Source organism: Butyrivibrio proteoclasticus (genome assembly GCF_900115735.1).
GTDB classification, from domain to species: domain Bacteria; phylum Bacillota; class Clostridia; order Lachnospirales; family Lachnospiraceae; genus Butyrivibrio; species Butyrivibrio proteoclasticus_B.
Window position 1 is genome coordinate 57,672 of the sequence record NZ_FOXO01000015.1, and the last position, 49,518, is coordinate 107,189.

Genomic DNA, 49,518 nt, shown 5'->3' on the forward strand with positions numbered 1-49,518 from the left:
ATCCATTCTGTAATTTCTGTATGGAAGCAGGGGATAACGGCATGAATGAAGTGCTGGTATTCTCGCCACTTCTTGAGGAATTCATCAGAACCAAATATCCTTCATATAAGATTGATTCTACAACCTGTAAGGAAATAAAAGATTTAGACAGCCTGAATGAAGAGCTTAATAAAGACTATAAATATGTGGTTCTTGACTACAACATGAACAACAAGTGGGATCTGATAGAGCAGATTCACCACAAAGAGAAGCTTGAGGTGCTTGTAAATGCCCTTTGTGTTCCCGATTGCAAGAGAAGGGGTGATCACTACAAGAACATTGCACTTAATCAGGAGATAGTAAAAGAAAACAGGTTTCTTCCAAAGGACAAACAAAAGCCGCTTATTCCATGGAAATGCGAGTATGGTGACAAAAACTGCATCTATACCATTCAGGACTACTCAACATATGTTTCTCCCGAACTTATATGGGATAAATATGTACCAATGGGAATCAACAATTTTAAGATTGAGGGCAGAACCGCTAATCTCTTCTCGCTCATTGAGACTTACTGTCATTACATGATAAAGCCCGAGTATATCGGAGAGGCAAGACTACTTCTCATGAGAAATCTCGAAGCCTCCAAGATTATTCAGGTCAACAGACCAAGACCGTCTGCATTTAAATAAAAAAGAATCAATTCTTTACAGTTCTTTTCTACACTGTATATTAACGAGAGGATACTTGCCAACCAGATTGGTTGGACAAGTATCCTCTTTATTTGTATATACGTAAGTAATGGCTCCGTACGCCACCATTGACTGAACCTGAGGAAAACGCCTTTGTCTGCGAGCCGACGGTGAGAATGATGGGAACAGTAGCTTCATTCATGCACCGTCGGATTCAGCATTGTAGCGTTTTCCTCAGAACCCGTCAATGGCAAGCACCTTGCGGTGTGGCTGCATTAAAGTGCCTCAGGCTCCAAATCCAGGAACAGTAGGGGCGGCTACTTTAAGGTGCATCGGGCTCTGAATCCAGGAACATCAGAAGTGGCCACTTTCAAGAATGCGTAGTGCTATATGCTCGCGGCTCCCTATGTAATGAGAGCGAAAATGCTGTTTTGGGTATATAGCTTGATTTTGAGATTACAGCATCACTCACCAAGATTTCTGACTTGTGATTTTGGGTATATACGGACTTTTTGAAGTTCACACACCCTTTTATAGGTGGTTGATCGTCTCATATCACTCATTCAATGGATGTGTAGTTCTATTTTTTCTCGTATATACCCATTTTCCCTTCCCGAGAATTCTCCCGATGGATGTCGTAACTTAAAAAGTATAGCTATATACCCATTTCACTGTGACAATCCAGAGTTAGGAGAAGATTTTTGAGTGATGTATGAAAGATGTATGCGAGGATGTGGGATAAGTGCTTAAATATTGTTCATCTTATCCTATGGACTTAACAATCCGTATAGTGTGTGTTCTCATGAGTAGGATAAATGCTTGATTTTAGCGCTTTTTATCCCACTATTCTTATCATTTTTGTTAACAATTCTGTTGATTTGTGGGATAAATCTATGGTTTTATTGTTTTTTTATCCTACAAACCAGTAGAATCTTCACCCACAATGTTCAAAATTATAGGATAAAAGGAGCAAAAATCAACCTTTTATCCTACATGTGAGCAAATCCACTATCAGAATGCCACCACTACTGTTACTAGCACTACACATTCTTGAAAGTAGCCGTCCTTACTGTTCTCGGATTCAAAGCCTGAGGCACCTTAAACCAGACACACCGCAAGGTGCTTGCCATTGACGGGTTCTGAGGGAAACGCTACAATGCTGGATCCGACGGTGCATGAATCTGACTACTGTTCCCATCACCCTCACCGTCGGCTCGCAGACAAAGGCGTTTTCCTCAGGTTCAGTCAATGGTGGCGTACGAAGCCACCATCTATACTTCAAAACTGAAAGTATTATTCCCTGACGAGTGCTTTCATCTTTTCCACAATCTCCTCGGTATCTTCAAGGAGTTTTTGCCCGGCCTTGGTTGGATTGCCATCTTTCTGGTATTTGTAGACAAACACCGGAATACCTGCGCTATGGAAGGCCATGTTTCCTTTGTAGGAAGCTATGAAACCCGGTATCTTTCCGGCGTCAATCTTGGCGTTTGGATTTATCTTGAACTCTATGATTCCATTTCCGCCCTTGATCTCAGGAATGTAAAGCGAATGGGCTTTGGAGCGTAAAAGAGATATCCTAAGAAGGTTGTCTGCTGCCTGAGGCACTTCTCCAAATCTGTCTATGAGCTCATCTCTCATATCATCGCATTCCTGCTGATTCTCAAGCGTTGCTATTCGCTTGTATATCTCAAGCTTCTGCTCTTCATTCAAGATATATTCATTAGGAATGAAAGCATCCACATCAAGATCAATGCTGGTGTTGATTGCATTTAAAAGCTCATCATCTGTGCTGTCCCCCTTCTTGATCCTGACTGCCTCTCCAAGCATCTTGCAATACAAGTCATATCCTACTGCCTGCATGTGACCTGACTGCTTTCTTCCAAGAAGGCTTCCCGCTCCTCTGATCTCTAGGTCACGCATGGCAATCTTAAATCCGCTTCCTAAATCTGTGAACTCTCTAATAGCGGAAAGACGCTTTTCAGCAACTTCTTTTAGCATCTTATCTCTTTTATACATAAGGAACGCATAAGCTGTCCTGTTAGAGCGACCAACTCTTCCCCTCAGCTGATAGAGCTGCGAAAGTCCCATCTTATCAGAATCGTGGATTATCATGGTATTAACATTTGAAATATCAAGTCCTGTCTCAATGATGGTTGTTGATACAAGCACATCGATGGTTCCATCAATGAAGTCGTACATGATCCTTTCAAGTTCCGACTCTTTCATCTGTCCATGGGCAAAAGCAACATTGGCCTCCGGAACAAGCTTTTGTATCTGAGCCGCCATATCAGCAATGGTATTTACTCTGTTGTACACATAATAAACCTGTCCATTCCTTGAAAGCTCGCGTACAATGGCCTCTCTTACGAGCTCGTCATTGTACTCCATAACATAAGTCTGAATTGGCATTCTGTCATTTGGAGCCTCCTCAAGGACACTCATCTCCCTGATACCAACAAGTGACATATGAAGGGTACGCGGAATAGGCGTAGCTGACAAAGTAAGAACATCAATATTCTCTTTTAATGTCTTTAGCTTTTCTTTGTGAGTAACGCCAAAGCGCTGCTCTTCATCCACAATAAGCAGTCCTAAATCTTTGTACTTCACATCTTTTGACAAAAGTCTGTGGGTTCCAATGACAATATCCACAAGTCCTTTTTGCAGGTCCTGAACTGTTTTCTTTTGCTCTGCTGCGGTCCTGAATCTGGACATCAGGTCCACTCTTACAGGAAAATCACGCATTCTTTCAGAGAAAGTATTGTAATGCTGCTGTGCAAGGATAGTCGTAGGGACAAGGACTGCAACCTGTTTGCCATCCTGAACAGCCTTAAAGGCCGCTCTTATGGCAATCTCTGTCTTTCCAAAACCAACATCTCCGCAGATCAGTCTGTCCATAGTCTTGGTAGACTCCATATCCCTCTTTGTATCCTCTATAGCTGTGAGCTGATCGTCTGTCTCCTGATAGGGGAAAGCATCCTCAAACTCCTGCTGCCACACAGTATCTTTTCCAAACTGATATCCCACAGCCTGCTGACGTTTTGCATAGAGCTCAACAAGATCCTGTGCCACTTCCTCAACTGCTGCCTTGACCTTCGCCTTAGTGTGACTCCAGTCGCCGCTTCCAAGCTTATTGAGCTTAGGCTTGTGGGCATGCTCGCTGTCGTCGCCGCCGGAAGCATATTTCTGAATTACAGAAAGACCTGTCGCCAGAATATAGAGATTTCCTCCATCTCCATACTCAACTTTTATGTAATCCTTGACCACATGATCTGTCTCAATTTTCTCAATTCCCCTGTAGATACCAAGACCGTGATCTTCATGAACCACGTAATCACCTATCTTAAGATCTGCAAAGTCAGATATCTTCTCGCCCTTATAGGTGCTCTTTTTCTTTTTTCTCTTCTTGGTATGTTCAGTAAAAATGTCTGACTCAGCAATTACAGCAAACTTGATGTCCGGATATTCAAAGCCTTTCAATATTCTGCCGTAGTAAGTCATGATCTCGCCTGGCTTTAATACCCTCCCGGGATCTTCGCTATAGAATGCACTGACAAGATTATCCCTAAGGTCATCAACAATTCTTTTTGCTCTTGTTCTTGAACCTGATAGAATAAGCACTCTGTAGCCCTGCTTTACATATGCCTTCAAATCTTTTACCAGAGATTCAAAGCTGTTGTTATAGGGGGCTACACTCCTTGTCCTTATATCCCAGCTCTTTTCCGGCGAAAAGATATTCTGGCTTTTAGGAATCGGTAATGAGGAAATGATAACTCTTCTGCCGTTTGCCATTCTGCTGACGCAGTTATCAGTTCCATACAAAAGATCCATCTGCCCCGGAAGAACATATCCCTTTTCTGCTCTGTGGGTCATGCTCTCTCTGAATTCAGCCTCAACCGCCATGGCATGCTCTGCCACTCTTCCGGGCTCATCGATAAAGATACAGCTTTTACCCTTGGGGAACATCTCCTGAATAGTTACTGTATCTTCATAGAAATATCTGATATAGCTCTCAAGGTTAACTGATGTTTTCAGTTCAAAGAGCTGTTCTCTAAGTTCCTGAGTCTGAGTTTTTAACTGATGAGCCTCTTTTGTCTTAAACTCCGAACGAAGTACCTCGACACATCTGTCAGTTTCTTCCTGGATTCTGTCCATTCCTTCCCGGAGTTTATCCTCATCAAGAATAATCTCAGATGCAGGATAGATTTCAATTGATTCAAGCTTTTCAAGCGATCTCTGAGAAAGAATATCAAAGCTCCTGATAGACTGTATCTCGTCTCCCCACAACTCAATTCTGTAAGGGTTATCCTCAGTAAGGTCAAAGACATCTACAATATCACCACGAACAGAAAACTCACCTGGGCCCTCAACCTGATAGTTCCTTATATATCCCATTGCCACGAGTTTTCTGGTAATCTCTGTCTCATCAACAGGTTTATGTCTGTCGATTGAAAGGATATTTTCCTTTATAATCTCAGGCTTTATCTGAGGCGCCATAAGGGCAGAAAAAGTAGTGACCACTGTTACGGGTCTTCCCTCAATAAGCCTTCTCATGCACCTTATTCTCTGTCTTACAATCTCGTTGCTGTGAACATCAGCCTGGTAAAAGATAAGGTCTTTTGCCGGATACACAGTGACATTCTTGTCATAAAACTTATAGTCCTCATATATTTCTTTTGCCCGAAGGTCAGAGTAAGTCACAATTATCTTGTACTTAAAGTCAGCCCCAAGACTGTCGATGAAATGGAGCTTTTGTGAATCCACGCAGCCGGTAACTTCTGCACAGGCAAAAGGCTTCTCAAGATACTTATTAATTTCTTCAAATTCAATTAACTCATGTAAAGGAGTTGTAATCGCTCTCATTTATTTTTTACCGTTAAACTTGTTCATGGCGCTGTCGACGCCATTATCCATTATCTCAACAACTGCTCCTAATGCTAAATCTATTCCTTCTTTTATAGAAACCTGGTCTTCACCCTCAAAGTGGCCAAGTACCCAGTCAACCATATCGTATTCTTTAGGTTTTTTGCCAACTCCAACGCGGACGCGTTTAAATTCGCTATGTCCAAGCTGAGCTATTATGTTCTTAAGTCCGTTATGCCCGCCGGCGCTGCCCTTTGGCCTTACCCTTATGTTTCCTGCATCAAGCTCAACATCATCCGATATGACTATAAGTTCTTCTTTTGTATCCACTTTAAAATAATCACATATTGGTCTGATGGCTTCACCGCTAAGATTCATGTAGGTAAGAGGCTTCACAAGGATAACTCTCTCATTTCCAATTCTTCCTTTTCCAAATGCCGCCTTGAACTTAGTCTCAGTAAGCTCTATTCCGTATTTATCTGAAAGGGCATCTATTGTTGCAAAGCCCACGTTATGTCTTGTTCCAAAATATTTCTTTTCAGGGTTTCCAAGTCCCGCTATTACAAACATTCTTCCTGTTTCCTCTTCTTTTTTACCAAATAGTTTCCCCAAAATACCCAACACGCTTATTTTACCCTTTTATACACCGAAATAAATGGGGCTTAGTACAAAATGTACTTTAAGCCCCATTTAATTGTATTCACTATACCATTATTCTGTTAATTAAAGCAAGTAGATATGGATTATTCTGTAACTTCTCCATCTGCCGTTTCTTCTACTGCTGCTTTGTCGTAAGCATCAAGAATTGTATCCTGCAAAATCTTACGTGTGTCAGAATTGATTGGGTGAGCGATATCACGATACTCTCCGTCAGTTGACTTCTTGCTTGGCATCGCGATGAACAGTCCTCTCTCTCCTTCAATTACCTTTATGTCATGAACCACAAATTCATTGTCAAAAGTAACTGATACTACTGCACGCATTTTTCCCTGCTTTGTGACTTTTCTTACTCTTACGTCTGTTATTTTCATCATGTACCCCCTCTCGGTCATAACAGTTAATAATGTAAAAAATTACAATACATATCTTTCATTATTCTCAACTACAATCTTTATGCCGTTTTCTTCTTTGTAGTAAGAATTAGCCTGAATTGTTCCATGACTTTCAACGATACAGTTCTCTATGTGAGAATTGTCCCCGATATAAACGTCATTGAGGATGATTGAATTCTTGATGTAACAGTTGTTTCCGACAAATGCCCCCTTGAAAATAACGGAATCTTCTATTGCACCATTGATGATACATCCACTGGATATAAGGCTGTTTTTAACGTTAACTCCCACATTATATTTTGCAGGTGGAAGATCAACTACTTTTGTATAAATACCAGGATACTCACGGAAGAAGTATTGTCTTACTTCAGGTTTGAGGAAATCCATGTTTGTACGGTAGTAATCCTCAACAGAAGCTATGTTGTTCCAATACTCTTTTATCTTGTATCCATAGATTCGCTTCATATCCTTGTATCTTACAAGAATATCTCTAACGAAATCGTATCTCTCTTCCTCTTCAGCTCTTTCAATAAGTTCGATGAGCTGGCGTCTTCTTATTACATAGATACCACATGAAATAGTATTTGATCTTGATACTACTGGTTTTTCCTCAAATTCCTCGATTCGGCTCTCCTCATTCATTCTGATGGTTCCGAATCTCTCAGTATCAATGTCAGCCGGCATGTCCTTACATACTACTGTAATATCTGCCTGCTTCTGAATGTGGTATTCAAGAAGCTTTGCATAATCCATCTTATAAACGCAGTCACCGGAAGTGATGATAACGTATGGCTCGTGGCAGCCCCTTAAGAAGTCAAGGTTCTGCGCGATTGCATCAGCTGTTCCTCTGTACCAAAGATTTCCTGATGCCTTTACAGCAGGAGTAAATACATAGAGACCTCCCTGCTTACGTCCAAAATCCCACCACTTTGAAGAGCTTAAGTGTGAATTAAGACTTCCTGCGTTGTACTGTGTAAATACTGCAACTGTCTGAATATGAGAGTTTGTCATATTACTCAGTGCAAAGTCGATACTTCTATAAAAACCGGCTACAGGCATAGCACAGACTGCTCTTTTCTTGGAGAGCTCCTGCATTCTGCTGCTGCTGCCACCTGCTAAAATAATGCCAATCGCTCTCATGTCAATCACCTGCCTTATCTAATGTTCTGCCGCTATCAAGTATTCCACCAGGATAGTCTTCAGCGGTTGTAATTCCGGAAATCATAATATTCTTACCGATTGTTACATCGTTTGGAATAACAGATTTCTCGCCGACAGTGCAGAGACCTTCACAGTATATGCTTGGCTTTGTCTCGTTCTCTTTTTCCTCGAAGGCTCCAATTTTGACATTATTGCCAATCTTAACCTTCTCGGCAATGATACCTTTTTCAATAGTACAGCCTTCACCAATCTCTGTTTCATTCATAATGATAGAGTGGCTTACAACTGTATCTTTTCCGATCTTAACACCAGGTCCGATAACCGAATTATAGACCTTGCCATATATCTCACAACCCTCACCTACGATACTGCGCTCTATTGCGCTTTCTGAACCAAGGTACTGCGGTGGCTGAACGTCACTGGCTGTGTAAATCTTCCAATATTCTTCATACAGGTTAAACTCAGGAACTATATCGATAAGCTCCATATTAGCCTGCCAATAAGATGTAAGTGTTCCTACATCCTTCCAATAGCCATCGAACTCATAAGCATAAAGAGCCTGGCCCTTTTCCTTACAATAAGGAATAATGTGCTTACCAAAGTCAAGGCCTGCCTGATCCTTATTAGCAATAAGCGCCTCTTTTAAAGCTTTCCATGAAAAGATATAGATACCCATGGAAGCAAGATTGCTACGTGGATGCTCAGGTTTCTCCTCGAAATCTACAATCTTCTTATTTTCATCGGTTATCATAATACCGAATCTGCTGGCCTCTTCCATAGGAACAGGCATAACTGCGATTGTAGCATCCGCATGACTTGCTTTATGGAAATCAAGCATAGTTTCATAATCCATCTTATATATATGGTCACCCGAGAGGATCAATACATAATCCGGATTATAATTTTCCATATATTCAAGGTTTTGGTAAATAGCATTGGCTGTACCGGTATACCATTCACTGTTAGAACTCTTTTCGTACGGCGGAAGAACCGTTACTCCACCAAAATTACGGTCAAGGTCCCACGGGATACCTATACCAATGTGAGAATTAAGTCTTAGGGGACGATACTGTGTAAGAACTCCCACAGTGTCCACTCCAGAATTGATGCAGTTACTTAGTGGGAAATCGATGATTCTGTACTTTCCCCCAAATGAAACTGCAGGCTTTGCCATCTTGGCAGTTAACACTCCCAATCTGCTGCCCTGGCCCCCTGCCAGCAGCATGGCGATCATTTCTTTTTTTATCATGTTCCACCTCGTTGCATTTTGTAGTCACAAGAACGTGACTTTGATACACCAGGCATGCCGAATGACATGCCACAGAAAACCGCTTTTTTCTTATATAAAAGTATAACATAAATAAATATTAAAAACACTCTATTTAAGAACAAAGTATGCGAAAATTCTTTCACGCACTTTGCCAAATATTCGCTTTTTTATTTTCTGATCAATATGCAAGAAACAACTAATACATTTCTGCCTGAGCGAAATACAATTCTTTATAAATTCATAACATACCCTATAGAATGAAATACTTTTCTAAGTTGATGCTTTTTTGACTTTGATAAAATAAGTGTTAGAATATATTGCGTTATATAATACGAAAAAAAGAATCATGAATCGAGGATTTTATGTACAAAATTAATTTTGATAAACCTGCACATGTTTACTTCATGGGTATCGGTGGAATATCTATGAGTGGTCTTGCTTATATATTAATAGAAAGGGGCTTTAAGGTTTCGGGTTCAGACAACAAAAAATCTGAAATGACAGAAAAGCTCGCCAGCCAGGGCGCAAACATTGTGTATGGTCAGAAGGCTGAAAACATCGCAAACAGCTCACCTATCGATGTAGTCGTTTACACAGCTGCGGTTCATCCTGACAATCCTGAGTTTGTTGCGGCAAAAGAGGCTGGCATTCCAATGCTCACAAGAGCTGAGCTTTTAGGACAGATCATGACACATTATGAACTTCCTGTAGCAGTTGCTGGAACACACGGAAAGACAACAACAACTTCTATGCTTTCCAAAATTCTTTTGGAGGCAGATACTGATCCTACTCTTTCAATTGGTGGAGTATTCAAGGATATCGGTGGAAACATCCGTGTTGGTAAATCAGAATATTTTGTTACAGAAGCCTGCGAATATACAAACAGCTTTTTGAGCTTTTTCCCTAAAATCAGCATCATTACCAATATAGATGCAGATCATCTTGACTTCTTTAAGGACCTTGATGATATCAGACATTCTTTTAAAAAGTTCGCCGAGCTTTTACCTGAAGACGGAACTCTTGTTATCAACGGCGATATTGATAATGTTTCGTATATCACTGATGGTCTTAAGTGCTCAATTGTTACCTACGGCTCCACAGATGCTTTTGATTATTATCCTACTGATATTACTTATGATGATCACGGCAATGCTTCTTTTAAAGCACACTTAAAAGGAGGCTTAGTACTTGATATAAAGCTTGCTGTTCCCGGCGTTCACAATGTTTATAATGCCATTGCTGCTATAGCTGTTTCTTCTATATTAAATGTAGATTCAACTCACATTACTACAGCCCTTTCTCTCTTTGGTGGAACAAGCAGAAGATTCGAGTATAAAGGCGAAGTTCATGGTGTCACAATCATTGATGATTATGCTCATCACCCTACAGAAATAAAAGCAACGCTTACTGCCGCCCAGAACTATCCACATAAAAAGATATGGTGTGTATTCCAGCCACATACATATTCCAGAACAAAAGCTCTTTTAAACGAATTTGCCGATGCACTTTCTCTGGCAGATCACGTTGTTCTTGCTGATATTTACGCAGCAAGAGAGACTGATACCCTTGGTATAAGCTCACGAACACTGTGCGACAAGATAAAAGAACTTGGCCATGAATGTATGTATTTACCAACTTTTGAAAACTTTAGTGAGATTGAAAAGTTCCTTCTGCAAAATTGCACTAAAGGAGATTTGTTGATAACCATGGGTGCCGGTGATGTAGTAAAAATAGGCGATGAACTCCTAGGCAAGTGATACTTATCCACATATCCACTTTTTTTATTAAAATTCTATAAACAATTCTAAGTGGAAAACAGCCAATCCTTTATTTACTGATGGATTGGCTGTTTTATATTTTTTTTATAATTTAATCCACATTATCCACATTGTCCACACAATTGGACCAATTCGTCAAAAGCGCACCAATGCTGGATTTCTTCGTTACTTTTTCCCATATCATTTCAGAAAGGTGTGTGTTAAGATTTGAATTGTTCGAAAGAGAGCACCAAATAAATGAATGCATCTTTGAACTTCGTAACTAAACTTGAGGTGAAATATAACATGATGGGGCGAGTAACAATCAGTCATAATTTAGGGGAGGATTCCACGAATGTTTCCAATATATTTATTGACGAGTACATGCAAGACGCAAACGATGCGCAGATTAAGATCTACCTCTTTTTACTGCGTATGATGAGTGCCAACCTGCCCACCAGCGTTTCGGCACTTGCAGATAAATTTAATCATACTGAAAAAGACGTAATTCGAGCACTTAAATACTGGGAAAAGAAAGAACTTATCACACTTGAATATGATGGTTCAGGAAATCTTACCGGAATTCACATGGAGGATATTGTATCACCTGCCAATTCCGGAAGAAGAAAGACCGACACTGTTCTTAGACCAGTTCCTCCTATTCACGAAGTAGCTGCAGAGGATCATGTCATCAAGGAAGTCAAAAAAGCGCCAGCAAAGCCAAAATACTCTGCCGCTCAGCTACGTGCTTTCAAGGAAGAAGAAGGCGCCGGTATCGTATTCCTTGCTGAGCAGTATTTTGGAAGGCCTCTTACTTCTACAGAGGCGCTAACACTTTATTATATTCATGATGAGCTTAAGTTCTCTGATGATCTTTTGGACTATCTGATGCAATACTGCGTCGATAATCATAAAGCTGATTTCAGATACGTAGAAAAGGTGGCTATTAACTGGAATCAGGAAGGCATCAAAACGCCAAAGCAGGCTCACGCGGAAATTTACAAACATGACCCTAATATTTTAGGAATCATGAAGGCCCTTGGTATGGAAAACAGCCCTACTGAGAAGGAAGGAAACTTCATCAGTTCTTGGTTAGGGGAGTTGGGATTTTCGATGGATATTATTATGGAGGCCTGTGACCGCACTGTTATGGCTACACAGAAGAATCGCTTGAAGTATTGCGACAGCATTCTTCGCAGCTGGCATGAAAAGAAGGCTAGTTCAAGGGAGGACATTGCCAGACTGGATGCAGACTTTACCGCTGATCTTAAGAAAAAGAGATCAAAGGCTTCCGTATCATCCATCACAGATAAAATCCGCTCAGACGAATCATATATTCGCCCCAGCGGCAGTCAGAACCGTTTTAATCAGTTCCAGCAAAATACATACGATTTTGCCGAACTTGAGAAACAGCTTCTTGACAACTAAGGTTACAATTTAGCTTTAACTAGATTGTATCCCACATAGTTCTTACTTGATTGGGGAATCAAATAAGAACTGCAAATAATATCAGCCCTGTACTTTTGGTTCGGCGGCGGCCCCGGCCTTCCCTGAAACACGTACAGGGTTATATTGTGTAAAGGTTACTGTTCAGTTGCTGACTAGTAACACTGCAAAGCCTTATTGGAGGACAGACATGGCATTAACTAATGCTCAATATGATGAAATAATGCATGAATATGAGGAAAGGCGCGCTCTTCACCGACAGGAGCTTGAGGACAGACAGCGATATGTCTATGAAACTGTCGAAGGCTATAAAGAGCTTGAAGACGAAACAGCTTCTGCCAGCGTATCTTTCGGTAAAAGACTTCTTTCCGGAGAGCGGCTTGACCGCTCTGTTCTTAAGCGCGAGCTTGAAGAGCTTGCAAGGCAAAAGCTTATTCTTTTAACTGAAGCAGGTTTTTCTTCAGATTATCTTGATATGGGTTATACCTGCCAGGACTGTAAGGATACTGGTTACATTGGCAATGAAAAGTGCCACTGTTTCAAACAGAAAATAATCGAAACACTCTATGATAAATCCAATTTAAGAATGCTTACAAAAAGCGCTAATTTCAGGCTTTTAACAGATAAATACTACCATGGTGAAGACTTAAAAAGATTCCATGGCGCAGTTAAAGCAGCTGAAGAATTTATAAATAATTTTTGTTCTGACTACCAAAATTTATTTATTTATGGTACAGTTGGTACTGGCAAATCTTTCCTTTCGGTTTGTATTGCCAATGAACTTCTAAAAAAAGGCCATTCGGTGATATATTTCAGCTCGATGGGATTATTTGAACTACTGGCTGAGAATTCATTTGACTATAAGAATAAGGGGGAACTTAGGGGGATCTATGAGGATTTGTACAATTGTGAGTTACTGATCATCGATGATCTGGGCACTGAACGTACAAATAGTTTTGTGGCTTCCGAGCTTTTCTCCTGTCTCAACGAACGCGACAACAGAAAAAAAGCGACGATCATTACCACAAATCTTTCTCTTGAACAATTGCAAAAAACTTACTCTGATAGAATTTTTTCAAGGATAACAAGTAATTTCAGATTCCTGAAACTTTCGGGTCAGGATATTAGAAATATAAAGAAAATTGCAAGAAAAGAAAGCGAGGATTTTCAGTAATGCCAAAAAGAGAAGAGAAACGTAATCTGGAGACTATTCCTGTTGGATCTCTAGGGATTATTCCACTTAAGGGAGTTCAGTCCCTTGCAGAGAAAGTCGATTACTATCTCGTAAAATGGAGAGCAGAAAGGGAGAACGAACACAAGGGTAGCCTTGCATTCACAGGCTATGAGCGTCCTTCTTATATCTTAGAAGCCGAGGTACCAAGGTTTGGAACCGGTGAAGCAAAGGGTGTGATCAGAACTTCAGTTCGTGGAGATGATCTATATCTTCTTGTAGATGTATGTAATTATTCACAGACCTATTCTCTTTTCGGACAAGAAAATCATATGTCTCCTGATGATCACTATCAGGATTTAAAAAGAATCATTGCAGCCGTTGGAGGCAAGGCAAGACGAATCACTGTAATCATGCCATTCCTCTACGAATCACGTCAGCATAAGAGAAGCTCAAGAGAGTCTCTTGACTGCGCTATTGCTCTTCAGGAACTTGTAAACATGGGTGTTGATAATATCATTACCTTTGATGCTCATGATCCTAGAGTTCAGAATGCTATTCCACTTAATGGTTTTGAAACCGTTCGTACAACATATCAGTTTATTAAAGCACTCCTTCGCAACGTTTGGGATCTTAAGATTGATTCAGATCACATGATGGTCATAAGCCCTGATGAAGGCGGAATGGGAAGAGCTATTTATTTAGCCAGCGTGCTTGGTCTTGATGTAGGAATGTTCTACAAGAGACGTGACTACACTCAGGTAGTAAATGGTCGTAACCCTATCGTATCTCACGAGTTCCTTGGAACAAGCGTTGAGGGCAAGTCAGTTATCATCGTAGACGACATGATCTCATCCGGTGAAAGCATGCTTGATGTCGCAAGAGCTCTTAAAGAACGCAAAGCTGCAAGAATCTACGCATTCTCAACATTTGGTTTATTTACAAGTGGTTTGGAAATTTTCGACAAAGCTTATGAAGAAGGTATCATCGACAGAGTATTTACTACTAACCTTGTTTATCAGACACCTGAGCTTCTCTCTCGTGAATGGTACATCAGCTGCGATATGAGTAAGTACATTGCATACCTTATTGATACACTTAACCACGATGCATCAATCAGTGATCTTCTTAACCCTGTAGAGCGTATCAACAATATCATTGAGCGCTACAACAGCGGAGAGCTTCGTGCCTCCCTTGAGGCTGAAAAAAAAATCTAAGTTTTTTTGCAAATAAACTACTTTCTTGCGAGTGGCATAAAATCCAGAAGTGCCCATAACTTCGGATAGATCTCGGAGTATTCGCAAAGACACAGTAAATATAAAATAATGCGCCTTGTTTTCTTTCATGCTTATTCAAAACAGAAAACAAGGCTTTTATTTTATATAAACTGTCTCTATTACTCATACTAAATCGCTCTATCCGAAGTTATGGGCACTTGTGGATTTATGGTTTACTACACATATAACGACTATTATTTTTGCAAAAAACAGCAGACGAACTGAAAGTGTAGGCATAGTGATGTGAACGATTTATTTTGAAATGATGATAAATGGATATAAATAAACCCACAAAAGACTTGTGTTCTGAATAAGTATGAAACAAGTCTTTTGTGGGTGTTTTATGTCCAATTTATCACATTGAAAAATATTAGAGTGAACAGGGCTATACCTACACTTTCAGCTCATCTGCGTCTGTTTACAAGAAGTTATGCTTTAAGGAAAAGACTCTTAATATCCACGAGTTTGTCTAGTCTTGCGTATAGTTTTCCACGGAGTTCTTCGTCGGGTTCTGTGAGGTCGGGGATCATGATGACGTTGCAACCTGCGGAATATGCACTGTTTACGCCGTTTGGAGAGTCTTCTACTGCGAAGGTTTCCTTTGGGGATAATCCAAGCTGGTCACAGGCATAGGCGTAAATATCGGGAGCAGGTTTTCCAAGTTCAACCATGTTGGCGCAAATTATCTTGTCGAAGTAGTCAAATAAATCTATTTTCTTAAGATAACGCTCTGCTCTTGGATATTCATTAGCTGTGGCAAGGGCTGTAAAGATCCCATTATCACGAAGCCACAACAGGATTTCTTTGGCACCGGGTTTTAGCGGAATACCATGTTCTTTTATAAGTTCTTCAACAAGCCCTTTTCTATACTCCCTTACCTTTGCATAATCAAAATCTTCTCCAAACACTTCCTTAAATCTCTTTGGTGCAAAAGGACGTCCAAGAGACCTGAGTTCAAGCGCAAAATCCTTTGGGGCTTCATATCCAAAATGTGCAAAAGCTTTTGGCCATGCTATCTGATAATACTTCTCTGTATCAGTAAGCGTACCATCCAAATCAAATATCACAGCTTTAATATCTTTAACTTGCATATCCACATTTCCTTACTTTTTTATCTGGCTTTTCCACAATTTTGGATAATTTAGAAACCTAAATTGTCATTAACAAGAATCACATGGATACGATCCTTGTGCCTTGAAAATCTTGTTATCAAGAACTGGCAGCAAATTGTATCAGGAGATTTACAATTCATGCATGAACCTGTCTTGGCGCAAGGAGTAGAAAGCCCAAAACGCTGTGCGTTTATCGGTGCTGCAACGTTTCTTGCTCGCTTCATTGCACCATCAACATCATCACAAATCTTGTTCATTCCAACTATGAAAAGAACATGCTTAGGTCCCTGAGCTATCGCAGAAACTCGATTGGAATTACCATCGATATTTACTATAACGCCATCTTCTGTCATAGCGTTGGCGCTAACAAGGAAATAATCAGCATCATAAGCTGCAAGCATTGCCGCACGCTTATCTTCCATGGCATCTCTGTCGATGAAGTTGTAGTTGCCTTTTTTCACTGCTTCTACGAGACCTATCTCATGAGCGCTCATTGCTCCGCCCATAGATACGCTGCTGCCTTCAGGAATAAGCTCCAGTGCCTTCTTAAGCGCTTCCTCTTTGGTAGCTGCATAGTAGCCTGTCATGTTTCTTGACTCAAGCCCCTTGATAACTTTTTGTGCCAACAATTCGTTTCTCTTAACAATATTCTCGTTCATAGCCTTCTCTCCTACTTTTATTCATGCACGATTTATCAGTTGTTTCAACTGAATGTAACCTCAAGCCAGTATTTATTATCTGTAAATACTACACATCTCTTTTGCCAAGAGACATTAACATCTTATCCCTGAAGACCTGATGACTGACGGATCATATCCTCAACAACAATGTCATATATCTCACCTATTGAATTGCAGTATTCAAGAACCTTCCAAGGCTCATTAGTATGAAAATGAATCTTAACAAGATCCTCATCACCGGCAGCAATGAGGGAATTACCCTCAATGTGCGCTGTGATATAATCTGCAATCTCATCCTCATCGAGATCCTCATCTCTTCTATCAATTAAAAGCTGTGTATCATATCTGTACGCAAACTGATCGTCCTCTGCATCAATGCTATTAATTGGTTCCATTTTTCCATTTCCTCCTTAAATTAAAGCCCTTTAAATGACATTACAAATGAAAGTTTCTTATCGTTTGGAAGAAGGAACTCTTCATGAGTTCTTGCTCCCCAACTATCATCACCTGCAATTCCCATCTGAACAAGGCTGCATCTTACAATAGTCTTAAATACTCTTGGAAGCTCATAAGGATGCTTAGCTGCCTCCAGTTCATCAGGTGTGTATGGAAGTGCACTGAAATTCATAGTCATTGGAGCTTCAAACAAAAGACCTCTGCCCTTTCTGTCTACAACCTTGGCCCATCTTACATCTGTTCTGTTACCTGTTTCCTGCGGAACAAGATAGCTCTCCATGGCATCTGTAGTAGAAGTCTTAAATACTCCGAGCTTTGCGCCTTTGTTTCTGTCGCAATAGTTCTCTTCAGGTCCGTTTCCATAATACTCGACATATTTGTAATCAGGGCTTATTCTGAACATCATTCCATATTCCGGCATTGGAGTAAGTCCCTTTACAGGTTCATAGTCTTCTTTTATCCAGACTCTTCCATCACCTGTTACTGTATAAGTCACGTCTACAGAAGAAGCAGGCGTTGTAGGAAGGAAGAATCTGTATGTTAAGCTAACACTGTTTTCCTCTTCCTTTATTACAGGGTATTTCTTTCTCTCTTCCTCTGATCCATTCACATAACCTGTGCTGTCCTCAACTATTGGGTAATGAGTCATATAGCTACTTGCGATCTTCCACTGAGCGTACCTCTGAGGCATCCTGTTTCCATTGTCGTTGTCAACAGGTGCTCTCCAGAAGTTAGGTCTTGGAACCATATCAAGCAGCTCTTTTCCCGCATAATTGTATGAAACAAGACCATGATCTCTTGAGAAAAGAACTGAGAAATGATTGCCCTTTACTCCAATATTAAATGAACCTTTTATCACTTTGATCTTAGCGCATGAAATGTATGTAGAGACAGCATTTCTAAATACGCCTTGTCCGAATGCAACTTCATGACCTCTCTCTGCCCAGCTTGTGTCATCGCGAAGCCTGAAGGAAACGGTTACCACATACTCATCTACCGGGAATGGACCGTTCTCATCATATGGATCAGTGCCCACAACAGCCATTCTGTTAACGATAGCTTCCGGAAGATCATAGGTCTTTTCAGATAACGGCTCAACGTCTGTTGCTATGAATCTTTCAAGGAGCTTTTTGCCATTTCTCTCAAGAGTTGCGACGCAGGTATATTCACTTGTATTGGTGAAAAGATTCTTATTTACAACCTTTACTTTTTCCTTTTCCACATAAACCTTGATGCTCTGGTAATTGAACTTAACCTCCTGCATCTTAGCATATTCTTTTCTCTGTCCATCTACTATTCCATTTCCGGAGAAATTGAAATCTGTAGGTCTCTCGCCGTGGTCTCCGCCGTATGCCTGGTATTCCTCTCCAAAGCAGTTACGGCTTCTGATGGACTGGTCGACATAATCCCAAATAAATCCGCCTTGGTATCTCTCCTCTCTGTCGGCAAGATCTGTATATTTGAACATACCTCCATTTGAGTTAGCCATGGCGTGTGTGTACTCGCAGCAGATAAATGGCTTGTCAGGGTGTTCTTTAAGGAACTTCTCTATGCTTGCAACAGAAGGATACATCTGGCTTTCCATATCGCTGGTGTCGTTGTAGGTTCTGTCGTGGCAGATTCCCTCATAGTGAACAAGTCTGTCAGGATCAAGCTTTCTAAAGAGCTGACTCATCTCAAATGGAACTTTTCCACCGTGAGACTCATTTCCGATAGACCAGATAAGTACTGATGGGTGGTTCTTATCAAGCTGGTAAGTTGTATTTACTCTGTCCAGCATAACAGCCATGCAGTTGTCCCTGCTACCTGGAATAGCGCCGGCAATGGCATCTTCCTGACTTGAAGCTGCAGACCAGCTTCCATGGGTCTCCATATTATTTTCGGCTATCATGTAAAGGCCATAGATATCGCAGAGCTCATATATCCTGGAAGAGTTCTGATAATGACTTGTTCTTATGGCATTTATATTATTCTTTTTCATGGTAAGGATATCTAAAAGAGTATCCTCATCTGATACTACACGTCCACTGTCGCAGGAAAATTCATGTCTGTTAACGCCTCTGAATACAATGCGCTTTCCGTTGATGAGCATAATACCGTTCTTCATTTCGAAACGTCTGAAGCCTACATTCTGACGGACAACTTCAAGATCCTCTCCGTCTTCACCTTTAATATGCAAAAGAAGCTGATAAAGCTGTGGATCCTCTGCACTCCAAAGAACCGGATTCTGAACCTTCTCAGAGATCACAACTTCCTTGTTATTGGCTACAGTTCCCTTAACTACAGGGTGATTGTTTCTAAGAAGCACGTAGTCAGTTGTTCCTACTGCCGCATTAGATTTAAGTGTCACTTCAAGCTCGGCTTCAGTAAGATCTTCGCTCATGATAGTTCTTACTTTAAGATCATCAAGATGAACAGCCGGAACAAGCTTTAAATATACATTTCTGTATATTCCTGAGAATCTAAAGAAATCCTGATCCTCCATCCAACTTCCTGATGTCCATTTATAAACCTGAACCGCCATTTTATTTGTTCCCTGCTTGATAAATGGTGTCAGGTCAAACTCTGATGGTGTAAAAGTATCTCCGCTATATCCAACATATGCCCCGTTGAGCCAAAGAGCATATCCGCTCTCAACGCCTTCAAATACTACGTGTATCTCTTTTCCATTCCAATCATATGGAACCTCAAAGTACTTCACATAACTTCCAACAGGATTGAACTGCTCAGGAATCTGTCCAAGTTCAATAGCCTCATGACCATCCCATGGATACTGTACGTTAATATATGCAGGAATGTCATAGCCTTCCATCTGCATATGTGCAGGAACATGAATATCATCCCAGAAATTGCAGTCATAGTCTTCCTTCTCAAAACCATCTATAGTAGCTCTGTAGTTTTTGGCGTAATGGAATTTCCAAAGACCGTTAAGTGAAAGCTTAAGTGAGCTGATTCCTGCCTCAAGCTCATCAGTTGAAGCATACGCAATGTGATCAGAATGTGCTGGCAACACATTCTCTTTAAAAAACTCCGGGTCTTTTACCCTGCTAAAATCAAAATTTGCCATAACTAATTAACCCTCCGTAATATAGGTAATAAAATGATTTCCGTCATTTTCAAAAAGCTCCGCGGAATCATTCATTCCATATTTATATACTGCTCCGTTCATTGGATCCATGAGAACTGTATTGAGCTCATTAAATCCAATTACCAGCATAGCATCCCCATTATTTAAAAGACATATCACAGGAATATCCTGATTTACATAGTAAAGCATCGAAGACAATGGACATCCATCCAGATCCAGGACTCTGGCATCAGTAAGTGAGTTCTCAAGAATCTGCTCAACACCCATTCCATTTGCCAAAAGACCTTCAACATCCCTATTGGTGCCTCTAAACTGAAGTACCAGGTCAAGACAAACGGCCACCGGATTCTGCGAAGTCATGTTCTCATAGCTCTCTGCCATTCTTGTTATAGCCATGATCTGATTGGATCTTAGGAGATTTCCTTTAATCCATATATACTCGTTGTTATCAGAAGTAACTACTCCCGGAGCATCATTGGCATCAAGAACTGCTTTTGCAGGACTTGCATATATCCGGACATCTCCGTTCAATCCATAAACATAGTAAAGCGGATTTTTGTCTATGTCCCTTTCTATCTTAATTTCTACATCCCTGTCACCCTCAAAAAGTGTCTGATTTGGAGTAAGAACTCTGAGCTGTTTGGATTTGATTTCTGACTTTGTAGTAATCTGAACTATCTTTTCAAAAACATCTACAGATGCCACATCTACTGTATTATTGCCACTTTCTACTTCCAACGTATTCATTATCTGATCGTCATAAGTGCTGACATAGCCACTGCCGTCCTCATTTTTTACAACTCTTGTTATCTTGAGCTGGTTTCCGTTTACAGTAACACCTGTAATATATATTCCTTCCGGTGAATATTTTTCCAGCAGATTTCCATCGCTATCCTCGATTTTCAGACAGTACATAGCGTAGATAGGATTGCCCATCTGGTCGTTCATAACATCCTGCTCATGGACAAGTCCATATACCAGATCCTCACCCATAAATCCCAAAAGAATTATGAAATCTCCTTCGTCAGCTGTAATCTCTGAAGTAGCTCTTGTATTAAGATTCATGAGCTGGAGACTCTTAAGATCATCTTTCTGCCATGCTATGACATTTTGAGATTCAGATATCTTGTACTGCCCTGTTCCAATGTCGTCAACTACAGACTTTCCGCTTTTTCCGATCAAATCAATCTCATAAACGTTCTGATCAAGCATACAATAGAACATCTCATTGTTACTTGAATATGCAAGCCTGTCAAAATAGCTCATGAGTATTTCCGGAGAGCTCGTACTTTTTACAAAAATCTGTTCTTCCACTGCATTTAAAGAGGAATTATAGTCATATACAGCTATTCCTACTTCTCCCTCATGTATTCCTCTGTTCATGTAACCGGCTACCGCAAATTTAACATTTCCGGCTTCATCTACATTAAGAATCTTAATAAGATTCTTATTCCATCTGGTTCTTATGTCATCGTTGTCACCATCATAGAAACCAAAGATATAAGCAAGTCTGTTCTCGGAATTATTGAAAGCATATAATCTGTTCTCACTGACAAAAGCAAATGCAGTTCCACTGGCGCTCTCCCTGAATTCTATATCAGAATCTTCAATTCCGAGAGAAATACTATTTTTACCCACTGAATATGAATTATAGTCAAAGATAAAATTCATGGTTCTCTCAAAATTCAACAGATAAAGCCTGTCAGTGGTATATCTTACACGATAGTCCTCAACCACGTTATAAGCTCTTGTGTAATTTCCATCTTTTAGAGCAACTCTGTACTGAAGCTCAATACAAGCCGTCTGTGAATGAATATCCGTTATGTACACTTCAGGAGTCGTATGTTTTGTGATATTGAGTTCCCCCCATGTCACCTGACTAAAACTGCTATGGATATTTACCTTGTTAAAAGAAGTATTGTCTCCTTCTGAATTGGATTCAAGGTACTTCGAATATTCTTTTGCCTCAGTCTTGCTAAAGGTCGCTTCGGAGAAACCAAGAACAAAGGATAAACATTCATCAAGATTGTATTTACTGCCACTTTCCTCCCAGACAACCCTTGTATAATATCTGACCGTACCGTTATCGGTTTCCATGACAAAAACAAGCATGTATTCTGTATCAGCTGTAATCAGATCTTTCAGCTGTATGTTTCCTGTTATGTAATCATTGTCCTCAGCGTAGTCAGTAATCGGCGTATTCTCAATAAGTCTGTTGCCATCAATACTTCTAAGCTCAAAACCAATGTTCCAAACATTGCTGCCAAAGGTATTTATCTTAAATGAAAAGCTCCTGTCACCTCCAACAGGAAAAACAGTACCTCTCATATAATTCACATCAATGTCAGACAGATATCCGTGGAGAGGATTGACATCTCCTTCATCGGTTACAAGCGTAACCACAGGAAGTGTTGCAGGCTGCATTCTTGCGGTCATATCCGCATTGTCACCATTTGATAACTTGCTCAGTGCAAACACTGCTATTACGAATATTGCTATGGCATATATAGTTTTAATTATCGTAATTTTAATTAAATTATCTCGCATAATTGACTTTCATTTTTAATAATAGTAAGATTTTTGCAAAAGGAGGGCCCCTTATGGAAATACCCATTCTTTATCGTAAACGCTTTATCCCGGATGAATGCCTTGAACTCAAAGAGGACGTCATCCTTGATCAAACTGATTCTTTCATTGTTACTAAGTGGAGCACCATTCACCAAAGGTGCGACTTATCTCACGGTTATTCCTGTTATTATTTGGATCGCGGTTATAAGGTAAGCAAGTTCCTTAAAGATGATGGTTCTCTGCTTTGCTGGTACTGCGATATTATTACCTATGACTATAATAAAGCTAATAACAAGCTCTTAGTTATAGATCTTTTAGCCGATGTAAAAGTATATCCCAACGGACTTATTAAGGTCGTAGATCTTGATGAGCTCTCAGAAGCTTTTGAGAAAAGACTCATCGATGAGAATCTTCTTAAAAAGAGCCTGCTCACATTGAACAGACTCTTAAATGAAATCTACGATCATGGCATTGAGTCCCTGATAGCTCCAATTGAAAACATAATTGCCAAAAATAATCAGTAAAAAACGTGACCTCCGATGTTAATGCCTGAAAGACCAGGTACAGGAGTTCTGAAATAAACACAGTTCCCGACATTAGAGTAACCTGTCATTGCCTCATCTGCAGCCTGATAGCAGGATGCTGAAGCTCTTCCTTCTGCAAGTGCAAGCGCAAGTCTTCCGCTTGCAACAGGTGAAAACTGTTTGTTCTGATAGATGACTCCTACTACAGTATCAGGATACACGGAACTAAGTACTCTATTTATTACTACAGCGCCTACCGCAACTTTTCCTTCATAGGGTTCAGATCCGGCCTCACAATATATAAGATTAGCCAAAAGATACCTGTCTCCCTCAGCAAAAGTCACTTCCGAAATATCTCTCCACTTAGAAGCAGCTGCCAGTTTTGAAAGACGCATTTCTTCTGCGAGCTTTGCTTCAAGTGCCTTTATATCAGCTTCCTGCGCTTTGATCTGCGCCTCAAGCTCTTCTGCTTTTGCCTCCGCATCGGAAATATCATTAGAATACTGCTTTATGGATCCGGAAGTCTGACTTACAAGTCCCGAAACTCTGCTCTGCTCAGCCTTTTCTTTTAACTGATATTCTTCAAGCTGATTCATTTCCTCCTCGAGGGATGCTTCTTTTTCCTCAATGAGCTTTCTGGTTGCAATATACTCTTCGAACTTCCTCTTATCATAAGAGGACAACTCCTCGATAAAATGGTTCTGATTGAGAAAGTCAGCAAAGCTTCCGGCACTGAGAATCATATCCCAAAATACAAAGTTCTGTTTCTCATAAATAAACTGAACTCTCTTTTTCATGGATGAATATTGATATGCTTCAGTATTTCTCGCAGCTTCAAGCTCTGCCAAAGTATTTTCTATATCAGTTTCTTTATCATTAATCTGCTCTTCAATCTCAGCCAAATTGTTGCTCACTTCACTTAGCTGATTATTGAGTGAATTCAACTGTCCCTGAAGAGAAGATTTTTCTTCATTCATCTCCGCAATATCATCTTTTGTGTTGTTAAGTTCGTCCTGTGACTGCTGCTTTTTTTCTTTTGCTTCTTCAAGCTGTTGCTTTGTTGACTGCGTAGCTAAGCCTTTAATAGGAAAAAACGTCAGCGCCATTAAACAAGAAGATGCTACCAGAGCAAAAAACAAAGCGCCCTTTCTATATTTAGTTGTTATACCCCTGTCCCCTCTTTTTTTCATGCCGTTTTTTTATGGTCAAATTGTAATTTTTATACTTCTGCCACTGGGTTGATACTGATAATACCTTACTCCTGCTGCATCAAACATCTTCTTTGATGCTCTTGTCGATGCAGAAGAGCTATACTTATCGCTGTCATAAACGACTGTCTTTATGCCAGCCTGAATAATAGCCTTTGCGCACTCGTTACACGGAAAAAGAGATACATAAATCTTGGAACCCACAAGGCTTCCCCCCCTGTAATTAAGGATTGCATTGAGCTCGCTGTGTGTAACAAAAGGATATTTAGTTGAAAGCTCATCCTCTCCGTCACGTTCCCAAGGAAAGTCTTCATCAGCGCAGCCCTTAGGGAAACCGTTGTAACCCATGGAAAGGATATTGTTGTCCTCTGATACTATGCAACTACCCACCTGTGTGTTAGGGTCTTTGGATCTGAGCGCCGCTAGCTTTGCAACACCCATGAAATACTCATCCCAAGATATGTAGTCCTCTCTTTTCATGCGTCCTCCTTGAATCTTACTTGGTGCCAAAGATGCGGTCACCCGCATCGCCGAGTCCTGGTACGATGTAGCCATGCTCGTTGAGCTTCTCATCCAGTGAACCTACGTAAATATCTACATCAGGATGTGCCTCCTGCATTGCCTTAAGTCCTTCAGGAGCTGCAATTATGCACATGAAGTGGATGTGGCTGCATCCTCTGTCCTTAAGCATCTGAATTGCTGCAACGGATGAACCGCCTGTAGCAAGCATAGGATCTACTACGAAAATCTCTCTTTCTGAAATGTCAGCAGGCATCTTGCAGTAATACTCAACAGGCTTAAGTGTCTCAGGATCTCTGTAAAGACCAATATGTCCAACCTTTGCTGCAGGAATAAGTGCAAGCATACCGTCAACCATTCCAAGGCCCGCTCTTAAAATAGGTACTACGCAAAGCTTTCTGCCCTTAAGTTCCTTAACTGTTGTCTTACAAATAGGTGTCTGAATTTCAACATCCTTAAGATTAAGATCTCTGGTTGCTTCATAGCAGATAAGCATTGCTATTTCGCTTATAGTCTGTCTGAAATCCTTTGTTCCTGTTTCAACTCTCCTGATCATTCCAATCTTGTGCTGAATCAGCGGATGATCCATAATAACTACTTTTCCCATATCTTCCTCCTGGTATGTTTTTTATTAATCTTCTATTTTTGATATTCTGCGACTGTGCTTTTCCAACTCTGAAAAAGGTGTGTCTAAAAATGTATCAACAATTTCAAGTGCCTGCACTTTTCCAATCATGCCACCGCCCATAGCAAGCATATTTGCATCATTGTGTTCTCTTGTAAGTCTGGCTGTCGTCTTTTCAGAGCAAAGAGCGCATCTGATTCCCTTAACCTTATTGGCAACAATGGAGATACCAATTCCTGTAGTACAGATAACGATTCCTCTGTCACACTCACCACTTGCAACAGCTTCTGCAGCTGCTTTTCCAAAATCAGGATAGTCGCATGAGTTCAGATCATATGTACCAAAATCCTTAAACTCAAGTCCTCTCTCCTCAAGATGCTTCTTTACAGCCTCTTTAAGTTCAAATCCACCGTGATCACTACCTAATGCTATCATTTTCACACCATCCCTTACTATTATAATACAGTCATCCCAATGTCAAAAGAACCACTTATAGCACAATGACATTGTGACCTGCTGCTTTTAAAAGCCTGTTCATTATAGCCTGACCAATTCCATTTTCATCAAATGATTCAGAAAACATCACATCAACATTCTCATCATCAAACTCTCTTAATACCTTGAAAAGCTCATGGGCTATCGTGCTTTCATCATCCCTGTTTCCAACGCTCTTTACTATATCAGCTTCATATAGATTTTTAGTTGAATCTGTTCCTATTATTCCAACTTTTTTGCCTTCAGCTCTTGCCTCTTTTGCCTTGGTATTGATATACTCAATTACTTTTTCCTGGCTCCCTTGAACTATTGCAAGGTCTCCCTTTGGAGCGTAGTGTTTGTATTTCATCCCGGGAGCCTTTGGCTTCTGAGTTGAAGTGCTGTCTATTATAGTCCTATCAATTGAAATAGTTCCAAGAACCTCTATTAGCATATCTGCTGTAATGTAACCCGGCCTTAAAATCATTGGCTCGTCACTTGTAAGGTCTACGATAGTTGACTCAAGTCCTATTCCAACCTGCCCTCCGTCAATTATCATTTCAATTTTACCTGCGAGGTCTTCCACACAGTACCTCGCAACCGTAGGGCTCGGACGTCCTGAAGTATTGGCACTTGGTGCTGCTATATATCCACCGGCAGCATCAATAAGTCCAAGAGCTATCTTGTTGTTAGGCATTCTGATTGCCACAGTATCAAGTCCACCTGTAGTCTCATAGGGAACCTTGTCATTTTTGTTCATTATCATTGTAAGGGGTCCCGGCCAAAAGGCTGCTGCAAGCTTTTTAGCAGCTTCAGGAACTTCTTTTACGATCTTTTCAACATCGTCCATATTTGAAACATGGACTATAAGCGGATTGTCAGATGGTCTTCCCTTTGCTGCGTATATTTTTTTAGAAGACTCAGGGTTAAGGGCATTTCCGCCAAGCCCATAAACTGTCTCGGTAGGGAATGCTACCAGACCGCCATTTTTCATGATATCTCCGGCTCTTTTCAGCTGTTTTTTGGCTTCTTCGTCTATATTACTTTCTTCTATAACTACAACTTCTGTTTCCACTTTTTTATTCCTCTACAAACTCAGCAATTTCATCCCATACATCGCTGGTCTCCATACCAATTGCCCATTCAGCAATTCCGGCAATGCCGCTTGCTCTCATGGCATCAATCTTTTGACCTATTGAAGTAGCATCCTCCATCCATATCTGATTAAAGGTTCCGTCAGATGATGTAAACTCACCGTAGTTCTGGCCTGCCTCTGAATCCCACTCCATAGCGATTGAATGACTGCTGATATACTCTTTTGCAACCTTCATTGATACGGCTTCGCTTGAAAGAACTCCGCCTGATGTATGCCATATTCTGGTATAGAAAGGCACTGCATTGATAACCTTGGAAGCATCAACCTCTTTTAAAGTATTGATGATTCCATTTTCCACATACGATAAAGAAGCAACTGAACCAGCCTCTGCAGAACCTGCATAATGCTCGTCATATCCCATGATAACACAATAGTCAGCAACAGTTCCCTGCTCTTCAAGATCATAATAATCGTTGAAATTCATAGGCACATAGTTATCTATTGAAAAGACAAGTCCTGCTTTTCTGCAGGCAATTGAAAGCTCTCTGACCAGTTCCACAAAAGACTGGCCGTCTTCTGCTGCCACTGTCTCAAAGTCAAGGTTAACGCCGTCTGCTCCGACTTCCAAAGTCCTTGCAACTACGTTTTCTATAAAGTTTGCTCTGCTGCTTGCATGGGTTATAACTTCTGAAGTGGAAAACCCGTCTCCGCCTGTGAAGTTATCCACAAGGGCCCATACTTCAATGCCCATATTGTGGGCTGAAGTAACATAAGCTGCAGAAGCAATGCTATTAATATTACCATCGTTATCTTTAAGCGCAAACCATGTAGGGCAAAGAACATTTATCTTTTTGGTATTCTCGATATAAGCGATAAGTGTTTCATTTCCGGCATAACCTCCGATATTATGGAATCCTAAGTTTATCTTATGTTCTCTTGTAAGCGAAGTGTATTCTTCCGGGGTATAATCAGTTACAGGAATAGGACTAAATGTTGTTTCGTTTTCAAGTCTCTTTTTCTCAACATATCCTATGTAAGAATCTGCGCTCTTTACCTTCACCCAGTCCTCAAGCTCTTCGAGGATAACAACCGTGTCTCCTGCAGAAAGCTCCTCAAGGATCTCACTCTTTACACCGCCGCGCTTTCTGAGCTGAGTATTCTTCTTAATAGTAGCTATCTGCTGATCCTCCCAGCTTGTTGTAAGCTGTATGTGATTAGGTTCGGTAAAAGCTTCGTAAGAAAAGTTGGTATATTTTTTTACATAATCAAGAGCGACAAGGAAAGTATCACCCTCCATTCTTGATATGATATAACCTTCGTCACCAGAGTCACCGTCTGAATCCGACCAGCTGGATGTTCCAATTTCACTTGTTATTATCTTTGTAGCTGTTGTATAAACAATTGTGCCATCTGCCTGTCCATAGTAGAATCTGTCGTTTAAATACTTCTGAACCGAATCAAAATCCATGTAATAAGTATCATCTATAAGAAATGCTCTCTCACCTATTCTTTCATTCCCAAGAATAATAGCAACATCACTATCACCTGCTATATCAAAATACTCGTTCAGATCTGCTTTTTCGGTGCTGTAAGAGTAATGCTTATACACAATCTGAAGTGCATAGATTCCTCCGATAATAAAAATAAGGGCGATTATAATAATCGCCGGAATCACCTTTTTCTTCATGTTCTAGCTCCTTTACAATCGCCCTATATTATATCAAACAATTAATCCTACGTCATTATGAAAGTACCTTATCCAATCATTACGTTTTATGTATGTTCATGGCGGGGTAGCCTCTTTATACAATTGATTGTTTTTTTGGATTTCAAAAGCCAAAAGGATTTTAATATGTGATAATTCCTTATCTTTATGCTTCGATATATTTCTTCCAAATTGACATATATTAATACGGTAAGATGCCAATGCCAAACCCTGTATTGTAACCATATCTTCTTATACAAAATATGGTATAATAGTATTAGGAAATACTATATGTGTTAATGCTCTTTGTTGTTGGTAAAAATTTACTTGTTAATTGGGGATTTTATTTCGAAACTAAACATAAGACATCTATGACTAAGTCATAGAAAAAAAGAATAGTAGAAAATAAATGATACCCTTGATTAACCGCCTCCCTTCCGGATTCATATCCTCGGCGAGGCATCTCACAAGAAATTATATTATCAACAAATTCTTAAGAAATACCATCGAAAATTCTTAAGATTTTCTTAAGATTTAAGTTGCATAAAACCTATTGTATATCTTTAAATTAAATAGTAAAATAAGCCGATATAAGTATTGACATAGAATACCATTTCACTTAGTATCTATGTATTCCAAAGTCAGGAGGTAAGCATCATGAAGATTGAAAAAGTCAATGATCACCAGATTCGATGCACCCTTACCAGAGATGACCTTGCGAAACGAGACCTTAAGATCACAGAGCTTGCGTATGGAACTGATAAAGCAAAAGAGCTTTTTCAGGACATGATGCAGCAAGCCAATTTAGAATATGGCTTTGATGCAGAGGATACTCCTCTAATGATTGAGGCTATCCCTATCAATTCTGAGTGCATTGTCCTTATCATTACCAAGGTAGACGATCCTGAAGAACTTGATACGCGCTTTTCCAACTTTGCACCTTCAGTTCATGAAGATGACGAAGATGATGAAGACTACGACGAGTATGACGAGGAGGAATATGAGGACGAAGAAGAAGATGTCTCAAGTCTTTTCAGAAGGCTTCAGCATAGCAATATGTCCGATTTCTTAGACGGACCTCTTAGTTCATCTCCTCTTTCAGATTCCAAAAAGGTAAAAGAGAAGACCTCAGGCACTCGTAAAAAAGGGCAGCCAAGCAGAAAAGGTTCCAGGATCTTTTCTTTCGACTCACTACATGAAGTCATGAGATTCTCAAGTATAGTAAGCAGGAAATTCAATGGCACAAACACCTTGTATAAGAATGAAGCAAACGGTAAATTCTATCTGATACTTCATCAGGGTGATATCGAAGATGGATTATTCGCCAACATCTGTTCTCTTTTAACAGAATATGGCAAGACAGAAATAGGAAGCACTGCTACACAGCAGTTCTTAGATGAGCATTATTCAATAGTTATTCCAGATAATGCCGTTCAGACGCTTTCTAAGATTTGATCTTTAATTTAATTACTGATTTTAAAAAAAGACCGGTTCTTTCGAACCGGCCTTTTCTTTTATCTTTATTTTCTTATTACTGCTTTCCGTAAAGTGTAACAAGTTTTTCAAGATAAGCTCTGTGCTCCTTAGCATGCTCAGCTGCCATAGCATTGAGCTTAGCTGCTCTCTCAGGATTCTTGAGCTTAAGTGAAAGGTAACGAACCTCACCATCAAGGAAGCTCTGGAAGTCCTCTGTAGCTGGCTTAGAATCAAGTGTGAACTTGTTCTCTGCCTGAGGATTGAATCTGAACATATCCCAATATCCTGTAGCAACAGCCTTCTTCTCTTCGTCCATAACCTTGTTCATACCAGCCTTAAGACCCTGGTTGATACATGGTGCATAAGCGATGATAAGTGAAGGTCCCGGATAAGCTTCAGCTTCTTTGATTGCATTGATTGTCTGCTGCATGTTAGCACCCATAGCAATCTGTGCAACGTATACGTAGCCATAGCTCATAGCGATTGAAGCAAGGTCTTTCTGCTTAATCTCTTTACCACCTGCAGCGAACTGTGCAACAGCACCTGTAGGAGTAGCCTTTGAAGACTGTCCACCTGTATTTGAGTAAACCTCAGTGTTTACAACGAGAACGTTAACATCCTTACCGGAAGCAAGTACGTGATCGAGACCACCGAATCCGATATCGAATGCCCATCCGTCACCACCGAAGATCCACTGTGACTTCTTAGCAGCAAAGTCTTTATTCTTTACAACGTATTTAGCAGCATCTGAACTGTCGTTCTTAAGAGCCTCAACAAGAGCCTCTGTAGCTGCTGTGTTCTCAGAACCGATGTTGAATGTATCAAGCCACTTCTGAGCAGCATCCTTAGCAGCGCCGCCTGCAGCTACGATCTCTTCAACCTTCTCCTTGATTGCATCACGGAGAGCGTTCTGTGCGAGAACCATACCCATACCAAACTCAGCATTATCTTCGAACAGTGAGTTATCCCAAGCTGGGCCCTGTCCCTTAGCGTTTACTGTGTAAGGTGTTGAAGGTGATGAGTTACCCCAGATTGATGTACATCCTGTAGCGTTTGCAACGTACATTCTGTCACCAAAGAGCTGAGTAACAAGCTTAACGTAAGGTGTTTCACCACAACCAGCACAAGCTCCTGAGAACTCAAGGAGAGGCTGCTTGAACTGTGATCCCTTGATTGAGCCTTCACCAAACTTAGCAACAACGTCTTCCTTAATAGGAAGTGTTACAGCATAGTCGAAGTACTTCTGCTCATCCTTGTTAGCAGCGATAGCACCCATCTTAAGTGTCTCGCCCTTATTGTTACCAGGACATACATTTACGCAAGATCCGCAACCTGTACAGTCAAGAGCAGAAATAACAACTGAATACTTATATCCATCCATTCCAGCAAGTGGCTTTGTCTGAAGTCCTTCTGGAGCCTTAGCGATCTCATCGTCTGTCATAGCGATTGTACGGATTGCTGCATGAGGACATACAAGTGAGCAGAATCCACAACCGATACATGTTGAAGCATCCCAAGCAGGAACGTTTACTGCGATACCTCTCTTCTCGTATGCAGCTGATCCTGAAGGTGTAGCACCATCAACGTATGGAAGACAATCAGATACTTTAAGTGTGTTACCTTCCTGTGCATTAACCTTAGACTGGATGTTGTTAACGAAGTCGATAACATCCTTTCTTGATCCTTCTGCCTTCTTGAAGTCAAGACCTTCATCCTGTGCGTTAGCCCATGACTCAGGAATCTCAACCTTGATAAGGTTCTTTGGATCTGCACCGGCATCAATAGCTGCCCAGTTCTTCTTAACAACATCTTCACCCTTACGGCCGTATGTCTTCTGAGCTGCATCCTTCATGAACTTGATAGCATCTTCTTCAGGAATGATCTTTGTGATGTTGAAGAATGCTGACTGAAGGATTGTGTTAATTCTTGTAGGACCCATTCCAACTTCAACACCGATCTTTGAACCGTTCATGATGTAGAAGTTGATCTTGTGATCATACATGAACTTCTTAACCTGTCCAGGGATCTCAGCATCAAGCTGATCAACTGTCCATGGGCAGTTGAGAAGGAATGAACCTCCATCAACAAGTTCCTGAACCATGTTGAACTTGCGGATGTATGAAGGATTGTGGCAAGCTACGAAGTCAGCCTTCTTGATGAGGTAAGTTGACTTAATAGGTTTCTTACCAAATCTAAGGTGAGACATTGTAACACCACCAGACTTCTTAGAGTCATAGTCAAAGTATGCCTGAGCATACATGTCTGTGTTATCACCAATGATCTTGATTGAGTTCTTGTTAGCACCAACAGTACCGTCAGCACCAAGACCCCAGAACTTACAGTTTGTTGTTCCCTCAGGTGTTGTAACCAGTGGAGCACCAACTTCAAGTGAAAGATTTGTTACATCGTCTTCGATACCGATTGTGAACTCTTCCTTCTTGTCATTCTCAAATACTGCAACGATCTGTGCAGGAGTTGTATCTTTTGAACCAAGTCCATAACGTCCGCAGAATACAGGAACGCTCTCAAACTTTGTTCCCTTAAGAGCAGCGATAACATCAAGAGCAAGTGGCTCACGATATGATCCCGGCTCCTTTGTTCTATCAAGAACTTCGATTCTCTTAACTGAATCAGGAATAGCCTCAACAAGTGCCTTAGCTGAGAATGGTCTGTAAAGACGAACTTTAACAACACCAACCTTCTTGCCCTGCTTCTCAAGGTAATCGATTGTCTCTTCGATTGTATCATTTACAGAACCCATAGCTACGATAACTACTTCTGCGTTAGGATCGCCATAGTAGTTGAAAAGCTTGTAATCTGTACCAATCTTAGCGTTAACCTTATCCATGTACTTCTGAACGATTTCAGGAAGTTCGTTGTAACCTGTGTTACAAGCTTCTCTTGTCTGGAAGAAGATATCAGGGTTCTGAGCTGAGCCCATCTGGCATGGGTGGTTAGGATTAAGAGCATTAGCCTTGAATGCATCGATTGCATCATGGTTAACCATCTCGTCGAGATCCTTATAGTCCCAAACCTCGATCTTCTGAATTTCGTGTGATGTACGGAATCCATCAAAGAAGTTAATGAAAGGAATTCTACCCTCGATTGCTGCGCAGTATGCAACAGGTGTTAAGTCCATAACTTCCTGTACGCTAGAATCGCAAAGCATTGCAGCACCAGTCTGACGGCAAGCGTAAACGTCTGAGTGATCACCGAAAATGTTAAGTGCATGAGAAGCTACGCAACGAGCTGATACGTTGAACACGCCAGGGAGTCTCTCACCTGCAATTTTGTAAATATCAGGAATCATAAGAAGAAGTCCCTGAGAAGCTGTATATGTAGATGTAAGAGCACCTACTACCAGCGATCCGTGTACAGCACCTGCTGCACCGGCTTCAGACTGCATTTCTGTAATCTGAACAGTACGGCCGAAAATATTCTTCTTTCCAGCTGTTGCCCATTCATCCACATGCTCTGGCATAACAGATGATGGAGTGATCGGGTACATAGCGGCAACTTCAGTAAACGCATATGATGCATATGCAGCAGCTTCGTTACCGTCCATGGTTTTCATGTTTCTTGCCATTTTGTTTCCTCCTACCTTATTTTTGGATTATTTTGGCTCTTTATTAAATTGTCGCACAAAAACACCGTTCACACCCCTTTTCCTCCCAAGAAAAAATCAATGTGACGGAGAGAATTGCACGTATTCTGCCGCTTTCAATAGTACCACAGATTACCTATATTGTCAGCCAATTTATTTTTATTTAATTATTTCATCTGATAAAAGTTTTCGATTATAGTATTGTAAAAACAGTCTTGTTATTATAAGATATTTTTGTATCAAAGGTTGGTAACGGCAAAGCCAATCTGTTTTTTGTTATACATTTTATTTTTTTATTATGGAAGGAGACTAGTATTATGGCATACGTTATTAGTGATGGTTGCATCAGCTGTGGTTCTTGTGCTGCACAGTGCCCTGTTTCAGCTATTTCTCAGGGAGATACACAGTACGTTATCGACGCAAACACATGCATCGACTGCGGTTCATGCGCAGCTCAGTGCCCTGTTTCAGCAATCGCTCAGGGTTGAGTTCAAGGAAAAGCATAATAAAAACACAGTTCTTGAGTTCACTCAAGGGACTGTGTTTTTTTATTTTCATATTTGGCGAAGCCAAATGAACTCGGAAATGCAGATCATTTCCGAGTTCACGCTTGGACTCATTCTTTAGCGCGTCAATGCCCTCTTTCCAAATTTGCAAACTTGGTATACTGAGGAAGCCAAAGCAGCTCAACTGTGCCGATTGGGCCGTGACGCTGTTTTGCAATTATGATCTCTGCAATACCTTTTTTCTCTGTGTCTTTATTGTAATAGTCATCTCTGTAGATGAACATTACCATATCCGCATCCTGCTCGATGGCTCCTGACTCTCGAAGGTCTGAAAGCATAGGTCTGTGGTCCGGCCTTTGCTCAACTGCTCGGGAGAGCTGTGAAAGGGCTATGACAGGAACATTCAATTCTCTGGCAAGAGCCTTGAGTGATCTTGATATTTCTGATATCTCCTGCTGTCTTGATTCAGCGCTTCTTCCTGTTCCCCCTGACATAAGCTGCAAATAGTCGATCATAATAACCTGTAGGTCAAATTCCATCTTATATTTACGGCATTTGGACCTGAGCTCCTGAATGGAAATACTCGGCGTATCGTCAATTATCAGCTTTGATGATCCGATAACATCTGCACTTTCAATAAGTTTTTCCCAGTCCATATCTGACATATTACCTGTTCTGATATGCTGAGAATCTACGTGCGATTCCATGGAAAGGAGACGGTTAACGAACTGCTCCTTTGACATTTCCAGTGAAAACATGGCAACACATTTATTGTCATGAAAAGCCATATGCTCAGCAATGTTAAGCACAAAAGCTGTTTTACCCATAGCAGGTCTGGCTGCAATGAGGATGAGGTCAGAAGGCTGGAAACCCGCTGTATTATAGTCAAGATCTGTGAAGCCTGTAGCATGACCTGTAACGTTGCCCTTCATCTTGCTGGCAATCTCTATTCTGTTCAGTGCATTCATTACAACCTGATCGATTGAAACAAAATCACCTGTATTACGCTTTTGTGTGATCTGGAAAACATTCTTTTCAACGTCATTGAGAATACCTTCCATATTCTCACCGCCTGCATAGCAGTTATTTATGGTGTCCTCACTTACACGGATAAGTTTTCGGAGTGTAGACTTATCAGCAACTATCTGTGCATAGTATTTAACGTTTGCTGACGTAGGTACTGCAGAAACAAGCTCGCCAATGTACTCAACACTGCTCACATTCGGCGGAACATTTTTTTCCCGGAGGCGATTCTGAAGTGTTACCACATCAACTGCGCTTCCTTCTCTATTCAGTTCAACCATAGTCTCAAAAATCGTTCCCAGCTGTCTGTTATAAAAATCATCTGCCGTCACGATCTCTGCCGCTATCTCAATAGCATCTTTATCCATGAGCATCGCACCAACTACAGACTGTTCTGCTTCAAGACTGTTTGGTGCAACACGTTTTAACAGTGTCTCATCAGCCATTTTACTGTTCCTTTACGCTAACCTTTAAGATAGTTGTAACCTGTGGATGAAGCTTTACAGGAATCTCATATGTGCCAAAAGCCTTGATTGGTTCCGGCATTTGAAGTTTCTTTTTATCAATATCAAATCCAAACTGCTGCTTGGCTGCTGTAACTATTTCCTTTGAAGAAACAGAACCAAATACTCTTCCACCCTCTCCGGCTTTCATTGTAAGCTGAACTGTTTCCTTGCTGATTCTCTCGCCATAAGCCTGAGCTTCCTCGAGAGCGTGCTGCGCATTGATGGAATCTCTTTTCTGCTGATTCTTAAGCTCGTTTAAGTTTTTCTGAGTAGCTTCTACTCCAAGATTTTTAGGAAGTACGAAGTTTCTGGCGTAGCCATCACTTACTCTAACAATCTGTCCTTTTTTACCAAGTGATTTAACATCTTCTAATAAAATTACCTGCATCTATTATAGTTCTCCTTCGTCTATCATTTTGTCTATTGTATTCTTAACAACAACCACTGCTTCTGCTGCGGATATGCCTTCCATCTGGCATCCTGCAGAGCTCATATGGCCGCCGCCACCAAGCTTTTCCATAACTACCTGAACGTTAACCTCATCTATTGATCTGGCACTTACATAAACCTGATTCTGATACTCGGTGCAAACAAAGCTTGCCCTGACCCCCTTAATATTAAGAAGCTCGTTGGCAGCCTGTGCCCCGATTATAGTCGGACTCTGGATATCATCATTGATAAGCACTGAAATAGCATACCTTCCGCGATAAACCTCTGCCTGACTGACAGCATCAGCTTTGGCTTTGTATTCGTTGGCATCCTCTCTAAAGAGCTTTCTTACTCTTGTCACATCTGCACCGTTTCTCCTAAGGAAAGCTGCGGCCTCAAATGTGCGCACGCCGGTTTTATTCATAAAGTTATTGGTATCAATAATCATACCTGAATAAAGAGAATCTGCCTCTTCATTCTTGATCTTGACGTTTTCACCAATATACTGCAGGATCTCCGAAACCATCTCGCAGGCTGAAGAAGCATAAGGCTCAACATATGAAAGTGTGGCGTTTTCTATGATTTCAGTTCCCTGCCTGTGGTGATCAAGAACCACTATTGTCTTACAGAATCTCAAAAGCTCAGGACACTCTGTAATACTGGGCTTATTAACATCAACTACAACCAGAACGGTATTATTTCCTGCTATGTCTATAGCCTGCTGATTGTTTATGATCATGTCGTCTTCGTAATCCGGGTTGTTCTTAAACAGATCAACCAACGGCTGCATGGATGTGGTCACATCATTAAGTACGATATGACACTTTCTATCCAAAGTCTTGGCAATTCTGTAGATACCAACAGAGGAGCCAAAGCTGTCTACGTCTCCAATCCTGTGCCCCATAACAATAACGGAGTCCTTACCGGAGATAATCTCTCGAAGAGCATGAGCCTTAACCCTGGCCTTAACCCTGGTACTCTTTTCAATCTGCTGACTCTTTCCACCATAATAAGAGATGTTATCCGCACTCTTAACTACCGCCTGATCGCCGCCTCGTCCGAGAGCCAGGTCAATGGCATTCCTTGCAAACTCGTAGTTCTGTGCATATGAAAGGCCATTAAGTCCTATACCAATACTAAGAGTAACCGCCATCTCATTACCGATATTAACTGTCTTAACATCCTCAAGGAGGTCGAATCTCTGCTCTTTTAACATCTCGCAGGATTTTTTGGGCATTACTACGAAGTACTTATCTTTTTCTATTTTCTTGGCAATACCATTACAGGACGCAATATATTTGTTTATTTTTCTATCGATAAGAGCTGTCAAAAGAGATCTTCTTACTTCCTCGACACTATCAAGTGCCTCCTCATAGTTATCAAGGTAGATAAGGCCTGCTGCCAGTGACTGGTTATCAACTTCCTGAATAGCCAGTTTCAGCGCTGTCTCATCGAACATGTAAATAGCAATAAGGCTTCCCTCATAGTTTTTGGCATCAATGATATCGCTGTTGTCGGCCATCTCCTTAAGGGAGATCCTCTTCATCTTTATAGTGTAGTTACTGTTTTCATACTCTATTTCATAGGAAACTTCGTCGTATCCTGCAGGGAATTTATCCTGAGTAATACTTGGGAAAAGAGCTGTTATATTTTTTCTGAAACCTTTCTCCTGATGGACAATTCTCTCAAAAGCTATGTTAGACCAGACAACCTTTCCTGAATCATCTAGAACTGCATGAGCAAGGTCCAGCTCTCTTAAAAGCTTTTTCTGGATCTGTCCGTACTGCGTAGCAAAGCTTACAAGCTCATTCATGATGATGGGCTTGTTATAGAAATTCAGATAAATAACCGCCACAAAATACAGACCTGTAAATGCAAGGAGTATCAGCCCTGCTGTGAAATCCACTGTAAACACACCGATGTTTACCACAAGAAGCAGAATTCCAAGAAATGTAAAGACACTAAGATATGTTTTCAATTTACCTTTTAACTTAATTCTATTCTTATTAGACATATTTTGTCCTCTTCCCCAACTTTATGGACATTCTCCCTTTTAGTATACCATATTCTGTAGGATTGGGGGAAAATTAAGAAAAATGACGGTAACCCTACAGTCATACTTAAAGTAAATAAAAAAGACACTTCTTAGAATCTCTTCTAAAAAGTGTCTCTAAATACTTCAATATATAACTGTAATTACTCAGCTACGTAAGGCATAAGTGCCAAGTGGCGAGCTCTCTTAATTGCAGTTGTGAGCTCCCTCTGGTGCTTAGCGCAGTTGCCTGTGATTCTTCTAGGAAGAATCTTGCCGCTTTCAGAAACGAATTTCTTAAGCTTTGCTGTATCCTTGTAATCGATTACATTATCCTTGCCACAGAAAACGCAAACTTTCTTTCTTCTGTGCATTCCGCCCTTTCTCCTTACAGGAGCATCGGACTTATCAGACTTTGTGAAAGCCATGGTTAATTACCTCCTTAATTAATTAAAAGGAAGCTCCTCGTCAATTCCGTCAGGAATGTTCATGAAGCCATCCCCAGCCGCAGAAGGTGCAGGTTCATTTGAAGGTGCATTATCATAGCTAACGCTGCTTCCAGCAGAAGAGTTCTTAGACTCTGCAAACTCCTGATCCTCTGCAACTACATCAGTTGTGTATACCTTAACGCCATCCTTGTTGGTATAGCTACCAGTCTGGATACGTCCTGTTACGATAACTTTGGTTCCCTTCCTAAAATACTTCTCAGCGAACTCTCCAGCCTTACCAAAAGCTACGATTCCAATGAAATCAGCTGTCTGTGCATCCTGCTGATCTCTTCTCGCAAATCTTCTGTCAACTGCAAGTGTATATCTTGCAACAGCTGTTGCTGACTCTCCCTGTGAATATCTTACGTCCGGGTCTCTTGTTAAACGTCCACATAGTATAACTTTATTCATATTTTCGTCCTCTTCTATTTAAGCCTCGTTCTTAACGCATAAATATCTGATGACGCCGTCCATAATTCTCATACGAGCTTCGATCTCTGCTGGTACAGTAGGCTCGCCGTCGAACTGGATGAAGTAGTAGAAGCCTTCTGTCATTTTCTCGATCTCATAAGCGAGCTTCTTTTTACCCCAATCATCGACATTAGTAATCTGACCACCATGCTTCTCGATAGTCTTCTTTACTTTCTCGATGACTGCTGTTCTGGCATCGTCTTCGATCTTTGCACTAACAACAACGGCTAATTCGTATTTGTTCATGCTATTGTTACCTCCTTTTGGTCTCTGGCTACTTGTATCAGTCAAGCAGCAAGGAATTTATCACAGATTGGTATGTTATCATATCCGCGTGATAAATGCAAGCATTTTTCCGCATTATTTTGCGTTTTTTCTGTGGCTTTTTGCAGTGTTGACAGTTACCTTATTTCTTTTGAGTGTTATAGCTCTATCCCCTGTAATTTAGCCAGTTCTGTGAATACCTTTCCTATCTTTTCTCTTATTATAAGAGTATTCTCAGCTCCTCTGACTGCTATATCGCTCTCATTTATTACTACTAAGCTTTTTCCCCTAAAATAATTAATAAATGAAGCTGCAGGATAAACTGATAATGAAGTTCCTCCTATAATAAGCATATCAGCCTTAGAAAGAGCTTCTATTGCCCCTGACACCTGATCTTCAGGAAGACCTTCTTCATATAAAGTGATATCAGGTCTTATTACTCCGCCGCAGCTGCACTTAGGGATAGGCTCCTCAGATTCAAATATATAATCCTCCGGATACTCCTTTCCACAATTCATACAGTAGTTCCTGAGTGCACTTCCGTGAATCTCATATACAACTCTGCTGCCAGCTTTTTGATGAAGGCCATCTATATTCTGAGTTACAACGCCTTTCAGCTTTCCCGTTTTTTCAAGGGCTGCCAGATACTTGTGGGCATTGTTGGGCTCTATATTTCTGGTGTCCATCTTTTGTCTGTGGAATTCATAATAGACTTTTGGCTCATAAACAAGGCAACTATGGCTCAAAAGATATTCCGGCTGGTATTTATCAAACCTGACATCGTGCTGATTGTACAAGCCATCCTTGCTGCGAAAGTCCGGTATTCCGCTTTCAGTGGACACACCCGCTCCGCCAAAAAATACAATGTTTTCCGATGAATCTATTAGTTCTTTTAGCTTCTGAATTTCTTCCATAGTTCCCCCTTTCCAAGTTCAATATCAATTATAACAAATTGAGCCGTCCGAATACATCGAACGGCTCAAGAAATTTCTTTTTACTTGCAAAAAATATTACTGAAGGTGTGTAGCAAGACCATCATCAAGGAGCTGCTTTCTCTCATCGATAACTGCCTGGTATCCAGCTTCAAGGTACTTCTGTGAAAGTTCATCATAAAGTGCATCGAACTCTTCCTTAGGGCACATTGTGAGCTTATCACGATACTCAGCATAGAGGTCATAAAGTGTCTGGTTGTACTCTGCTACTGACTCAAGAGCCTGAGCAAACATGCAGTCTGAGTTAGCATATCCAGCGTTGTAAAGAGCTACCTGTCCATTGTAGTTAGCAAGGATGTCAGCTGTGAAATCCTGAGGAAGTCCCTGAGGAGCGATTGCAGCGATATCTTTTTCAATTGAACCAAGTGTCTTAACAGCTGTTACTGCACACCAGTAGTCAACGTTGTTGTTGTGGCCCTGCTGCTCTGCAAGACCTGACTGATCACCAACTGCTACAGGATCGCCTGCTTCGTTGTAGTTGAAGTTAACACCTTCGATACCCCATGTCATTGTGAAGAGGTTCTCTGGCTGTGAAAGCCACTCAAGGTACATCATTGCTGCTTTCATCTGATCAGCTGTTGCGTTGTTTGAGAAACCGATCATCATACCAATGTTTGAACCAGGTCTGTATGAGTTGTTTGATCCCCATGTCTCATCCTGTGTGAACTTACCAGAGTTAACGATAAGACCAAGCTTTGCGTTAGGCTCATTATCATAAAGAGCTACGAGTGTATCCATTGTTGATGAAATGTAGCCTGACCATGTGAATGACTGGCCATTTACGAAATCAGAAATTGCTTCTGAAGCATCTCTTAAGTAGTACTCAGGATTAAGATATCCATCATTGTAAAGTTCGTTCTGAAGCTTTAAGTATCTCTTCTGAGCTTCTGTTGAAAGAGCCGGGATCTGATAGTCACCAGTTGTGCACCATGTGATCTCATCCTGTGGATAATCTCTGAATCCATAGTTCTGGTCGATGCCGGCACCTGAAACCTTTGTGCCTCCTGCCGGGTGCTCATGTCCGTTCTCTACAAGCTTTGCATAGAGTTCAAGGAGCTCTGTTGTTGTCTGAGGATACTCTGTGAATCCTGCTTCCTCAAGCCAATCCTGACGATAGAATGTTCCCCATGTATAAGTTGTGTTTCCGTATGGTCTGAATCCAAGAACAAGGTAATCCTCGCCTTCAAACTTTGTGTAGTTAATGTTTCCTGAATCTACCATTGACTGATAGTATGTAGGAGCGATCTGAGCGAACTCATCAATGCTGTATGGCTGTAAATATCCATCAGACTCCCATGTTGCAAGCTTATCATAGTCATATTCCATACATACTGTAGGAAGATCCTGACCTGCTGCAAGCATAGCGTAGTCAGTCATAACATCACTTCTTGTGATTCCAACATAGCTGATGTTTACGTTGTACTTGTCACCAAAGTTCTCCTGAACCCATTTTGTCCAGTAGTTGTTCTCAACATCTGAACATCCGTTACCATTGTCACCTCTGTCATATACAGGGATCTTAATGCTAACTGTCTCAGCAAATGGCTCCCATGAGTCCATTCCGGCACCAGCTTCTGCTGTAGCCTCTGCTGATGTTGCTTCTGTTGCTGTTGCTGCTTCAGCTGTTGTTTCTGTAGCAGCCTGAGTGTCTCCACCCTCTGTTGTAGTTGCAGTCTCTGTTGAGCCACAAGCTACAATTCCCATTACCATGCTTGCGCTAAGTAATGTTGCAAGAATCTTCTTTTTCATTTCTTTCCTCCTTTATATAAGAAAATGTATGTTAATATTTTCTATTTCTCTTTTACATAGAAAAATTAAACTCCACTATGTTTATTCCTCTATATTAGAAGAATAAGCAAGTTAAACCTCGCTTCGCTTATTCCACTACATATAAGGAATAAGGAAGTTAAACCTCACTTTGTTCGGTTTAACACGTTCGCACTAGGCTCGATAAAAACCTCGCCAAGTGCTCTCAGCCAGCTCAGCCTTTTACCGCTCCAATCATTGTTCCCTGAACGAAGTATTTCTGAAGGAACGGATAGATTACAAGGATCGGTATTGTTACGAACATAATGCTGGCAGCCTGAAGTACTTCAGGTGTTGACTGTGTTGCTCCGCCCGTATCTGCAAGTGATGCTGTCTGAGCTTCTGCAGCAGATGCAACAAGCTGGTAGAGCTTGTACTGAATGAGCTTAAGGTCTGCACTTCTTGTGAAGTACATGTTATCTGCATATGAATTCCATCTGCCAACCGCATAGAAAAGAGATAATGTAGCAAGGATTGGTTTTGACAGCGGAAGTACTATTTGTCCCAGTATCTGGAAATTTGTAGCACCATCAAGGAATGCTGATTCTTCCAAACTGTCAGGAATTGTGCTCTGGAAATAGTTCTTCATTATGAGCATGTTATATGGGGAATAGATAAGTGGTAATATCAAAACCCATACTGTATCAAGTACATGAAGATCCTGGTAAAGAAGATATGCAGGAATTATACCTGCACTGAAGTACATAGGTACCATCAAAAGGAATGTAAAAATATGTCTTCCTTTCAGTCTCTTTTTTGATAAAGGATATGCCGCACATGTACATACGATCATTCCAAGTATAGTAAATACTAAAGTTACAATTGCTGAAAACAACATTGAGTGAGTCATTGTTGAGTCAGCTAAAACTCTTGTGTAAGCATCTATAGTAATGTCTTTTGGCCAGAAATAAACCTGTTTTGACATTACGGCTGTATTTCCTGATATTGACTTAGCTGCTACATGGATGAACGGAAGTACGCAGGTAAGACAAAGCAGTACTATGAACAATATCATTAAAGCATCACTAACTCTGAATTTATTAACGGCGTGAGCTCCACCTGCTGAAGTGGACACCTCTTCGCCTCGAACATTCTTCTTTGACATTTAAAGGCACCTCCTACAGCAAACCATCTTCGCCAAGTTTTTTGGCTATTCTATCTGAAATAAGTACAAGGAAAAGTCCAATGAGTGACTGGAAAAGACCTACTGCAGTCGCCATAGAGAACTTACCGGTTCCAAGACCTTTGTTATAGATATAGACAGCAAGCTGATACTGGAAGTCTTTTACCTGTGTATTCTCAAGAGCTGTAAGACGCTCGAGGTTACTTCCCATAACACGGCCAAGATTCATGATAAGCAATGTAACGATAGTGCTTCTGATACCAGGAAGTGTAATGTGCCACATTCTCTCCCATCTGTTTGCTCCATCAATCATTGCTGCCTCATAAAGCTCTCCATTAATACCGGTGATAGCTGCCAGATACAGGATTGAGCCCCAGCCCATACCCTGCCAAACACCAATCAGCAGGTATGTCACAGCCCAATGCCACTTCTCATTAAGGAATGGTATGCCTTCCTGAATGAATCCTGCGTTCATGAGTGCAATGTTCACAAGTCCTGATGCAGGCTTAAACATTGTAAGTGCTACTGAACCGATGATAGCCCATGAAAGGAAGTGTGGCAGATAAAGTATTGTCTGCGAAACTTTTTTAAATTTCTGGAAACGTAATTCATTTAAGATAAGTGCCAAAATGATAGGCATCGGAAATCCAACAAGAAGATCTGAAATATTGAATACTATTGAATTTCTAAGTGCTCTGATGAAATCGGCGTCTTTAAAGATTTTTTGGAACGTGCCAAAACCTACCCATTTGCTTCCTGCATATCCCTTAGCCGGCTTATAATCCATAAATGCCATTCTAAGTCCCGGGTAAGCACCGTAACTAAATACAAAAACTAGAATCAACGGAATAAGCAAAAGTAGGTATAACTGCCAATCGCGCTTAAGTGCATTCTTCCACGATGTGGTTGTCTTTACCCCCATGCTTTTGGTGTTACTCTTTTTCATACTATATTGCTCCTCCCCTTTTATAAGTTAAATCGTAAAATAATTTAGATGGTATATCTAATCACTTAGTCGAAAAAACTTTGCATAAACGACCATTTATCATCAACTTTATAGGTCGATATGTTGTATTTTAATAATTGGAAGGAGCAATATTTGTGGATTATGCACAAATCGTTCTCTTCAATTTTCCGTTTTACTTCTTTTCCTCAGAAAGATTTTGTGCCTGCATCCATCCTGTGTACTCCAGAATCGATGCATTATCTACTTTTGCCATGCGATGCCGCCACTCACTGGGCTGCGTTCCCATAATCTCAGAAAAGTGTCTGTTAAAGCTGGATACAGACCTAAAGCCCACCTGCTCTGATACGGAAAGGATTGATTCCTCTGTTGTGCGCAAAAGAATGCATGACTGCAGTATCCTTGTGGTATTAAGGTAGCTGAGAGGGCTTGTATTCATGATCTCATTGAACACTCTTCTGAAATGAGTCTGACTCAAATGGCACATGTCAGCCAGATCTTCTATAGGAAAATTCACCATATAATTGTCCTTGATATAATCCAGTGCAGGTGCGATAACTATGGCGTTTTCATGGGTTTCTTTATCATCCTGAGTCAGGTCTTTATTATCAGAATAGATCCTCATCATCTTCATAAAAAGAGATAACATCAGGCCCTTAACGGACAGCTGATAGTTCATTCCTTTGTGACTCAGCTCCTCAATGATCTCAGTTATAAGAAAATAAATATCCGGATAATCCTTGCGATTGATTATCATCTGAAAGTTCTGCATCATGTCTTCAAAAATATTTGCATAGGGCGAAGCTCCGCCAAAGTCGCCTTTCAGCAGCTCTGCGGGCTCAAGGAATATATATGACCAAAGACTCGCCTCTCCCTTATTACTATAAGTAGTGTGCGGAACATTGCGCGAAATGAACGTCATATCACCTGCCTTAAACTCAACAGGCCTATTGTCAAATTCGATCACGCCGCTGTCTGAATGGCATATTCCTATTTCCAGACAGTTATGGAAATGCAGCTTTCCTGACTTCACGTCCGAAATATGCCATCTGTCCCCAGATAAAAGAAGTATCGGAAAGTTCAAAGGAAGCTCATAATTTCTGTATTCTATGACTGTTTTCTTTGGTTTAGACATTCTTTTGCCCTCTTCTTCAGATGTTAAAATATCGTCTATTTCATATATTCACTTATTCTATATCAAATAGTTGAAATTGCATAGTTTTTTTATTTACTTGAATAGACTTTTCGACCATCCCAATCTATAATTTGCTCAAAATATTATTATCTTGGGATTAAAAGAGGGCACTATGGCAAATTTAATTTATGACAAAAAAGAAATTGAGAAAGCTATTGACCAGATTGTAAAAAGGACCATGAGAATGGACCTTACATGGGACTGGCCTGGTGGGGTAGCTTATTATGGCGTTTGCGAGGCATATCTTGCAACTGAAAAAACGGAATATATTGAAATGCTAAAAGAACGAATTGATGAGTACATTGAACTTGGCCTTCCATCATGGACAGTTAACACATGTGCTATGGGCCATGCAATGCTTACCCTTTACGAATATTCAGGAGACGAAAAGTATCTCGATATAGCAAAAAGCAAAATCGACTATTTGGAAAAAGATGCTCTTCGCTTTGGAGACAACGTTCTCCAGCACACTGTTTCAGTTAACAACGATTTCCCTGAACAGTGCTGGGCGGACACTTTATTCATGGCTGCATTCTTTCTATTAAGAGCCGGCGTTCTCTTGAAAGATGAAAAACTTATAGATGATGCTCTTAATCAGTATTACTGGCACATCAAATATCTTCAGGCCCCTGCATCAGGTCTTTTCTATCATGGTTACAATAACATCACAAAAGACCACATGTCCGGATTTTATTGGGGACGTGCTAATGCCTGGGCTGCATACACCATGTCTGAAGTTGGTCGTGTTCTTCCAGAGTGCTATCTGTATCCCAAATTCCTAGACATCGTTGGTTCTCTTAATGAACAGCTAGCTTCAATTAAACTTTTGCAGACTGAGAATGGGCTTTTTAGAACAATTCTTGATGATCCTGATTCATATGAGGAGATATCAGCCTCCTGCGGAATCGCAGCTGCAATGATAAACAAAGGAAATCCTCTTCACATCAAATACATCAATAAAGCTACCAAGGGTATACTTGAGAACATCTCTGAAGATGGAAGAGTTCTCAATGTTTCAGGTGGTACTGCTGTTATGAAAGACAGAGATGGCTACAGAAACATCTCAAGAGACTGGATCCAGGGTTGGGGCCAGGGTCTTGCACTGGCCTACTTATCAGGAGTCTTAAATTACGACAAGGTAAGAAGTGATGGCGCACTTTAATCAACATAAACACTTTGGGGGACAAACCGATGGATTCACAAAATAGTCAAACTAAGGGAGGATTCACTCTCCCTGGAGAATCAGGCTACGAGAAACTCACTCTTGATCTGGCACAGAAATGGGGAGCAGATGTAATCAGAGATAGTGATGGAACTGTTTTATCAGATGAAATCCTTAATTCCGGATATGGAATCTATTCAACCATCTGCATAATCAGAGATCACAATGCATGGGCAAAAGAAAATATGGACAAGCTTCAACAGACATTTTTGATGACACAGCCAAAAATAGCTGAAGACTCTTACCTGACTTTTCATTTGCTTGATGATTTTTTTGAAGAACAATTCATGGTCAATGACAGCAAGGCTTCAATGAAGTACTGGCAGGTATTTGACAGAACTACTAATCAGGAAGTAAGTAGCAATTTTTGGACCTATGAAAAAGAAGCAGGAAATGTCATAGTTAACAATGTCATACCTTGGCACAGATATACTGTTAGTTTCCTGGCTTATCGTATATGGGAAGAAATTTCCATGTACAATCACACAACAAATAACTGGGACAAAGAGCATCTTATGCAGATTGATCCCATATATCCTGAGACACAGGAATACATGCTCACTTGGCTTCGTAACTGGTGCGAAACACATCCTGCTACTACAGTAGTAAGATTTACTTCTATGTTTTATAACTTTGTCTGGATCTGGGGAAGCAATACACGCAATCGGAATCTTTTTACTGATTGGGGTTCATATGATTTTACTGTCAGTCCCAAGATGCTTGAAAATTTTGCTGAAAAATATGGCTATAAACTTACCGCAGAAGATTTTATCAACAAAGGTAATCTCCACGTAACGCATATGCCACCTGTAAAAACACAGTTAGACTACATGGATTTCGTAAACTCTTTTGTAGTTTCATTTGGAAAAAAGCTCGTCGATATCGTTCACGAATATGGTAAAAAAGCTTATGTTTTCTACGATGACAGTTGGGTTGGTGTTGAGCCATACAGCAATAGGTTTAAAGACTTTGGTTTTGATGGTCTGATCAAATGCGTCTTTTCCGGCTATGAAGTTAGACTTTGTGCCGGTGCTGACATAGAAACTCATGAACTGCGATTCCACCCTTACCTCTTCCCGGTTGGACTTGGTGGTCTTCCAACCTTCGCTCCAGGCGGAGATCCAACAAGAGATGCAAAAGAGTATTGGAATCATACTAGAAGAGCTTTACTCCGTGCTAAGATTGATCGTATTGGTCTTGGTGGCTATTTACATCTTGTTCAGGATTTCCCAGACTTTGTTGATTATATCGCAAAGATATCAGATGAATTTAGAACCATCAGAGACCTTCATGAATCTGGCGCTCCTTATACACTAGATATAAATGTAGCTGTTCTTCACAGCTGGGGAAAACTTAGAAGTTGGACATTAAGTGGCCACTTCCATGAGACATATATGCACGATCTTATTCATATCAATGAAGCTTTATCAGGCCTCCCTGTAAATGTATCATTTATAAGCTTCAATGATCTTAAAACAACTGACTTATCCAAATACCAAATTATCATAAATGCCGGCGCTGCAGATACAGCATGGAGCGGCGGAGATAATTGGAGAGATCCTGCGGTTGAAGAAATACTGACTAAATGGGTATATGAGGGTGGAACATTTATTGGTGTCAATGAGCCTTCAGCTGTAGAAGGCTTTGACGCCGCATTTAAGATGTCTTCTGTCCTTGGTGTAGACAAAGATACTTCTGCAAGAGTTTGCCATGGAAAATGGTCATATGAAATATCAGATGTTAACGGTTTAATTCCTGAAGGAAGTAATATTCCTGAGAGAGCTCATGTTCATCTTACGGATGGAAATGCCAAGGTCCTGGCTGACGCGAATGGTAATCCACTATTAACCTACAATGAGTTTGGTAAAGGGAAAGGCATCTACCTGTCAACTTTTGAAACAACATCATTAAACAACCGATTATTGTTTAATATCCTTTTATTCGCAGCCAATAAGCCATTAGAGCAAGACTATATTACTGATAATCCAGCGACTGAATGTGCTTATTTCCCTGCTAACAAGAAGCTAATTGTTATAAACAACTCAGATTCTGTACAGTCTACTACAGTAACAACCGAGTATGGAAAGAAAACCTTCAACGATATTGCACCGTTTGATACAGTCATCGTTGAACTATGATTTAAATGTCACTCTTCCTAATATAGTTTGTGTTGAAATAGCGGTGGTCCCATGATCACCGCTATTTCTATTCAAAAAATATTAATATAATCACTAATCCATATTAACGATTAAATAAATTGAGGAGTAATAAATTCATTATTCTTAGCACAAAAAAACCAATAAGCATACACTTATTGGTTCTTATTAGAGGTGACAGGCGGATTTGAACCGTCGATCAGGGTGTTGCAGACCCACGCCTTACCACTTGGCTATGTCACCTTATTTAATTGAAATGACTCCGACGAGAATCGAACTCGTGTTACCGCCGTGAAAGGGCGATGTCTTGACCGCTTGACCACGGAGCCTTATGCTTAGCGATCTCGCTGTCGCTATTGCTTGCCTTCCTTATCTAATCTATCAGACTTAAGTACATATCGTCAATACTTAGATAAGATATCTGCACTAAACTTGAAAACTCTCATTAAGTGCTTTAGCTCCCCCTGTCGGACTCGAACCAACGACACTTCGGTTAACAGCCGAATGCTCTACCGACTGAGCTAAGGAGGATTATAAGATACTG

Annotated in this window: 38 protein-coding genes and 3 tRNA genes (1 of these 41 cut by a window edge); 10 read left to right on the plus strand and 31 right to left on the minus strand. The window is 40.6% G+C overall.

Features of this window, described 5'->3' with window-relative positions:
* Nucleotides 1-668: the 3' portion of a hypothetical protein gene (locus tag BM146_RS10525; protein ID WP_074888397.1), read on the plus strand. 286 nt of this gene lie to the left of the window's left edge; 668 of the gene's 954 nt are visible here — the last part of the coding sequence; its start codon lies beyond the left edge, outside the window; it ends in the stop codon at nt 666-668.
* 1,293 nt (nt 669-1,961) lie between these two features.
* On the opposite strand, the gene mfd is transcribed toward BM146_RS10525, so the two are convergent.
* The 5 genes from mfd to BM146_RS10550 all read right to left on the minus strand — a co-directional run bounded on the left by mfd (nt 1,962) and on the right by BM146_RS10550 (nt 8,990).
* Nucleotides 1,962-5,528 carry a transcription-repair coupling factor gene (gene mfd, locus BM146_RS10530; RefSeq protein WP_074888399.1) on the minus strand — a complete coding sequence of 1,189 codons (3,567 nt, stop codon included), beginning with the start codon at nt 5,526-5,528 and terminating at the stop codon, nt 1,962-1,964.
* Complete coding sequence (gene pth / locus BM146_RS10535) at nt 5,529-6,140, minus strand: aminoacyl-tRNA hydrolase (protein ID WP_330391818.1); 612 nt, start codon at nt 6,138-6,140, stop codon at nt 5,529-5,531.
* 131 nt (nt 6,141-6,271) lie between these two features.
* On the minus strand, nt 6,272-6,559 hold the full coding sequence (gene spoVG, locus BM146_RS10540) for a septation regulator SpoVG (protein ID WP_022775219.1): 288 nt from the start codon (nt 6,557-6,559) through the stop codon (nt 6,272-6,274).
* 42 nt (nt 6,560-6,601) lie between these two features.
* Nucleotides 6,602-7,720 carry a glucose-1-phosphate adenylyltransferase subunit GlgD gene (glgD, locus tag BM146_RS10545; RefSeq protein ID WP_074888405.1) on the minus strand — a complete coding sequence of 373 codons (1,119 nt, stop codon included), beginning with the start codon at nt 7,718-7,720 and terminating at the stop codon, nt 6,602-6,604.
* Nucleotide 7,721: 1 nt separating this feature from the next.
* Nucleotides 7,722-8,990 (minus strand): glucose-1-phosphate adenylyltransferase, encoded by a 1,269-nt coding sequence (locus BM146_RS10550; protein WP_074888408.1) that lies wholly within the window; start codon nt 8,988-8,990, stop codon nt 7,722-7,724.
* A 383-nt stretch (nt 8,991-9,373) separates the two neighbouring features.
* Here BM146_RS10550 and murC point away from each other — a divergent pair, with 383 nt between their 5' ends.
* The 4 genes from murC to BM146_RS10570 all read left to right on the plus strand — a co-directional run bounded on the left by murC (nt 9,374) and on the right by BM146_RS10570 (nt 14,602).
* Nucleotides 9,374-10,768, plus strand: coding sequence for a UDP-N-acetylmuramate--L-alanine ligase (murC, locus tag BM146_RS10555; RefSeq protein WP_074888411.1), 1,395 nt, complete (start codon nt 9,374-9,376; stop codon nt 10,766-10,768).
* 258 nt (nt 10,769-11,026) lie between these two features.
* Nucleotides 11,027-12,196: a DnaD domain protein gene (locus tag BM146_RS10560; RefSeq protein WP_242949384.1), complete on the plus strand. Its 1,170-nt coding sequence runs from the start codon at nt 11,027-11,029 to the stop codon at nt 12,194-12,196.
* 208 nt (nt 12,197-12,404) lie between these two features.
* Nucleotides 12,405-13,388, plus strand: coding sequence for an ATP-binding protein (locus tag BM146_RS10565; RefSeq protein WP_074888413.1), 984 nt, complete (start codon nt 12,405-12,407; stop codon nt 13,386-13,388).
* Nucleotides 13,388-14,602, plus strand: coding sequence for a ribose-phosphate pyrophosphokinase (locus BM146_RS10570; protein WP_022775227.1), 1,215 nt, complete (start codon nt 13,388-13,390; stop codon nt 14,600-14,602). Before BM146_RS10565 ends, BM146_RS10570 begins: the two co-directional genes overlap by 1 nt.
* A 488-nt stretch (nt 14,603-15,090) precedes the next feature.
* On the opposite strand, the gene BM146_RS10575 is transcribed toward BM146_RS10570, so the two are convergent.
* From BM146_RS10575 to BM146_RS10595, 5 genes are all read right to left on the minus strand, one after another.
* The gene (locus tag BM146_RS10575; protein WP_074888417.1) at nt 15,091-15,753 is read right to left on the minus strand and encodes an HAD family hydrolase; all 663 of its coding nucleotides are present in this window, start codon (nt 15,751-15,753) and stop codon (nt 15,091-15,093) included.
* Between the two features lie 50 nt (nt 15,754-15,803).
* Complete coding sequence (locus tag BM146_RS10580) at nt 15,804-16,433, minus strand: lactate utilization protein (RefSeq protein WP_022775230.1); 630 nt, start codon at nt 16,431-16,433, stop codon at nt 15,804-15,806.
* A 122-nt stretch (nt 16,434-16,555) separates the two neighbouring features.
* Nucleotides 16,556-16,849 carry a hypothetical protein gene (locus BM146_RS10585; RefSeq protein ID WP_074888421.1) on the minus strand — a complete coding sequence of 98 codons (294 nt, stop codon included), beginning with the start codon at nt 16,847-16,849 and terminating at the stop codon, nt 16,556-16,558.
* A gap of 20 nt (nt 16,850-16,869) precedes the next feature.
* Entirely contained in the window at nt 16,870-19,977 is a 3,108-nt protein-coding gene (locus BM146_RS10590; RefSeq protein ID WP_074888424.1) for a beta-galactosidase, LacZ type, read from the minus strand.
* A 6-nt stretch (nt 19,978-19,983) separates the two neighbouring features.
* Entirely contained in the window at nt 19,984-22,545 is a 2,562-nt protein-coding gene (locus BM146_RS10595) for a hypothetical protein (RefSeq protein ID WP_083413495.1), read from the minus strand.
* A 53-nt stretch (nt 22,546-22,598) separates the two neighbouring features.
* On the opposite strand from BM146_RS10595, the gene BM146_RS10600 reads away from it, so the two are divergent.
* A complete protein-coding gene (locus tag BM146_RS10600; protein ID WP_074888427.1) occupies nt 22,599-23,090 on the plus strand; it encodes a ribonuclease FAU-1 family protein in 492 nt (163 codons plus the stop codon).
* On the opposite strand, the gene BM146_RS10605 is transcribed toward BM146_RS10600, so the two are convergent.
* From BM146_RS10605 to BM146_RS10630, 6 genes are read right to left on the minus strand one after another with little or no spacing between them, the layout of a single operon-like run.
* On the minus strand, nt 23,084-24,280 hold the full coding sequence (locus BM146_RS10605; protein WP_074888429.1) for a cell wall hydrolase: 1,197 nt from the start codon (nt 24,278-24,280) through the stop codon (nt 23,084-23,086). The two genes, BM146_RS10600 and BM146_RS10605, sit on opposite strands and share 7 nt — an antisense overlap.
* 15 nt (nt 24,281-24,295) lie before the next feature.
* Nucleotides 24,296-24,778 (minus strand): deoxycytidylate deaminase, encoded by a 483-nt coding sequence (locus BM146_RS10610; protein ID WP_022775238.1) that lies wholly within the window; start codon nt 24,776-24,778, stop codon nt 24,296-24,298.
* Nucleotides 24,779-24,794: 16 nt separating this feature from the next.
* Entirely contained in the window at nt 24,795-25,424 is a 630-nt protein-coding gene (gene upp, locus BM146_RS10615; protein WP_022775239.1) for a uracil phosphoribosyltransferase, read from the minus strand.
* 24 nt (nt 25,425-25,448) lie between these two features.
* Nucleotides 25,449-25,877 (minus strand): ribose 5-phosphate isomerase B, encoded by a 429-nt coding sequence (gene rpiB / locus BM146_RS10620; RefSeq protein ID WP_074888432.1) that lies wholly within the window; start codon nt 25,875-25,877, stop codon nt 25,449-25,451.
* 55 nt (nt 25,878-25,932) lie between these two features.
* Nucleotides 25,933-26,991: an L-threonylcarbamoyladenylate synthase gene (locus BM146_RS10625; protein WP_074888435.1), complete on the minus strand. Its 1,059-nt coding sequence runs from the start codon at nt 26,989-26,991 to the stop codon at nt 25,933-25,935.
* Nucleotides 26,992-26,995: 4 nt separating this feature from the next.
* Nucleotides 26,996-28,699, minus strand: a complete 1,704-nt coding sequence (locus tag BM146_RS10630) for a glycosyl hydrolase family 18 protein (protein ID WP_074888438.1) — start codon at nt 28,697-28,699, stop codon at nt 26,996-26,998.
* Nucleotides 28,700-29,374: 675 nt separating this feature from the next.
* Between BM146_RS10630 and BM146_RS10635 the strand changes: the two genes are divergently transcribed.
* A complete protein-coding gene (locus BM146_RS10635; protein WP_074888441.1) occupies nt 29,375-30,172 on the plus strand; it encodes an adaptor protein MecA in 798 nt (265 codons plus the stop codon).
* A gap of 76 nt (nt 30,173-30,248) precedes the next feature.
* Here BM146_RS10635 and nifJ read toward each other — a convergent pair whose 3' ends face one another.
* Nucleotides 30,249-33,779, minus strand: a complete 3,531-nt coding sequence (gene nifJ, locus BM146_RS10640; protein WP_074888443.1) for a pyruvate:ferredoxin (flavodoxin) oxidoreductase — start codon at nt 33,777-33,779, stop codon at nt 30,249-30,251.
* Between the two features lie 335 nt (nt 33,780-34,114).
* On the opposite strand from nifJ, the gene BM146_RS10645 reads away from it, so the two are divergent.
* Nucleotides 34,115-34,285: a DUF362 domain-containing protein gene (locus tag BM146_RS10645; protein WP_022775247.1), complete on the plus strand. Its 171-nt coding sequence runs from the start codon at nt 34,115-34,117 to the stop codon at nt 34,283-34,285.
* A gap of 143 nt (nt 34,286-34,428) precedes the next feature.
* Here BM146_RS10645 and dnaB read toward each other — a convergent pair whose 3' ends face one another.
* The 11 genes from dnaB to BM146_RS10700 all read right to left on the minus strand — a co-directional run bounded on the left by dnaB (nt 34,429) and on the right by BM146_RS10700 (nt 45,536).
* Nucleotides 34,429-35,772, minus strand: coding sequence for a replicative DNA helicase (dnaB, locus tag BM146_RS10650; protein WP_074888446.1), 1,344 nt, complete (start codon nt 35,770-35,772; stop codon nt 34,429-34,431).
* Between the two features lies 1 nt (nt 35,773).
* Complete coding sequence (gene rplI, locus BM146_RS10655; RefSeq protein WP_074888449.1) at nt 35,774-36,220, minus strand: 50S ribosomal protein L9; 447 nt, start codon at nt 36,218-36,220, stop codon at nt 35,774-35,776.
* Nucleotides 36,221-36,223: 3 nt separating this feature from the next.
* Nucleotides 36,224-38,275, minus strand: a complete 2,052-nt coding sequence (locus BM146_RS10660) for a DHH family phosphoesterase (protein WP_074888452.1) — start codon at nt 38,273-38,275, stop codon at nt 36,224-36,226.
* Nucleotides 38,276-38,457: 182 nt separating this feature from the next.
* Nucleotides 38,458-38,721 carry a 30S ribosomal protein S18 gene (gene rpsR / locus BM146_RS10665; protein ID WP_074888456.1) on the minus strand — a complete coding sequence of 88 codons (264 nt, stop codon included), beginning with the start codon at nt 38,719-38,721 and terminating at the stop codon, nt 38,458-38,460.
* Between the two features lie 18 nt (nt 38,722-38,739).
* Complete coding sequence (locus BM146_RS10670; protein ID WP_074888459.1) at nt 38,740-39,192, minus strand: single-stranded DNA-binding protein; 453 nt, start codon at nt 39,190-39,192, stop codon at nt 38,740-38,742.
* An 18-nt stretch (nt 39,193-39,210) separates the two neighbouring features.
* A complete protein-coding gene (gene rpsF / locus BM146_RS10675) occupies nt 39,211-39,498 on the minus strand; it encodes a 30S ribosomal protein S6 (protein ID WP_074888463.1) in 288 nt (95 codons plus the stop codon).
* Nucleotides 39,499-39,674: 176 nt separating this feature from the next.
* Nucleotides 39,675-40,430 (minus strand): NAD-dependent protein deacylase, encoded by a 756-nt coding sequence (locus tag BM146_RS10680; RefSeq protein WP_074888467.1) that lies wholly within the window; start codon nt 40,428-40,430, stop codon nt 39,675-39,677.
* Nucleotides 40,431-40,526: 96 nt separating this feature from the next.
* Complete coding sequence (locus BM146_RS10685) at nt 40,527-42,257, minus strand: type 2 periplasmic-binding domain-containing protein (protein WP_074888470.1); 1,731 nt, start codon at nt 42,255-42,257, stop codon at nt 40,527-40,529.
* A 232-nt stretch (nt 42,258-42,489) separates the two neighbouring features.
* The gene (locus BM146_RS10690; protein ID WP_083413496.1) at nt 42,490-43,419 is read right to left on the minus strand and encodes a carbohydrate ABC transporter permease; all 930 of its coding nucleotides are present in this window, start codon (nt 43,417-43,419) and stop codon (nt 42,490-42,492) included.
* 13 nt (nt 43,420-43,432) lie between these two features.
* A complete protein-coding gene (locus BM146_RS10695) occupies nt 43,433-44,383 on the minus strand; it encodes an ABC transporter permease (RefSeq protein WP_074888473.1) in 951 nt (316 codons plus the stop codon).
* A 193-nt stretch (nt 44,384-44,576) separates the two neighbouring features.
* Nucleotides 44,577-45,536, minus strand: a complete 960-nt coding sequence (locus tag BM146_RS10700) for a helix-turn-helix domain-containing protein (RefSeq protein ID WP_074888476.1) — start codon at nt 45,534-45,536, stop codon at nt 44,577-44,579.
* 172 nt (nt 45,537-45,708) lie between these two features.
* Here BM146_RS10700 and BM146_RS10705 point away from each other — a divergent pair, with 172 nt between their 5' ends.
* Together BM146_RS10705 and gnpA are read left to right on the plus strand one after the other, a co-directional pair.
* The gene (locus BM146_RS10705) at nt 45,709-46,758 is read left to right on the plus strand and encodes a glycoside hydrolase family 88/105 protein (protein ID WP_074888479.1); all 1,050 of its coding nucleotides are present in this window, start codon (nt 45,709-45,711) and stop codon (nt 46,756-46,758) included.
* A 29-nt stretch (nt 46,759-46,787) separates the two neighbouring features.
* A complete protein-coding gene (gene gnpA / locus BM146_RS10710; protein ID WP_074888482.1) occupies nt 46,788-48,956 on the plus strand; it encodes a 1,3-beta-galactosyl-N-acetylhexosamine phosphorylase in 2,169 nt (722 codons plus the stop codon).
* A 190-nt stretch (nt 48,957-49,146) separates the two neighbouring features.
* Here the strand turns inward: gnpA and BM146_RS10715 are convergent.
* The 3 genes from BM146_RS10715 to BM146_RS10725 form a co-directional block, all read right to left on the minus strand.
* Nucleotides 49,147-49,217, minus strand: a tRNA-Cys gene (locus BM146_RS10715).
* Nucleotides 49,218-49,231: 14 nt separating this feature from the next.
* A tRNA-Glu gene (locus tag BM146_RS10720) sits at nt 49,232-49,303 on the minus strand.
* A 129-nt stretch (nt 49,304-49,432) separates the two neighbouring features.
* A tRNA-Asn gene (locus BM146_RS10725) sits at nt 49,433-49,505 on the minus strand.
* Nucleotides 49,506-49,518 lie beyond the last annotated feature (13 nt).

What these genes read in the sequence shown, in the direction of transcription:
- mfd (WP_074888399.1), bottom strand. Translation starts at nt 5,528, where the DNA reads ATGAGAGCGATTACAACTCCTTTACATGAGTTAATTGAATTTGAAGAA.
- spoVG (WP_022775219.1), bottom strand. Translation starts at nt 6,559, where the DNA reads ATGAAAATAACAGACGTAAGAGTAAGAAAAGTCACAAAGCAGGGAAAA.
- glgD (WP_074888405.1), bottom strand. Translation starts at nt 7,720, where the DNA reads ATGAGAGCGATTGGCATTATTTTAGCAGGTGGCAGCAGCAGCAGAATG.
- BM146_RS10550 (WP_074888408.1), bottom strand. Translation starts at nt 8,990, where the DNA reads ATGATAAAAAAAGAAATGATCGCCATGCTGCTGGCAGGGGGCCAGGGC.
- murC (WP_074888411.1), top strand. Translation starts at nt 9,374, where the DNA reads ATGTACAAAATTAATTTTGATAAACCTGCACATGTTTACTTCATGGGT.
- BM146_RS10560 (WP_242949384.1), top strand. Translation starts at nt 11,027, where the DNA reads ATGAATGCATCTTTGAACTTCGTAACTAAACTTGAGGTGAAATATAAC.
- BM146_RS10565 (WP_074888413.1), top strand. Translation starts at nt 12,405, where the DNA reads ATGGCATTAACTAATGCTCAATATGATGAAATAATGCATGAATATGAG.
- BM146_RS10570 (WP_022775227.1), top strand. Translation starts at nt 13,388, where the DNA reads ATGCCAAAAAGAGAAGAGAAACGTAATCTGGAGACTATTCCTGTTGGA.
- BM146_RS10575 (WP_074888417.1), bottom strand. Translation starts at nt 15,753, where the DNA reads ATGCAAGTTAAAGATATTAAAGCTGTGATATTTGATTTGGATGGTACG.
- BM146_RS10580 (WP_022775230.1), bottom strand. Translation starts at nt 16,433, where the DNA reads ATGAACGAGAATATTGTTAAGAGAAACGAATTGTTGGCACAAAAAGTT.
- BM146_RS10585 (WP_074888421.1), bottom strand. Translation starts at nt 16,849, where the DNA reads ATGGAACCAATTAATAGCATTGATGCAGAGGACGATCAGTTTGCGTAC.
- BM146_RS10590 (WP_074888424.1), bottom strand. Translation starts at nt 19,977, where the DNA reads ATGGCAAATTTTGATTTTAGCAGGGTAAAAGACCCGGAGTTTTTTAAA.
- BM146_RS10595 (WP_083413495.1), bottom strand. Translation starts at nt 22,545, where the DNA reads ATGCGAGATAATTTAATTAAAATTACGATAATTAAAACTATATATGCC.
- BM146_RS10600 (WP_074888427.1), top strand. Translation starts at nt 22,599, where the DNA reads ATGGAAATACCCATTCTTTATCGTAAACGCTTTATCCCGGATGAATGC.
- BM146_RS10605 (WP_074888429.1), bottom strand. Translation starts at nt 24,280, where the DNA reads ATGAAAAAAAGAGGGGACAGGGGTATAACAACTAAATATAGAAAGGGC.
- BM146_RS10610 (WP_022775238.1), bottom strand. Translation starts at nt 24,778, where the DNA reads ATGAAAAGAGAGGACTACATATCTTGGGATGAGTATTTCATGGGTGTT.
- upp (WP_022775239.1), bottom strand. Translation starts at nt 25,424, where the DNA reads ATGGGAAAAGTAGTTATTATGGATCATCCGCTGATTCAGCACAAGATT.
- rpiB (WP_074888432.1), bottom strand. Translation starts at nt 25,877, where the DNA reads ATGATAGCATTAGGTAGTGATCACGGTGGATTTGAACTTAAAGAGGCT.
- BM146_RS10630 (WP_074888438.1), bottom strand. Translation starts at nt 28,699, where the DNA reads ATGAAGAAAAAGGTGATTCCGGCGATTATTATAATCGCCCTTATTTTT.
- BM146_RS10635 (WP_074888441.1), top strand. Translation starts at nt 29,375, where the DNA reads ATGAAGATTGAAAAAGTCAATGATCACCAGATTCGATGCACCCTTACC.
- nifJ (WP_074888443.1), bottom strand. Translation starts at nt 33,779, where the DNA reads ATGGCAAGAAACATGAAAACCATGGACGGTAACGAAGCTGCTGCATAT.
- BM146_RS10645 (WP_022775247.1), top strand. Translation starts at nt 34,115, where the DNA reads ATGGCATACGTTATTAGTGATGGTTGCATCAGCTGTGGTTCTTGTGCT.
- dnaB (WP_074888446.1), bottom strand. Translation starts at nt 35,772, where the DNA reads ATGGCTGATGAGACACTGTTAAAACGTGTTGCACCAAACAGTCTTGAA.
- rplI (WP_074888449.1), bottom strand. Translation starts at nt 36,220, where the DNA reads ATGCAGGTAATTTTATTAGAAGATGTTAAATCACTTGGTAAAAAAGGA.
- BM146_RS10660 (WP_074888452.1), bottom strand. Translation starts at nt 38,275, where the DNA reads ATGTCTAATAAGAATAGAATTAAGTTAAAAGGTAAATTGAAAACATAT.
- rpsR (WP_074888456.1), bottom strand. Translation starts at nt 38,721, where the DNA reads ATGGCTTTCACAAAGTCTGATAAGTCCGATGCTCCTGTAAGGAGAAAG.
- BM146_RS10670 (WP_074888459.1), bottom strand. Translation starts at nt 39,192, where the DNA reads ATGAATAAAGTTATACTATGTGGACGTTTAACAAGAGACCCGGACGTA.
- rpsF (WP_074888463.1), bottom strand. Translation starts at nt 39,498, where the DNA reads ATGAACAAATACGAATTAGCCGTTGTTGTTAGTGCAAAGATCGAAGAC.
- BM146_RS10680 (WP_074888467.1), bottom strand. Translation starts at nt 40,430, where the DNA reads ATGGAAGAAATTCAGAAGCTAAAAGAACTAATAGATTCATCGGAAAAC.
- BM146_RS10685 (WP_074888470.1), bottom strand. Translation starts at nt 42,257, where the DNA reads ATGAAAAAGAAGATTCTTGCAACATTACTTAGCGCAAGCATGGTAATG.
- BM146_RS10690 (WP_083413496.1), bottom strand. Translation starts at nt 43,419, where the DNA reads ATGTCAAAGAAGAATGTTCGAGGCGAAGAGGTGTCCACTTCAGCAGGT.
- BM146_RS10695 (WP_074888473.1), bottom strand. Translation starts at nt 44,383, where the DNA reads ATGAAAAAGAGTAACACCAAAAGCATGGGGGTAAAGACAACCACATCG.
- BM146_RS10700 (WP_074888476.1), bottom strand. Translation starts at nt 45,536, where the DNA reads ATGTCTAAACCAAAGAAAACAGTCATAGAATACAGAAATTATGAGCTT.
- BM146_RS10705 (WP_074888479.1), top strand. Translation starts at nt 45,709, where the DNA reads ATGGCAAATTTAATTTATGACAAAAAAGAAATTGAGAAAGCTATTGAC.
- gnpA (WP_074888482.1), top strand. Translation starts at nt 46,788, where the DNA reads ATGGATTCACAAAATAGTCAAACTAAGGGAGGATTCACTCTCCCTGGA.